We start from the raw sequence: 56,437 nt of genomic DNA, 5'->3' as shown, positions 1-56,437 counted from the left end.
GAGCAACGCGTCGTGGCCGCCCGCGCCGACGACCCTGCCCTTGTCGACCACGATCACCTTGTCAGCCTGTGCAGCGGTGGAAATGCGCTGTGTGACAACGATTATGGTCGCACCACCGGCCTCCTCGCGCAGCGCCTTTCGAACCTGGGCGTCGGTGTGGACGTCGAGAGCGGAGAACGCGTCGTCGAACAGATAGATCGCCGGGCGGCGGATGACGGCGCGTGCGATCGCCAATCGCTGGCGCTGGCCACCGGAGAAGTTGACACCCCCCTGCGCGACGCGCATCTGCAAACCGTGCGGACGTACGAATTCGGCTGCAGCAGCGATGCGCAGCGCCTCCCACATCTGCTCGTCGGTGACCGACTGGCCGGGCGCCGCGCCGTACCGCAGGTTGTCGGCGACGGTGCCGGTGAACAGGTAGCCGCGCTGGGGTACCAATCCGATCGCCGACCACAGCCGCTCAGTGTCGTAGTCACGGACGTCGATGCCGTCGATCGTGATGCTGCCGGCGGTGGCGTCGTACAGGCGGCAGATCAACGACACCAGGGTGGACTTGCCCGACCCGGTGCTGCCGACGATCGCGGTGGTGGTGCCGGGCCGGGCGGTCAGCGAAATGTCCTGCAACACCGGGTCGTCCGCGCCTGGATAGGTGAACGTGACGCCGTCCAGGCGCACCAGGCCGCTGATCGGATGGGGCGGATACCGGGGCTGCGGCGGGTTCTGGATGGCCGGCGTGGTGGACAGTACTTCGGTGATGCGTTCGGCGCACACGGACGCCCGTGGCAGCACGACCAGCGTCATCGTCGCCATCAGCACGGCCATCAGAATCTGGGCGAAGTAGGCCAGGAACGCGATCAACGAGCCCACCTGCATCTGGCCCGCGTCGATGCGCAGCCCGCCGAACCAGATCAGCGCGACACTGGACAGGTTGATGGTCAGGGTGGTCACCGGCAGCATCAGCGCCTGCCAGTTGCCCGCGCCCAGTGCGGCATTCGACAGCGCCATGTTGGCACCGGCGAACCTGTCGCGCTCGAAACCTTCCCGGGTGAAGGCACGGACCACCCGCACGCCGGAGAGCTGGTCGCGCAGCACCCGGTTGATGCCGTCGATCAGTCGTTGCATGCTGCGAAACAGCGGCAGCATGTGGGAGATGATCCAGTAGTTGGCCACCGCCATCACCGGAACGCTGACCAGTAGTAGCCAGGTCAGCGCCGCCTCCTGGTGGACGGCCATGACGACGCCGCCGATGCACATGATCGGGGCCGTGACCAGCACTGTGGCGCTCGTCTGAACCAGGAACACGATCTGCCGCACATCGTTGGTGCTGCGGGTCAACAACGTTGGCGCCCCGAAGCGCGCGGTCTCGTGTTCGGAGAAGCGCAGGACGTGGTCGAACATCGCGGCGCGCAGGTCCCGGCCGAAGCCTGTTCCGGTGCGGGAGCCGAAGTAGGTGGCTCCCACCGCGCACAACGCCTGCACCCCGGTGACGACCAGCATCACCGCCCCCAGCCGCATGATGGTGGCAGCGTCGCCTTTGGAAACCCCGTCGTCGATGATGGCTGCGTTGACCGTGGGAAGGTACAGCGACGCGAGGGTGCTGACGGACTGCAGGACCATCAATGCCGCCACCAGCGCGCGATACGGCAGGATGTACTGGCGCAGCAGTGCCAGGAGCATGGGGTAACTGTGTCACACCCGGTAGCCGCCGGTGCTGCGCGCCAGCAGACCCGGCCCGGGCCCGCGTGTACTGCCGAAACGCCTGATCAGGTGGCGTGTCGGTGGTTGACCCACGGGGCTGCGGCTACAGTGCATCGTGTGGAGCGGCAGCAGCCTTGAGAACCTTGAGAAGTGGTAGGTAATGGTAGGTACTCGTGCGGCGTAATTGGTTGACGCAGGTCGCGGCTTTCAGTGCCGTCGCGGCTCTGGTCTCAGGAGTCGCGGGATGCTCCGGTTCCGGTGACAACAAGCCGGGTGGGCCGGTCCCGTCGAGTTCGGGGGGCGCCGAAGGCAAGCATGGACCGTTCTTCCCGCAGTGCGGGGGGGTCACCGACGAAACGGTGACGCAGCTGACCAAGATCTCAGGGCTGGTCAACACCGCCAAGAATTCCGTGGGCTGCCAGTGGCTGGCCGGCGGCGGGATCTCGGGACCGCACTTCTCCTTCTCCTGGTACCGCGGCAGCCCGATCGGGCGTGAACGCAAGACCGAAGAGCTTTCCCGGGCCAGCGTCGAGGACATCAACATCAACGGTCATAGTGGCTTCATCGCCGTCGGCAATGAGCCCGCCCTGGGCGACTCGCTGTGTGAGGTCGGGATCCAGTTCTCCGACGACTTCATCGAATGGTCGGTGAGCTTCAGCCAGAAGCCCTTCCCACCGGCCTGCGACATCGCCAAGGAATTGGCCCGCCAGTCGATTGCGAATTCCAAATGAGGCGGCCGATGCGTGCTTTCCAGACAGTGACAGCGGTGCTGATCGCCGTCTTGGTGGTGCTGACCGGTTGCTCCCGGTCAGTCGACGGCAAGGCGATGAAGGCGGGTGGCGCCGGGGTGCCGCGCAATGACAACTCCGAGCGGCAATATCCGAACCTGCTCAAGGAGTGCGAGGTCCTCACCACCGACATTCTGGCCAAAACCGTGGGGGCCGACCCGCTCGACATCCAGAGCACGTTCGTCGGGGCCATCTGCCGCTGGCAGGCGGCCAATCCGGCCGGGCTGATCGACATCACCCGCTTCTGGTTCGAGCAGGGCAGCCTGAGCAACGAGCGCAAGGTCGCCGAGGGACTGAAGTACCAGGTCGAGACTCGCTCGATCCAGGGCATCGACTCGATTGTGATGCGGCCCAATGATCCCAATGGGGCCTGCGGTGTGGCCAGCGACGCTGCGGGTGTGGTCGGCTGGTGGATCAATCCGCAGGCGCCGGGAATCGACGCGTGCGGGCAGGCCCTCAAGCTGATGGAATTGACGCTCGCCACCAACGCCTAGCGTCTGGTCTAGCGCGGCACGTGGAATTCGACCAGTGCGGCGCTGCCCGGCTCCACGTCCGTCCATCGGCCAGGGACGTCGAGTACGGCGATCGCTGAGGTGGGGTACTTTTCCGAGATGCTCTCGGCCGCGGCCATATTGCTGCCGGCTGGGTCCGCGAGGATCAGCGCCACCGACGATGTCGTCGGTTCATGTCCGACAATCAGCAGGGTGGCGACATCGTCGCCGACTCGGTTGATCTCGTCGATCACCGTGCCCGGGGTCGCGCCGTACAACCTCCCGAGAAACTGCGCGGGCGCGTCGATGCCGGTGCACAACAGGGTTTCCCGGGTGCGAGTGGCTGTCGAGCACAGCACGGCATCGATGGCGGGCGTGCTGGCGCGCAGCCAGTCGCCTGCCAATCGGGCCTCGCGCTCACCGCGCGGGGCCAACGGTCGCTCATGATCCGGCACGCCGTCGGGATATGCCGACTTCCCATGTCGCATCAGAATTAAGGTGCGCCGTTCGTCCACCGGCCCACGGTAACCAGTCCGGCGGCCGGTTTGCGGCCAACGTGCGCAAAATGACGCCTTCAGCGGCGTGTCTGCGTACTTGGGCGCACGCTCGTGGCGGACCGCCCTGGGTGACCGCTGGGCCAGGAGCTTGGCCACCCAAGACCAGACCCTCCGACCGACGTCCCCGGACTTGTCGGGACCCAGCCCTACACTCCCGATGCAACACCGATAACGCCTGAAGAAGGGGGTCGACGCCATGCGGTTCCTGCACACCGCTGACTGGCAACTGGGCATGACTCGGCACTTCCTTGCCGGTGATGCCCAGCCCCGTTATTCGGCAGCCCGCCGTGACGCGGTGGCCGCCCTCGGCGAGCTGGCGACTGACGTCGGTGCGGAGTTCGTCGTGGTGTCCGGCGATGTCTTCGAGCACAACCAGCTGGCCCCGCAGGTCGTCGGCCAGTCGCTGGAAGCTATGCGCGCCATCGGTATTCCGGTCTACCTTCTGCCCGGAAATCATGACCCGCTGGATGCGTCGTCGGTCTACACCGGGGCGCTGTTCACCTCCGAATGCCCGGACAACGTAGTCGTGCTCGACCGCGCCGGCGCGCACGAGATACGCCCCGGCGTCCAGATCGTGGCGGCCCCATGGCGGTCCAAGGCCCCCACCACGGATCTGGTGGCCGACGTCCTCGACGGCCTGCCGGCCGACGGCAGCACCCGCGTACTGGTCGCCCACGGCGGCGTGGACGTGCTCGATCCCGACCGTGACAAGCCATCGTTGATCAGGCTCGGCAACGTCGAGAAGGCGTTATTGGACAACGTGATCCACTATGTGGCTCTCGGTGACAAGCATTCGCTCACCCAGGTCGGGGACACTGGCCGGGTCTGGTACCCGGGTTCGCCGGAGGTCACCAACTATGACGATGTCGAGGCCCGGCCCGGCCATGTGCTGATCGTCGATGTCGACGAGAGCGATCCGCAACGCCCGGTCACCGTGGAGCCCCGCCGCATCGGCCGCTGGCGCTTCGTCACGTTGCACAACCAAGTCGACACCAGCCGGTGTATCGCCGATCTGGATTTGAACCTGGACCTCATGCCCGATAAAGACCGCACGGTGGTGCGCCTGGCGCTGACGGGTTCGTTGACGGTCACCGACCGTGCGGCGCTCGACGCCTGTCTGGACAGGTATTCCCGGTTGTTCGCCTGGCTGGGCCGGTGGGAACGGCATACCGATCTGGCCGTCGTACCCGCCGACGGAGAGTTCGACGACCTTGGCATCGGCGGTTTCGCCGCCTCGGCGGTCAAGGAACTGGTCGCGACGGCCCGCGCAGGGGTCGACGACTCTGCCGATGCGCAGGCGGCATTAGCCCTGCTGCTGCGGCTGGCCGACCGGGGTGCGGCATGAAGCTGCACCGGCTGGTCCTGACTAACTACCGCGGCATCGCCCACCGGGAGATCGAGTTCCCCGACCACGGTGTCGTGGTGGTCTGCGGACCCAACGAAATCGGCAAGTCGTCGATGATCGAGGCGCTGGATCTGCTCCTGGAATCCAAGGACCGCTCGACAAAGAAGGATGTCAAGCAGGTCAAACCGGCCAACGCTGATGTCGGCTCCGAAGTCACCGCGGAAATCAGCAGTGGCTCTTATCGTTTCGTGTATCGCAAGCGGTTTCACAAGAAGTGTGAGACCGAGTTGACGGTGCTGGCGCCGCGCCGTGAACAACTCACCGGCGACGAGGCCCACGAGCGAGTTCGCGCGATGCTGGCCGAGACGGTCGACACCGAGCTGTGGCGCGCCCAGCGCGTCTTGCAGGCCGCGTCGACCGCGGCGGTGGATCTGTCGGGCTGCGATGCGTTGTCGCGTGCGCTCGACATCGCCGCCTCGCAATCCGTTGGTGACGCCGCGCTGTCGGGTACTGAGCCGCTGCTCATCGAGCGGATCGACGCGGAATACGCGCGTTACTTCACCGGAACTGGCCGTCCGACCGGGGAGTGGTCAGCCGCGCGGGCCCGACTGGACGCCGCCAAGGCTGCGGTCGCGGAATGCGCAAAGGCGATGGCCGAGGTCGACGATCGCGTGCATCGCCACGCCGAGCTCACTCGCCAATCAGCGGAGCTCGCGCTGGATTGTGCCGGCATCGGGCCGCGACTGGCCGCAGCACTGGCCGCTGCCGACCAAGTCAAGGCGCTTACCGATCAGGTGCGCGAAGCAAAATTGATCGCCGCCGCTGCTTCGGCAACATGCGCCGCGTCGGCCGCTGCGCACGCTGGGCGCCTGGCGTTGATCGACGAAATCGATTCGCGCGCAGCGGCAATCTCCGCATTGGTCGCCCAAGCCGAAGACGCGGCCGGGCAGCAGGCGGCGGCCGCCCGGGCAGCCGCCGCCTGCGAGGCCGCGGCCCAAGAGGCGGTTGCGGTCCTGGCGGCCGCGCAAGATCGCACCGAAGCCGCGCGCCGCGCCCTGGACAAAATCGCCGAGCGCGAGGAAACCGACCGGGTGAGTGCCCGGCTGTCCAAAATCGACGAGATTCAACGCGAATTCGATCCCATCGATCAGGAACTGTCCGGGATGGTCCTCACCGATGAGATGCTGCACCGCATCGAGCAGGCTGGCGCATCCGTCGATCGGGCCGGCGACCAGCTCGAGATGGTCTCCGCCGTGCTGGAAGTCACTGCTGGCGCCGACCTCGAGTTGGCGGTGCGCGGTGAGCGGGTCGCGCTGCCGGCTGGACACAGTTGGTCGATCACCGCTACCGGGCCCACCGACGTGGACGTCGCCGGCGTGCTGACCGCCCGGATCACCCCGGGGGCTACCGCACTGGATGTTCGGGCCAAGTATGTTGCAGCACAACACGAACTCAGTGCCGCCTTGGAGGCGGCAGGGGTAGCCGACGTCGCTACGGCACGGTCTGCTCACCAACGCCGACGTGAACTGCAGAGCAACCGCGATCGACTCAGCGCAACGCTGGTCGGTCTGTGCGGTGGGGAAGACGCCGAGAAACTGCGATCCAGGTTGGCACAGCTTCAGGCCGATCAACCCGCCGAACCCGATCTGTTCTCCAGCGATACGGCCAGTGCCCGCGCCGAACGCGACGAGGCCGAGACGGCCCGCGCCGCGGCACAGGCCGAATGTGAGAACCGGCGCCAACTCGCCACAGCCGCTGCCCGTCACCTCGCCGAGGCCGCCACGCGCGCAGCGGTATTGGCAAACGACGCGGCCACCCAGCGTGCCGAGCTCGACGCGGCGGTGACCCGGCTGGCCCGGGAGCGGGCCGCTGTGAGCGACGAGGCCCTCGCGGCCAACGCTGAAGCCGAGCGTCAGGCGGCGCACGCCGCCGAGCTTCGTGCGGCCGAACTGGACCGGGCCCTGGCCACGGCGAAGCCGGACACGGTCGCCGCCGAACTCGCCGAAGCTCGGCAGCTGGCCGAGTCGGTGCGCGAGCGGCGCGACGCCGCGAACGCCGCGTTGCAGGAGATCAGCATCGAGCTTGCGGTGCTGCGCACCGAGGGCCGAAAAGGAAGGCTCGACGCCGCCGAGATCGAACTGGAGCACGCCACCAGCCAGCACACCCGGGTGGGCGATCGCGCCAGGGCCGCACAGCTGCTGCGGGAGGTGATGTGCCGGCACCGCGACGACACCCGCAAGCGGTACGTGGAGCCCTACCGTGCCGAGCTGCAACGCCTCGGTCGCCCGGTGTTCGGGCCGACGTTCGAGGTCGACGTGGACAGCGATCTACGGATCCTCAACCGCACTCTGGGTGGGGTTACCGTGCCCTATGAGTCCCTGTCGGGCGGGGCTAAAGAACAACTCGGGATTCTGGCGAGGTTGGCCGGGGCAGCGTTGGTCGCCAAAGAGGACGCTGTCCCCGTCGTCGTCGACGATGCTCTGGGATTTACCGACCCGGACCGGCTGACGAGGATGAGCGAGGTGTTCGACAGCGTTGGCGCGCACGGACAGGTGATCGTGCTGACCTGCAGTCCCACCAGATACGGCGGTGTCACGGGTGCGCATCGCATCGATCTGAACGCATAGTGCTGACGACCAGGCGGGAATACACTCGGCAAATGTTGCTGATCCGCAGCGCCCGACCCGCGCCCCAACCAGCAGGCACCAAAACAGGGATGCGCAATGGACATTCAGCGTGACTATGTAGTAATCGGCACCGGCTCTGCCGGTGCTGTGGTGATCAATCGGCTCACCGCGGATCCGGGCACCGAGGTGGTGGCGCTCGAGGCCGGACCTGGCGACACCAACAGGTTCATCGGCATCCCCGCCGCGTTCTCCAAGCTCTTCCGCAGCGAGGTTGACTGGGACTACCTCACCGAACCCCAACCCGAACTCGATAATCGCCAAATCTATTGGCCGCGAGGCAAAGTCCTCGGTGGCTGCTCGTCGATGAACGCGATGATGTGGGTACGGGGTTTCGTCGCGGACTACGACGAGTGGGCCAAGCGGGCCGACGAGCACTGGTCGGGCTCAGCGGCGCTCGAGTACTACCGCCGCATCGAGGACGTCACCGCCGCATGGCACTTCGTCAGCGGCGACGACAGCGGGGTCACCGGCCCGCTGCACATCTCCCGCCAGCGCAGCCCGCGGCCGTTGACCGCGGCCTGGCTGGCCGCCACCCGGGAATATGGATTTCCCGCCGCGCGGCCCAATTCCGCTGCCCCCGAAGGCTTCTGCGAAACCGTGGTCACGCAGCGCCGTGGCGCCAGGTACAGCACCGCCGACGCGTATCTCAAGCCGGCGATGAGTCGCAACAATCTCACCCTGCTCACCGACGCCACAGCCACGCGCATCATCTTCGACGGCACCCGGGCGGTCGGCGTGGAATACCAGCGCGCCGGCCACACCTCCGTCGTGCACGCCCGCCGCGAAGTGGTGCTCTGCGGCGGCGCCGTCAACAGCCCTCAGCTGCTGATGCTTTCGGGCATCGGCGACCGCGACCACCTCGCCGGGCACGGCATCGAAACCGTGCATCACTCGCCCGAAGTCGGGCAGAACCTGATCGACCATCTGGTCACACCCGTCGGGTTCGACGTCGACGACGGCAGCTTGTTCTCGGCTGAAAAACCGAAGCAGCTGATCGACTACCTGTTGCGGCGGCGTGGCATGCTCACCTCCAACGTGGGCGAGGCGTACGGCTTCGTCCGCAGCCACCCCGACCTCGAATTGCCCGACCTGGAGCTGATCTTCGCCCCGGCGCCGTTCTACGACGAGGCACTGCAGCCCGCGGCAGGGCACGGCGTCGTCTTCGGCCCGATCCTGGTCGCCCCCGAGAGCCGCGGACACATCGCGCTGCGTTCCGCCGACCCCCACGACAAACCCGTGATCGACCCGCGCTACCTGTCCGACCCCCGGGATCGCGAGGCCATGATGGTCGGCCTGCGGATCTGCGCGGAACTCGCCCAGACCCCGTCGCTGCGCGATGTGCTGGGAACGGTGGTGCGCCCGCGCAACTGCAGGGGACTCGACGACGCCACCCTCGAACTTGCCCTCACCATGTGTTCGCACACCCTGTATCACCCGATGGGCACCTGCCGGATGGGCAGCGACGACGCCAGCGTGGTGGACCCGCAACTCAAGGTGCGAGGTGTCGACGGCTTGCGCGTTGCCGATGCGTCAGTGATGCCCAGCACGATCCGGGGTCACACCCACGCCCCGTCCGTGCTGATCGGGGAGCGGGCCGCGGATCTGATCCGCAGCTAACCCACAGGCGACCGAAATGCCGCAGACCGGCGATCTCGGCAGAATGGCTCCCATGACGGGCAGCCTCCGATGACCATGAACGCCAGACGGCGCCGGGTGCACGACAAGCTGGCTAAGCTGCCGGGCGTGCGGCCGGTACGCCGGCCGGTGTCCCCGGGCAGCGACGAGGAATTCGACCTTTTCTACGTGCGCACTGGCCGTAAGTCGGCGCACCCGCTGGTGATCATCCCGGGCGGCCCGGGTGTGGCGTCCCTGCGGTTGTACCAGGGGTTTCGCCGCCGCGCCGCCGCCGCGGGTCTGGACGTGATCATGATCGAGCACCGCGGGCTGGGAATGTCACGACACGACGACGCGGGCACCGATCTGCCGCCCGAGGCGCTGACCATCGAGCAGGTGGTCGACGACGTGGCCGCCGTCCTCGACGACGCGCACGTCCAGTCGGCTGTCATCTACGGCTCCTCCTACGGCAGCTACATTGCCGCCGGTGTCGGTGTCCGTCACCCCGGCCGGGTGCACGCGATGATCCTGGATTCGCCGGTGCTGTCCGCTCACGACATCGTCGCGGTGCGTGATGCGCTGCGCCGCGTGCTGCTGACCGGCGAGAGCCCCGACACCCGAGAGCTGGCCCCCAAGGTCCGGCGCCTGGTTGATGCCGGGGTGATGACCCCGTCGGCGGGACAGGTCGCGGCAACGGTGTACGGCTACGGCGGGGCCCCGATGCTCAACCACCAACTCGACCTGCTGCTGACCGGCCGCAGAATGCTGTGGCGGACGCTGGTCCGCTTCACCACGATGGGCGTCAGCCAGAAAGTGCCGTACCGCTACGAGTCAGACCTGGTGAGTCGCATCGCGTTCCGCGAACTCGACTACGCCGCCGAGCCGGACGGCCTGCCGCTCGACCCGGCCCTGGCGGTGCGCGAAACCCTGGTCAAGACAGCCGATTTCGAAGCCGAACCCTATGACCTGATCGCCGAGCTGCCACACTTCACCTGGCCGACCGTGGTGATCGCCGGTGGCCGTGACCTCGTCACGCCGCTGGCAGTGGCCGAGCGGGCGGTCTCGCTGTTGCCCAATGCTGTGCTGTTGCGGTTGCCGACGATGGCACACAGTGCCCTGGACTTCCGAGAGCCCGCGGCGCTGGCGATCGCCGGCGCGGTGTGTCGCGGCGAATTCGACGGGCTGGCCGGGCGCGCCGAGGAGCTGGACGGGCTGCCCGCGCGGCTGCCGATGCGCATGCTGTGGAAGGCGATTGACGTGGCGGCCACCGTAGAGGCGGCCGTCCCGCCCCTGCTGCACCGCAGTCAGCGCATGAACCCGATCGCGGTGTAGTCCAGGTCGGCCAAGCCGCGTGCGCCGAAATTCGCCAGCGTGCTGCGTACCGCTACCGGACCCGGAGACTGAATCAGCGGCAGGCTGAACCCTTCGGCCCAGATGAGCCGGTCGACGTCGTTGGCCAAAGCCCTGGCCTTGACCGGGTCCAGCTCGCCCAGCGTGCGTTCGATCGCGTCGTCGACCTCCGGGCTGCCGATCTTGCCGAAGTTGCTGTCGCCTTGGGACGAGTAGATCTGGGTGAGCCCGGAGAGCGGAAACGCGTCACCGACCCAGCCGAACAACGCGATGTCGAACGCGCCGACGTTGACGTAGTCCCGGAAAAAGCCGCTGCCCGAACGCGATTGCAGATCGAGCTTTACTCCGATCTCGGCGAGGCTGTGCTGGGCGATCTGGGTTACCGCTTTGGTGCTCTGGGCGTCGTAGAACAGCATCCGCACCACCAACTGCCGGCCGTCCTTTTCCCGGAAACCGCTCTCAGTGTTGAGTTTCCACCCCATCGCGTCGAGGTCGCGTTTCGCGCGCTGGGGGTCATAGGGGATGCTGTTGTCCTGGTAGCCCTCTTGCCCGGCCACGAAAATGTGGTTGTTCAGCGGCACCGGGTCGCCCGTGAGGCCGTGCAGCGCAACGTTGGCGATGGTGCGCCGGTCGATGCCTTCGCTGACGGCCAGCCGCAGCGACGGGTTGGACAGGATCGACCCGTTGGCGCCGTTCATGGTGAAGTGCGTCCACACCGGTGCCGGCGCCTGCCGGATCGAAATGTTTTTGGTGCGTTCGGCGATGATGAGCTGGTCGAGCGAGGCCACACCAGTCGCATCGATGGTGTTGTTCTGTAGCGCCGGCAACCGCGCCGGGTCGTCGAGCACCAGGTAGGTGATGGAGTCCAGGCGCGGCTGGGTGCCCCACCAGCGGGGGTTGCGGGTCAACACGATTCGCTGTTTGGCCCGATCCAGCGTGCTGATGATGAACGGGCCCGCGGACAGGCCCGGCGCATCGAGCCAGCCCTTGTTGAACGCTTCGGCTGTGGCGGTCACACTTTCGGGCAGCAACATGCCATTGCCGGCGAACATGCCCCGCCACTCGGCGTAGGGCTTGGCGAAGGTCATGATCGCCTGGCGGTCGTCAACACCGCGGGTCACCGAGGCGACGCGGTCGGCGCCGTTCGTCGAAGCGATCTCGAATGCGGTGTCGGTGCCCGTGGTGGCATGGATCTGACTGGCGATGTCCCGCCAGGTGATGGGGCTGCCGTCGGACCACACCGCTTTCGGGTTGATGGTGTAGGTGATCACCTGGGGGTTGGTCCCGGTGAGCTCGACGCTGGTGAAGTAGTTGGTGTTGACGGTCGCCGAGCCGTCTGCCCCGATGGTGAACGCGCTGGGCAACGTGGCTTTCAGCATGCCGGCGATCTCCGAGGAGTTCCCGTCGATGTGCAGGATGTTGAAGTTGGGCGGGAAGTCGATCAGAGCCAGTCGCAGGTCGCCGCCCTCGCGCAGGGTCTGCGGGTTCTGCGGGTTGATGTCGCTGGCGTTGCCGACGGCACCGCGGCCGGCGGGCGTCAGTTGGCCGCCGGTCGAGCAGCCCGACAACACCAGCGCCGCGGACAGCAACACAGGCGCAATGCGGCCCAGAAGCCTAAGCATGGCCCGGCTCCGGTTGCGGCACCGCGCCGAGCAGCCGGCGGGTGTACTCGTGCTGCGGGTTGTTGAACACCTGCTCGCTGTCGCCCTGCTCCACAACGGCGCCGCGGAACATCACCACCACCTGATGAGCAAGATGCTTGACGACCGAAAGATCATGGGAAACAAACAGATATGACAGTCCGAATTGATCCTGCAGGTCCAGCAGCAGGTTGATGATCCCGGCCTGGATGGAAACATCGAGGGCCGAGACCGGTTCGTCGAGCGCGAGGATCTTGGGCTGCAGGGCCAGCGCCCGCGCGATACCGATGCGCTGCTTCTGCCCGCCGGAGAACTCGGCGGGGTAGCGGTTGGCGTCGGCGCGGCGCAGGCCCACGATGCCGAGTAGCTCGGCCACTCGGGCATTGGTGTCGGTGTTGCTGAAACCGTTGGCCCGCAAGGGTTCCGCCAGCAGATCGGAGACGGGCAGTCGCGGATCCAGCGACGCCACCGGATCTTGGAACACCGCCTGAATGTCGCGGCGCAGCGATCGACGGCTGGCCGTGCGCAGGGTCCCGACATCGGTGCCGAGCACCTCGATCGAACCCGACTGCGGCACTGCCAGTTCCAGGATCTGGTTCAGCGTGGTCGACTTGCCCGAGCCGGATTCGCCGACGATGCCCAGCGTGCGGCCCTGCTGCAGTTCGAAGCTGACGCCGTCGACGGCCCGCACTTCACCGACGGTGCGCCGCAGCAGCACGCCCTTGGTGAGCGGATAGGTCTTGGCCAGGTCTCGCACCCGTACCACGACGGTTGAGTCTTCGGGTGCGGCGGCGACCTGTTCGGTCTTGACGTCGTAGATTTCGGCGGCGCTGCGCCCGGCGGCCTGGTCGGTGCGGATGCAGGCGGCGCGATGGCCCCCGCCCACTTCGATCAATTCCGGCTCAGCACTTCGGCATTCGTCGATGGCCAGCGGGCAGCGCGGGGCGAACGGGCAGCCGGGCTCCAGCCCCGCTAGCGACGGGGGAGCGCCGGGTATGGGCACCAGCCGGGTGCCTTGCGGGGCGTCCAGCCGCGGAACCGAACCCAATAGCCCAATGGTGTAGGGCATTTGGCGATCGCGGTAGAGATCGCCGACCCCGGCCGACTCGACCACTCGGCCCGCATACATCACCAGTGCCCGGTCGGCGAACTCCGCCACCACACCCAGGTCGTGGGTGATGATCAGGACTCCTGCGCCGGTCACGTCGCGCGCCTTCTTGAGCACCTCAAGAATTTGGGCCTGAACCGTCACGTCGAGCGCGGTAGTGGGCTCGTCACAGATCAGCAGGTCCGGGTCGTTGGCGATCGCCATCGCGATCACCACGCGCTGGCGTTCTCCGCCGGACAGCTCGTGCGGAAAGGCGCGGGCCCGCTGCGCAGGCTGCGTAATACCAACCAGCTCAAGCAGTTCCACCGCGCGCTCGACGGCTGCCTTCTTCCCGATCGACCCTTGATGCACCCGGATCGCCTCGGCGATCTGATCGCCGACGGTATAGACGGGGGTCAGTGCTGACATGGGGTCCTGGAACACCATGCCGATCGACTTGCCGCGGAACCGCGACATGCCGTCGTCGCCGAGGCCCAGCAACTCGGTGCCCTGCAACCGCACCGAACCGCTCACCGCGGCATACTCCGGCAGCAGCCCCATCACCGCCATCGCTGCCGCGGACTTGCCTGATCCTGACTCGCCGACCATCGCCACCACTTCGCCGGGGTCGACGTGGTAGCTGATGCCGCGCACCGCAGTCACCGGGGAGCCGTCGGTGGGGAAGGTGACGGCCAGATCGGTCACCTCGAGCAGCGAACTCATTCGGCACCCCGTCGCAACGTACGCGCGCCCGGGTCCAGCGCGTCCCGCAGGCCGTCACCGGTTAGGTTGGCGCACAACACGATCAGTACCAGGACACCAGCCGGCACCAGGAAGACCCAGGGGAAAGTGGTGGCGGCCTGGGTGCCGTCGGCGATCAGGGTGCCCAGCGACACGTCGGGGGGCTGGACGCCGAAACCGAGGAAGCTCAAACCGGTTTCGGCCAGGATCGCGAACCCGACGTTCAGGGTCGCGTCGATGATCAGGATGGACGCCACGTTGGGCAGCACATGACCGACGATGATCCGCCGGCTGGATACCCCCATATATCTTGCGGCGCGGATGAAGTCGTGCTCGCGCAGGCTCATCGTCAGGCCGCGCACCATGCGGGAGCTGACCATCCAGCTGAAGGCGGCCAGCAGCAGCACCAGCGACATTATGTTGGCCGAGTTCCTGGTCCGCGGCGAGACGATGGCGATCAGAATGAAGCTCGGCACCACCAGCATCAGGTCGACCACAAACATCAGGACCCCGTCGCGCCAGTCCTTGAAGTATCCCGCCACGGACCCCACGGTCGCGGCGATCCCGGTGGACAGCACCGCCACACACAGGCCGATCAGCATCGATTTCTGCATGCCGCGCAGCGTCTGGGCCAGCATGTCCTGGCCTATTGCATTAGTGCCCAGCCAGTGTCGGGAGTTGGGCGGCTGCAGCAGCGCGCCGAAGTCGAGGTCGCGGTAGGAGTAGGGGAGCATCGGGGGCAGCGCGTAGCAGCCGATGAACAGCAGCACCAGCAAAGTCAGGGCCACCACCGCCGAGCGGTTGCGCAGGAACCGGCGCAACACCAGCGTGCGGCGTGAGGTGAATTCCGTTGCCTCGGCGGGCTCGACAGCGGTCATGACACCCGCACCCGCGGATCCAGGGCCGCGTAGAGAATGTCGGACAGCAGTCCGGCCAGCAAGGTGACGGCGGCCGAGAACAGCGTGATCGCCGCGATGATGTTGGTGTCCTGGGTGGCGATGCCCCGGATGGTCCATTCACCCATGCCGTGCCAGCCGAAGATCTTCTCGACGAACACCGCGCCCCCGACGAGCCCGGCCACGCTGTAGGCGAACAGCGTCGCCATCGGGATCAGGGCGGTGCGCAGGCCGTGTTTGACCAGTGCGCGGCGGCGGGTCAGGCCCTTGGCGCGGGCGGTGCGAATGAAGTCCTGGCCGAGCACGTCGAGCATGGCGTTGCGCTGGTACCGGCTGTAGCCGGCCGCGGCGGTCAGCGTCAGCGTCAGCGTCGGGAGGACCAGATGCTTCAGCCGGTCGACGACCGCCGCCAAACTGCCTTCGCTGACACCCGGTGACGTCTCACCGGTGTAGTCGAACAATTGAAAGCCCAGCGCCCAGTTGGTCCGCAGCGCCCCCATGATCAGCAGGTTGGCGATGACGAAGGTCGGCGTGCTCAGGATCAGCAGTGCGGTGATGGTGACGACACGGTCGCTGAACCGGTATTGGCGAATCGCGCCCCATGCCCCGAGCGTCACCCCGAGCAGTGTGCCCAGCACCGATCCGATGACCAGCAACCGCAGGGTGACTCCGATGCGACGTCCCAGTTCCGTCCCCACCGGCTGCCCGGTGATCGTCTTGCCGAAATCGCCCTGCGCGGCGTGCGATACCCAGTTCACGTAGCGGATCGGAATGGGCCGATCCAAGCCGAGGTCGTGCGCCTTGGCGTCGATCACCGCCTTCGGCGGGCGGGGGCTGCGCTGCATGAGGCTCTCCAACGGCGAGAACGCCACCGAGGTGAGGCAGAACGTCAGAAACGACGCCAGCGCCAGCAGCACCACATATTTGGTTAACCGGCGCAGCAGAAAACGCGTCACGCCTCATCACCCTGCCGCATTGGGACAGGGTAGCGATCCGGCGCCCGATATTCAGATCCGGCTGATCTACACCGGTGAAATCCGGTTGGCCGGTTGTTAAGATCCGCGGCATCGATCCGCTAGCAAATATGATTCCGCATACCCGAGGGAGACTTGCGTGACGGTTACCGACGACTACCTGGCCAACAACGCCACCTACGCGAGCGCCTTCAAAGGCCCGTTGCCGCTGCCGCCGAGCAAACACATCGCGGTGCTGGCGTGCATGGATGCCCGCATCGACGTCTACCGGGTGCTCGGGATCAACGAGGGCGAGTCGCACGTCATCCGCAACGCCGGCGGGGTGGCCACCGACGACGCCATCCGGTCGCTGGCGATCTCCCAGCGGCTGCTGGGGACCAAGGAGATCATTCTCATCCACCACACCGACTGCGGGATGCTCACCTTCACCGATGACGACTTCAAGCGCAGCATCCAGGAAGAGACCGGTGTCAAGCCGCCGTGGGCGGCCGAAGCCTTCCCGGACATCGCCGAGGACGTCCGCCAGTCGCTGCGCCGGATCGAGAACAGCCCGTTCGTCACGAAGCACGAGTCGCTGCGCGGGTTCATCTTCGACGTCGCGACCGGCAAGCTCGAAGAGGTCACCCTCTAGGGGCGAGCAGACGCCAAAACCCCCATTTCGTGCCGAAATGAGGGGTTTTGGCGTCTGCTCGCGGGGCCGGCGCGCGCTTGCGCGCGCGGGCCGCAGGCGGCCCTGTCAGCCGTCGTCGTGGGCGGCCTGAAAGTCCTCCACCTGCTGGGCGACCTCGACGACGTCTTCGAAGCGCGCGACGTGGAACAGCGCATCACCCTGGTGGACGATCGGCAGCTGGCTGCGCCCGATCACCAGCCCGGAATGGTCGGCGGTCACCGCGATTTCGGCATCGCCAAAGGGATCGGCGATCGTGCCGATCTGCTCTCCGCGGTCCACTCGGGCGCCGAGCGGCTTCGCGGCACGGAACATGCCGCTCTCGGGCGCGCGCACCCACGCGCTCGAGCGCGCCACGAACGGCTCGCTGCGGGCGCGGCGCCGGCGTGATGACGGCAGCATGCCGAGCCCGCGCATCACGTTGACGATGCCCTGCACCCCGGGGCGTATCGCCAGCTCCGCGAAGCGCAGCGCCTCACCCGCCTCGTAGAGCAGCGTCGGGATGCCCAACGCCGCGGCCGCCTCGCGCAGCGAACCGTCGCGGACCGCGGCGTTGATCAGAACCGGCACTCCGAAGCTGCGCGCCAGCGCCAGGGTCTCGGGATCGTCGAGGTTGCCGCGGATCTGCGGAAGGTTGTCGCGATGGATGGCCGCGGTATGCAGGTCGATGCCGTGGGTGCAATTGGCGACAATCTCGGTCATGAACCGGTCGGCGAGCTTGGCGGTCAGCGAACCGCGCCCCGAGCCCGGGAATGAGCGGTTCAGGTCACGCCGATCGGGAAGGTACCGCGAGTGGTGCAGCACCCCGTACACATTCACGATCGGGATCGCGATCAGGGTCCCGCGCAGCTTTGCCAGCGCAGGCCGGCGCAGCAGGCGCCGGATGATCTCGACGCCGTTCAGTTCGTCGCCGTGCACCGCGGCGCACACGAACAGTCGCGGGCCGTCGCGCCGGCCCCGCACCACCTGCACCCGCATCGTCAGCGGCGTGTGCGTGTACAACTGCGGGATCGGCAGCTCGACCGTGGCGCGGGTACCGGGCGCGATCGACTCGCCGCCGATCCGCAGCTCGGCACTCAACCCTTGCCCCGGGTGTTGGTCTTGCCATGCCGGGCGTGCTTCTCGATGAACTCGATGATCAGCTTGGCCACGTCGCGCTTGGTCGCCTCTTCGATGCCCTCCAGGCCGGGCGAGGAATTGACCTCGAGCACCACCGGACCGTGGTTCGAGCGCAGGATGTCCACGCCGGACACGTTGAGCCCCATGCGCTGGGCGGCACGCACCGCCGTCGAGCGCTCCTCGGGTGTCAGCCGGATGAGCGACGCCTCGCCGCCGCGATGCAGGTTGGAGCGGAACTCGCCGGGCTTGGCCTGGCGCTTCATCGCCGCGACCACCTTGTTGCCGATCACGAAGCACCGGAGATCCGCGCCGCGCGCCTCCTTGATGTACTCCTGCACCAGGAAGTTGGCCCGCAGCCCGCGGAATGCCTCGATGATGGCCTCGGCCGCCGAGCGGGTCTCGCACAGCACGGTGCCCTTGCCCTGCGTTCCCTCAAGCAGTTTGACGACAAGCGGTGCGCCGCCAACGATTTCGATCAGCTCGGAGGTGGCGTCGGTGGAGTGCGCGAAGGCGGTCACCGGCAGCCCGATCCCCGCACGCGCGAGAATTTGTAGGGAGCGCAGCTTGTCGCGCGACCGGGTGATCGCGACCGACTCGTTTAGGCAGTAGGTGCCCATCATCTCGAACTGGCGCACCACGGCGGAGCCATAAAACGTCACTGAGGCGCCGATCCGGGGAATCACCGCGTCGAAGGACTCGAGCTCCTCGCCGCGGTAGTGGACCGCCGGATCGTGCGAGGCGATGTCCATGTAGCACTTGAGGTGATCGAGCACCACAACGTCGTGTCCGCGATTCTCCGCGGCCTCGGCCAGTCGGCGGGTGGAGTAGAGCTTCGGGTTGCGCGACAGGATCGCGATTCTCATCGCCGGTCTCCCGGCAGCCGGTGGGCGCGGCGACGCGGCCGTCCCGACAGGTAGGAGCGGGCCGGGTCGACGTGGAAGCGTCCGCGCAGCGCGGTGCGCCCGAGCAGCATCCGGAAGCGCATCGTCTCTCGGTCGGTGAGTGTCATCTCCGCCAGGAAGCGCTCGCCGAAAACCTGAACCGCTGTCTCGATGACGAAGCGTTGCTCCCGGTGCCCGCCCGAATCCGCGACCACTCGCTCGTCGAGAACGTCGGCGAGGCAGATCTGTTCAAAGGTCGCGTCGTGCTGCAGCGGGCGCATCCCGAATCGCACTCGTCGCCGCCCGTTCTCGACCAGTGGCTCGACGAAGAACGCGTGCAACGCGGAGGTCCGCGCGCCAGTGTCCACCTTGCACTTGATGTGTTCGATCCCCAGGTCGGGCAGCGACACCCACTCCCGCCAGCCGAGCAGCGCGCATTCGCCGCTATCGATGTTGCCCGCCATGGACGTGTGAGACTCCGACCGGAACCGTGTTGGACAGAAGCGCCGAGCGCGATCTGGCGTCGGCGTCGAAAGCGGAATCTATCACCCGCGCCGGGGAGAACCCGTGCGCCCCAGAAAGCACTGGCCAGCCACCCCAACAGCGCATTGACACCGGCAACCCGGGCTGGTTCTATGTCTACTAATAACAGTAAATCTGGTCAATCCAACCAACTTAACCTGGAAATGATGCTGATGCCTACCGATGTCAAGGCCGGCCCCGCCGTCGGGCAGTACGAACTGAGCCATCTGCGTTCGCTCGAGGCCGAGGCGATCCACATCATCCGCGAAGTGGCCGCCGAGTTCGAGCGACCGGTGCTGCTGTTCTCCGGCGGCAAGGACTCGATTGTCATGCTGCACCTGGCGCTCAAGGCCTTTCGGCCCGGACGCTTGCCGTTCCCGGTGATGCACGTGGACACCGGCCACAACTTCGACGAAGTCCTGCAGACCCGCGACGAACTGGTCGCCGAAGCCGGGGTGCGCTTGGTGGTGGCCTCGGTGCAGGACGACATCGACGCCGGCCGGGTGGTGGAGACCATCCCGTCGCGCAATCCCTTGCAGACCGTGACACTGCTGCGCGCCATCGCGGAGAACAAGTTCGACGCGGCGTTCGGCGGCGCCCGGCGCGACGAGGAGAAAGCTCGCGCCAAGGAGCGAGTGTTCAGCTTCCGCGACGAGTTCGGCCAGTGGGATCCGAAGGCCCAGCGCCCCGAGTTGTGGAACCTCTACAACGGGCGCCACCACAAGGGCGAGCACATCCGGGTCTTCCCGCTGTCCAACTGGACCGAGTTCGACATCTGGTCCTACATCGGCGCCGAGAAGGTCAAGCTGCCGTCGATCTATTTTGCCCACCGCCGCAAGGTTTTTCAGCGCGACGGCATGCTGCTGGCGGTACACCGGCACCTGCAGCCGCGCCCCGACGAGAAGGTCTTCGAGACCTCCGTGCGGTTTCGCACCGTCGGCGACGTCACCTGCACCGGCTGTGTCGAATCCGAGGCGGCCACCGTGTCGGAGGTCATCGCCGAGACTGCGGTGTCACGATTGACTGAACGCGGAGCCACCAGGGCGGACGACCGGATCTCGGAGGCAGGGATGGAAGACCGTAAGCGGCAGGGGTACTTCTGATGGCGACACTGTTGCGACTGGCGACCGCAGGCTCGGTCGACGACGGCAAGTCCACGCTGATCGGGCGATTGCTCTACGACTCCAAGGCGGTGATGGAGGACCAGTGGGCGGCCGTCGAGAAGACGTCGAAAGACCGCGGTCACGACTACACCGACCTCGCATTGGTCACCGACGGGCTGCGGGCCGAACGCGAGCAGGGCATCACCATCGACGTCGCCTATCGCTACTTCGCCACTCCCAAGCGGAAATTCATCATCGCCGATACGCCGGGGCACATCCAGTACACCCGCAACATGGTGACCGGTGCCTCCACCGCGCAGCTGGTGATCGTGCTGGTCGACGCGCGGCACGGCCTGCTGGAGCAGTCCCGCCGGCACGCGTTCCTCGCCTCGCTGCTGGGCATCCAGCACATTGTGCTGGCCGTCAACAAGATGGACCTGATCGGTTGGGACAAGGAGCAATTCGAGGCGATCCGGGACGACTTCCACGCCTTCGCGGCGCGCCTGGATGTGCAGGACGTCGCCACCATCCCGATCTCCGCGCTGCACGGCGACAACGTGGTGACAAAATCCGACAAGACGCCTTGGTATGAGGGGCCGGCCCTGCTGTCCCACCTCGAAGAGGTCTTCATCGCCGGCGACCGCAACCTGGTCGACGTCCGGTTTCCCGTGCAGTACGTCATCCGGCCGCACACGCACGAACACCAGGATCACCGCAGTTACGCCGGCACCGTGGCCAGCGGCGTGATGCGTCCCGGCGACGAGGTGGTGGTATTGCCGGTCGGCAAGACGACCCGGATCGGCGCCATCGAAGGCCCGAATGGTCCTGTGACAGAGGCATTTCCGCCTATGGCGGTGTCGCTGAGCCTGACCGACGACATCGACATCTCCCGCGGCGACATGATCGCCCGCACCAACAATCAGCCCCGCGTCACCCAGCAGTTCGATGCGACCGTCTGTTGGATGGCTGACGGATCGGCACTGGAGCCCGGCCGCGACTACGTCATCAAACACACCACCCGGACCACAAGGGCGCGGATTACCGGACTGGACTACCGGCTTGACGTCAACACCTTGCACCGTGACAAGACGGCGACGGCGCTCAAACTGAACGAACTCGGCCGCATCTCGTTGCGCACCCAGGTGCCCCTGCTGCTCGACGAGTACTCCCGCAACGCCAGCACCGGGTCGTTCATCCTGATCGATCCCGACACCAACGGCACCGTGGCGGCGGGCATGGTATTGCGCGACGTCGCGGCGCAGCAGGCCAGCCCGAACACCGTGCGGCACAAATCGCTGGTCACCGCCGGCGATCGCGCGATTCAGGGCAAGACGGTGTGGCTCACCGGTTTGTCTGGCGCGGGAAAGTCGTCAGTGGCGATGCTCGTCGAGCAGAAACTGCTCGAGAAAGGCATTCCCGCTTACGTTCTCGACGGCGACAACCTGCGGCACGGCCTGAACGCCGACCTGGGCTTCAGCATGGCCGACCGGGCGGAGAACCTGCGCCGGCTGGCGCATGTGGCCACACTGCTGGCCGATTCCGGTCAGATCGTGCTGGTGCCGGCCATCAGCCCACTGGCCGAGCACCGTGAGATGGCTCGAAAAGTCCACGCCGACGCCGGATTTCAATTCTTCGAGGTGTTCTGCGACACCCCGCTCAAGGAGTGCGAACGGCGCGACCCTAAGGGGTTGTACGCCAAAGCCCGCGCGGGGGAGATCACGCACTTCACCGGGATCGACAGCCCGTATCAGCGGCCCAAGAACCCGGATCTGCGGCTCACCGCCGACCGCAGCGTCGAAGAGCAGGCGCAAAGTGTGATCGACCTGCTGGAAGTGCGCGCCTAAGGAGCCCGACACGCGGGGCTGGCACAATCCTGGTCATGCGGATGTCGGCCAAGGCGGAATACGCCGTGCGGGCGATGGTCCAGCTCGCGACGGTACCCAGCGGCACCCTGGTCAAGACCGACGAGCTGGCCCAGGCCCAGGGCATCCCGCCGCAGTTTCTGGTCGACATCCTGACCAATCTGCGCACCGACCGCCTGGTGCGCAGTCACCGGGGACGCGAGGGAGGCTACGAACTCGCCCGTCCCGGAACCGAGATCAGCATCGCCGATGTGCTGCGGTGCATCGACGGGCCACTGGCCAGCGTCCGCGACATCGGGCTGGGTGATCTGCCCTATTCCGGCCCGACCGTCGCACTGACCGACGTGTGGCGGGCTTTGCGCGCCAGCATGCGGTCGGTGCTGGAGGAAACGACCGTGGCTGATGTCGCCAACGGCACCCTGCCCGAGCATGTCGCGCAAATGGCCGACGACTACCGCGACCAGGAGAGCAGCCGCCGGCCCGGGGCGCCCCGCGGTTAGACCGAGCCATAGGGCCGGGTGAGAATCTCCATCGCGTGGCCGGACGGGTCGCGGAAGTAGACGCCGCGGCCGCCGTCGCGGGTGTTGATTTCGCCGGGTCGCTGGGCGCGCGGGTCCGCCCAGTGGTTGAGGCCCCGGGCCGTGATCTTGCCGTAGATGGCGTCGAACTCCGCTTCGGAGACCAGGAACGCGTAGTGCTGTGGACGGATCTGTTCGCCGTCGGGCGTGTCGGCGTAGTCGAGGCTGGCGCCGTGGTCGAGCGCCACGACCAGAAACGGGCCGAACGGCGTAGGGCTGGGCAGGCCGAACAATTCGCTCAGGAACTCCGCGGACTCCCGCTTGTCGCGGGACGCGACGATGGTGTGGTTGAAGCTGATACTCATAGTTCATCCTCTCTCTGTGGCGAGCGCCCGCGTGTTGCCACTGACACGCCGCCGCGGCCGTGCATTTGCGGACCCTCGCGCCACCGCCGGCCCCCGGCCTGTGGCGAGCGCCCGCGTGTTGCCACCGACACGCCCTCGCGGCCGTGCATTTGCGGACCCTCGCGCCACGGCCGGCCCCCGGCCTGTGGCGAGCGCCCGCGTGTTGCCACCGACACGCCGTCGCGGCCGTACATTTGCGGACCCTCGCGCCACCGGCAACGCCGCGCACACCCAAGGACCTACTTCGGGGCAGTGAGCTCCAAAGCAATGTTGTCCGGGTCGCGGAACTCCAAAATGTAGGACGGCCCGATGTCCTTGACCGGCTCGTGGGCGATCCCCAACTCGTCCAAATGGTCTGCCGCAGAGTCCAATTCAGGCTTACTCGAGAGCCGGAACGCGATGTGGTCCAGGCCGCACCGGTTCTCGTCGAAGCGATCATCGGCCACCGGCCGCAACCCGAGCAGCGCGCCACCCATGTCGTAGATGACGCCGCCGAACAGAAAGCCCAGCCGGCGCCGCGTCGCCTCGTCGGCGTTCTCCGGCGCCTCGATGAGCACCGGCCAGTCGAACACGCTCTCGTAGAACCGCCGCGACCGCTCGATGTCGGTGACGGTGAGCCGGACGTGGGCGATTGACGTGCTCGTTAATGCCATCCGCCCATGCTGCCAGAATCACTTGTGTGCAGATAGGTATGACCATGCCCGTGATGGAGCCCGACCTGGACGCGGCGCTGCTGCGCCAATGGGCGCAGGCGATCGACGAGGGCCCGTTCTCGTCACTGTGCTGGGGCGAGCGCATCGCCTTCGACAACCCCGACAGCCTGACACTGCTGGGCGCCATCTCAGCGTGGACGCAGCGGGTGCGGCTGGTGACGACGGTGATCGTGCCGCAGCTGCACGACCCGGTGATGCTGGCCAAGGGCCTGGCCACCGGTGACATGCTCAGCGGCGGGCGGCTCACCGTAGGAATCGGGGTCGGGGGACGCCATGAGGACTACAACGCCGTGGGCGCCGACCCGAAGACGCAGACCATCCGCGGCATGGCCGAACGCGTCGCGGTCATGAAGCGCGTGTGGGCCGGGGAGAAGACCACGGATTCGGTGCGGCCGGTGGGGCCCTCGCCGGTCCAGCAAGGTGGCCCGCCACTGCATGTCGGCACGATCGGACCCAAAACCGTCCGTAGCGCCGCCGCCTGGGCCGGGGGAATGGCCGGAACCACCTTGGACCTCGATGTCGCCAAGCAGAACGAGCTGTTCGACGTGGCGCGCACCGCCTGGGCAGAGGCCGGCAAACCGGAGCCGCACCTGGCAACGTCGTTCTGGTTCGCGTTCGGCCCGGCTGATGACGCCCGCGGCCAGGTGCACCGGCACTTGCGGCGGTACATGAACTGGATCCCGGCCGAGTATGTCGACGCCATGGCGCCGATGACCGGATGGGCGGGCACCGAGGATGAACTGGTGGCGGTCTTGAAGAGGTTCGCCGACATCGGAACCCATGAAGTGCAACTCATCCCCACCAGTTCCGACATCGAGCAGCTGCGCCGGGCCGCTGACGTCGTCGCCGCGTTGTAGTCAGCCGGCCCGCATGCTGTCCACCGACTGGTCCGACGGCTGTCCCTTGCGCAGGGTGGCCAGCAGTTCGCGGTACGGGCCCACCAGGTAAACCGTGTCGCCGCCCTCCAATCGCGCGTCGCGGCGCGGGTGCAGCTTGACCTGCCCGTCGGGACCGGTGATCGCGATGACACGGACTTGGGTGGACAGCTCGTGCATGGGCTTGCCGTCGAGCTCGCTGCCCGACGCGACGCACATCCCGCCGACCATGAAAGAGCGTTGCCCGACGGAGAACGTCCCCAGCACCTGAAGTCCCATCGCGGCGCCGATGAACCAGGGCGCCGCCAGATCTACCGTCGAGCGCACGTTGTCGAACCCGAATCGCTGGGCCACCGCCGAACCCAGCGACCGGTCGTACACCCGCAGCACCAACGGCACGTCCTTGCGGTGCAGCTTGCGGTGGGGGCGGGCGCCCAACATCTCCCGCAAGACGATGCCGACCTCGATGTTGACCATGTCGTCCTGGGTCAGCACGGCCACCGCTCGGGCCTTTTCGATCCCGGCGTATTCCAGCGTCTGGCGCAGTGTCGCGTCGCCGAAAATCACCGGTACATCGAGTTCGGCCGCCGCCGCCAGGTAGCGGTTGTTTTCGTCGAGTTCGATGACGGCGACGTCGCGGCCGGCGGCGGTCAGGTCGCTGATCACCCGGCTGCCGAAGGAACCCAGCCCGACGACGATGATGTGGTTGCGCATGTGGCGCACCCTTGAGCGCCCGGCCGAGCGGACGAAGCGGCGCGAGAGCAGCAGGTCGGCGATGAAGGCCACCAGCAGCGCGGTGGTGGTGACGCCGGCGAACATCAACATGATGCTGTACAGCCGCAGCCAGATTGGCTGGTTGAAGAAGTTGAAGTCGCCGTAGCCGACCGTCGCGATCGTTTCGGTGGTGAAGTACAACGCGTCGATCCAGCTCATGCCGGGCATCTGGTAGGCGTAGCGCAGCAATACTGTCGACCCCACCAGCAACGCCAGCGCCGCTCCCAGCGCCCGGAAGAACATCGGGTTCACTTCGTCGCGCAAGGTGCGCGCGGCATCGATGCCACGGTGCATCCGGGGCCGGCCGGAGCGGTTCGGCACCGGCCGGGGCACGGTCATTCCGCGGGCGGTCACCTCCTCGGCGGTGCCGATCATCACGGTCCAATCACCGGCGCGGACCTGCAGGTCCCGGCCCGGACACGCCACCACCTCGCCGGGAGCGGGGGACTCCTTGCCGCCGATCACCGCGACCGGCGCCAGGTCGCCATAGATTTCGCGCAAGGTCGCATCCCGCGGCGCTTCGGACCTCGAGACCACGAACCGGATGCCGGCTACCTCGAAAGGGTGCGCGGTATAGGCCAGAACCGATTCGACCACCGAGGGGGCGGCGAGATCGGCGACGTCCAGAATCGCGCCCGGGCCGTTGTCGGCGGCCATTGCCTCGCGCAACACGTCGTTGGCCAGCCGGGCGACCACCCGCACATGGGGATTGGCTTTTCGTGCGAGCAAAGCGATTTCGAGGTTCTTCGCGTCGTCGTCCCCGACGCACACCACCGCATCGGCATTGCTGAGGTCGACCCCGACGAGGTTGTCGCCGGTCAGCATCGCGACATTGGCGCCGACCTTGTTGAGTTCCTCGATGATCGTCGCTGCCAACGCATCGTCACCGCTGACGATGATGTGACGCACCATGTCCCGCCCGCTCCGCCATGAGTTGTCCCGCATGAACACCCACTCCCGATGAGATGGGCGTCGGCCGGCTTGAACTGACTATCGGTCACCGCGCCGGACAACGCCAGCAAGGACGCGCTTGTGCGTCGATTCGGGACCTATCTTTGTCGCGAGCGACACCGGCTGCAATGGCAGGGGGCCTTATCGGGACGGCCGCGGCACCACGGCGCGGTACTGACCCCGATACTGGCCAGGTGCCTTTCATCGAAACCATCGCGTCGCGCGAGGCCTATCGCAACCCGTGGATGGTGCTCCGCGAGGACGACATCCGCCGGCCCGACGGCAGCCCCGGCATCTACGCCGTGGTGGACAAGCCCACCTATGCGCTCGTAATACCCTACGACGGAACACGATTGAGGCTGGTCGAGCAGTTTCGGTATCCCGTCGGTGCGCGCCGCTGGGAATTTCCGCAAGGCACCGCGCCCGATCTGGCTGACCTGGAACCCGCCGCGCTCGCCGAGCGCGAGCTGCGGGAGGAAACCGGGCTGCGGGCAACGTCGTTCGAGGCGCTCGGGCAGCTCGACGTCGCCCCCGGGATGAGCAGTCAGCGCGGGTGGGTGTTTCTGGCCACCGGAATCACCGAGGGGCGCGCGGACCGCGAGCACGAGGAGCAGGACATGCGCAGCGCCTGGTTCCCGCGCGAGGAGGTCGAGCAGCTGATGCGCGACGGTGTGATCGCCGACGCTCAGTCGATTGCGGCCTACGCCCTGTTTCTGTTGCGGGGTCGATGAACTTTCGGCCCAGCGGCGGTCAGTCCTGGTATGACGATCACACAGCGCAACCTCGACGGCTACGGGACACCGCCGATCGAGTGGAGCCGTGTCAAAGCGGTGTTGGACGGCCCGTTGCCGCAGGCGCCGGGCACCGTTGGCCCGCAACGGCACACCACGTGGCTGGCCACCATCAACCCCGATGGCAGCCCGCACGTGATGGCGGTGGGGGTGCAATCGGTAAACGGCATCTGGTATTTCACGTCCGGACCGGCCACCCGCAAGTCGCGCAATCTGACGGCTGACCCGCGGTGCGCCTTCAGCGTCGCCACCGAACCCTTCGACCTCGTCATTGAAGGAATCGCCGAGCGGGTTACCGACAAGGAAGAGTTATCCGCTGTCGCAATGACATACGCCGCCGACGGTTGGCCGGCCGAGGTGGCCGGCGACGCGCTCACCGCGCCGTTCAGCGCGCCGTCGGCGGGGCCGGCGCCGTGGCATCTCTACCGGGTAAGACTATCCACGGTCTTCGCGCTGGGAACTGCCGAACCGTTCGGCGCGACGAAGTTCGAATTGAGCTGAGCGGGATCGTATCCGCGCCGATACCGTGTTGCGTCGTCGGGGCGACAGCATGGACACGATGCGTCTGGGATTGATCTCGGCGGTGCTCGCCGCAACGGCCTCGGTGCTCGGCGCGCCTGCCCTGCACGCGGCGAGCCCGTCGTGGAATGGCAAGTACTCGCTGGTGCGCTACGCGGCCGACAAGACCGGCACCAGCGTGGCCGCCGGCCAATCAGAAGCGACCTTCAGCGCCGACTATGTCTTCTCGACGGCATGTTCGGCTACCACATGCGTCGCCACCGCCAATAACGGTCCCAAGCCCAACAACCCGACGATCTCGGTGCCCTCGCACTACAACTGGGACGGTTCCCGGTGGGTCGAGCGCTTCGACTTCCAATGGGATTGCTATATGGGAGAGGGGGTTTCGAAAGTCTGGGCACCCGCCAAGTCGTGGGCGTTCTACACGCCGCAGGCCGACGGGTCACTGCGTGGCACCTGGCACACCGACATCGCCAGCGGCCCGTGTCAGGGCAGCGTCGAGATGCCGGTGGCGGCGTTTCGCGTGTGACCCCGCGCAGTGAAACGCCGCCCCACAGTATCTGTGAGGCGGCGAATCGGGGTTGAGGGTCAGGTGGTGGTGACGTACTGCGGGCAGTAGGCGCTGGCGGCGTCGACGGCGAAGGTATGCGCACCGCTGCTGCTCAGGCCCGTCCGCTGGGCCACACCGGCGATGACCTGCTTGCTGGACTGTCCGGCGTCCAGCGCGCTGCACACGGCGTGTGCCTCGCTGATGGCGCGCGCGCTGCTCGGCGGCGTGATGCCGTCGGCCTTGATCTGGGCGATGAAGGCGTCGTCGGCCGTGCTTGCGCCGGCGGTGCCGGCCAGACCGAGGGCGGCGAGGCCGAGCGTGGCGGCGGTCAGGGTGGTGCCGGCCAGGGAAGCGGTGAAACGACGAGTGAACATTGGTGTCTCCGTGTTACTGAGGGTGGTGGACGCTGGTTTGCGTTAACCAAAGCCTCATGCGCACGGCTTGTGAACTTCTCAAAAGATTCTTGATGTGCCCGTGATCAAAGTTTCTGGGTCGTGAGCCAGCTCAGCATTCGCCCGGCTACCGCCGGCCATCGCGGTTCGAGCATCATGTCGTGGGCCAGGTCCGGGAAAACCTCCGCCTCGGTGCCGTAAACCGCTGCGATACTTCGGGTTTCGCGCGGTGTGACGATGGCGTCGAGCTCCGCGCCCAGGACCAGCATGGCCACGCGTTTCACGTGCCGGGTGTCGACCAGGTCGAGGGCGAGCATGTCCAGAAAGGCCCGGTAGGACTCGTCCTGCAGGCGTCGTTGATAAGCATGGACCTCCTCGGCCGGCATCCCCGGCGAGAAGAACAGTTCCCGGGCCAGTTTCGGGGTGGCCACCAGCGGTCCCAGTCGCCTTTCGGCGTTGACCCTGGAGAACCGGACCGGGTGACGACGGGCGATGCGCCCGGTCACCCGGAGCACCCCCTTGGGACGGATGGAAGCCAGCAGGATAGCCGCGGCGGCGGTGTGCCGCTGCAGGTAGTGCTGAACCACGAAGCCGCCCATCGAATGCCCGATCACTACCGGCGGCCTCGGCAATGACTTCGCGACAGAGGCGACGTCGTCGACGTAGTCCCGGATCCCCGCCCCGCGCAACGCGCCGGGGCTCGCGCCGTGGCCCCGCAGACTGGGAGCGATCACGCGGAAGCCGTGGCCCGCGAAGAAATCCAGGAAGTGTTCGTCCCAGCACCACGCGGCGTGCCAGGCGCCGTGGACGAACAGGAGCGGCACCGGGTGCTCCTCGGTGGGCTCGCCCTTGGCGATGACTTCCAGCACGCGTGGGTCAGCCGGCGGCGTTGGGGCGCAGCGGCGGGCAGGCGCCGCCATAGTCCGAGGCCAGCTCGAAATGCCAGATCTCGTTGGCGTAGATCTGGCACAGCCCATAAGCCGAGCCGTTGCGGATGAGCCAGGTGTCGGCGTCGGTGGGGCCGACGTCGACGGCGCGGCCGATGACGTGCTTGGAGGTCTCGGGCGAGGCGACGTATTCGCTGGCGATCGCGGCGCTGCCGTAGCGGGCGACGGCGTCATTGAACAGCTGCTGCTGAAATTCCGGTGAGCGCCATCCCGACGTGAGGCCCAGGGTGATGCCGTCGGCCTTGGCGCCGCCGGCGGCCCGCTGAATCGCCTGCAGCAGCGCCGGGGTGAGTCGGTTGACTGCGGGGTCGGCGAGGTCGAAGGTGCTCAACTCTTGGCCGTCGGGCACCCAGCCACCCGCGGTGTCGTCGCCCGGTGCAGCAGTGGCCGGCACCACAGGAGCGACCGCGGCCAGCATAAGAGCAGCCGCCGCCGCCCAGAACCATTTCCGAATCATCGCCTTGTACCTTGGCGAGTCCGGCCACACGCGTCAAGCCGAACCGGCCCTTCACGCGGCCAGGACGGTCGAGACCAGCGGCTTGAGCGTCTCGAAGAGCGGCTGGCGGTCCCGCAGATAGAAGTGACCGCCACGCAGGATCTGCACCGAGAAGTCAGCGGTCGTGCGCGAGCGCCATTCCCGCAGGTCGGACTCGCTGACCAGCGGGTCTTCGCTGCCGCCGAACACGTGGATCGGGCAGGGCAGTTCCGCGGTGTTCTCCTCCCGGTCGGTCGCGCACAGCCGCAGGTCGTGCCGGGTCGTGCTGACGGCCCGTTCGTGCAGCGTCGGCCAGCGGGTCAGGCCCGTAGGCCAGCCGCCCAGGTCGGAGAACAAGGTCACCAGTTGCTCGTCGTCCAGCCCGTCCACCAGGTGCAGCGGTGGGGGCAGGTGCGGCGGGGCGTACGCGGACAGGAACACCGCGCGGGGCAGCGTGGCGCCGGCGGCCGCCCGCACCGACGCCAGCCGGTAGGCGAGCAGCGCGCCGAAGCTGTGGCCGAAGAACATGTGCGGCTCGTCGAGGTAGGGGCGCAGTTGCTCGTTGACCTCGTCGACGAGATCGCGCATCGTGCTGAACCGCTCACGGTTGGCGATCTCGACGGGAATCACCTCGACCGCGGGGGCGAGGGCCCTCTGCCAGGCTTTGAATGTCAGGCTGCCGCCGCCGGCGTGGTGGAAACAGAACATCCTCATGGTCGTCGCCTTCTTCTCGTGGCTGATGAAGCTCACGATCACGGATGCGACTTGAAGGATTCTTGGTGGATCCTTGCCCGGTTCTTGTGGCCTACCGGATGACGCGGTAGCGCAGATGCGCGACGCCGGGCGCTTCGAGCACGCGGACCATTTCCAGGCTGGGGTCACCGGCGGGCACACCGTCGAAGAGGCGCTCACCGGCGCCGAGTATCACCGGGTTCACTTGGAGGTCGATCTCGTCGACCAGACCGGCCCGGATCGCCTGCCGGGCGCACGAGGCACCGCCCGCGATGGAAATGGGACGGTCACCGGCGGCCTCGCGGGCTTGCCGATGGGCCGATTCGATTCCGTCGGTGACGAAGTGAAAAGTCGTTCCGCCCTGCAGCTCGATCGGCTCATGCGGGTAGTGCGTCAAGACGAAGACCGGGCAGTGGTACGGCGGGACATCGCCCCACCAGCCCGCCCAGTCGGAGTCGCCCCACTCCCCGCGGATCGGGCCGAACATGTTGCGGCCCATGATCGTCGCCCCCATACCGTCGAGCATTTCCGACATCACCTGCCGGTTGACCGGATGATCTCGGCCGGCGCCCAAGTGCCACCCGTGCAGCTGGTCACCGCCACGGCCAAGAGGGTGCTCCCTGGATTGATCGGGGCCGGCTACATAACCGTCGGCGGAGATCGACATCGAGAGATTGGTTCTGTTCACCCCAAGGCAGACCGGCGCCGCCGGTCAAACTCACCGGTTCAGTGGGCTGTAGAAGACCAGACCGTTGCCCTTGTTGTCATAGACCACCGCGCGGCGCTCGTGCGCATCGTCATAGGGCGCCCGCACCATCCCGCCGCCGCTGGTCTCGATGGCCTTGGCCGCGGCGTCGACGTCCGAGGTCTTGATGCCGACGACGACCTGGCCGGGGATGGGGTGGTCGACCGCGGTTGCCAGCGCGAGCGTGATCGACCCGCCGTCTAGGGCCGCGAAGTGGTCTCCGTCGCGGAACTTCACCGCCATTCCGAGGGTCTCGGAATAGAAGCGGATCGATTCGTCCAGATCGTCCGTCGACAACACGATCATCCGTACTTCCTGCGTGCTCACAGCGACCTCCCGCGGATCATTCGGCAGCTAAGCGTAATCCGGCCGGCCAGGAAGGTACGAGAAGATGGCTGGGCGACGGTGCGGAAATCGAGGCACTGCTGGCGATCCGCAACCTGGACAGTTACCCGCATAGCGGTGAGCCGGTGACGCCCGTGCTGCGGACCGTCAGGCGGTGAGCCTGCGCTGCACTTCCCGGGTCACGTCGAGGTGGCGCTGCACGGTCGCAAGGTCGGACTCGAGGGTGGTGGCGTCGGGCATCGTGGCGGCGGTGGCATAACGGGCCACCGCAGCTTCGATGGACTCGACGGTCGTGGTGATCGTGGCGAGCAACTCGCCCCGGTGGTTGGGTGCTAGCTGAGCGACCGCGACGAGATGGTCGTCGAGATCGAGCGCTGTCTGTTCCAGGTCGGCGCGCAGCACGATCGTCGTCCCGGTGTCGACGGCGTTGACGGCGTACAGGGCTTTCATCGCGTCACGCAGTCGGCGGTGCAGTCGGGCTTCGGGATCGTGGGACACCGCCCACGACCGGGGCGCGCGGGTGGGCCGGCCGGGGAGCAGCTGGTTGGCGTCGGTGAGCGCCCGTTGCTGGCGGCGATTGACGACCGCCACCACCGCCACTGCCGCAGCCACAATGAGCGTCAAGATCAGGATCACCGCGACGACGATGTCCATCGACTACCTCCTGTGCACGCGACTGGGCGTTCTGCTCGAATGATGGCCGTGGGCACGGAAATACATCCAGATCGCGATCACCAGGATCACGACCAGAACCGCACACGTGATGGCGATCGCCAGCTTGACCCTGCTCCACGGGCGATCGCCGGCAACCTCACCGGTGAGCCCGTTGATGGCGACCTGAAAGGGGCGGTTGCTGTACATGACCGTCAGCAGCCAGATCGGCAACAGAATGTGCTTGAAGCCCAGGTAATTCCAGGTGGTGCGCAGTTGGTGGATCCGCTGCCGGTCACCGCCGATGTCGGATCGGACCGTGCGCTCGACGGTCTGCTCCATCTCCTGCTTCGCCTCGGGCAGCGCCTGTTCGGCGTCTTTGTCGTAGGTGCGGCACAGGTGCCCGGCGACGAACTCCGGTGAGTAGGCCCGCGCCTGCTCGACCGGCCACGGCTCGAGCTGCTTGATTCGCTTGCGGTTGAGGTTCTCGCTGTCATTGGCCAGTACCGGCAGGTCGGCGAAGACGTTGTTGACCTGACCGGAGACGCGATACCACGAAGTCCGGGTTTCATAAATCGGGTCGCCGTCACTGTCGGTGCCGACCCGCTCTTGGTAGTCCACGCCGCGCTCGCCGTCGTACCAGGTGTCGGTGTTGGCGTCATAGGTGAAATACGCCGTGTACAGGCTGGAGAAGGCGCCGATCTCGCGGTACTTCTTGAAGTCGGTGGGCGCGAACCATCGCTTGGTGACCCACTTTTCGATGAGCTGGCGGGCCTGCTTCTCATCGATGCGGAACGGCACCACACCGTCTACCGGCAGCCGCGCCGGTGCATTGTGCACATCGTCACGTTGGATCGGCGTCGCGCAATAGGGGCACTTGGTCGCCGTCAGGCTGCCGGCGAATTCGGTTGTTCCGCCGCAGTTCTGACACTTGACCTCACGCATTCCGGAAACGTTGGGCCCCGCCTGGCCACGCTGAATCTCCCGCAGCTGGTGCATCGCGGTGCGCAATTCCCGTGATCTGACCGCAGTGTTGGGCGCGGTGACGTCGTAGTAGTTGCCGCAGTTGGGGCAGCGCAGCTTCTGGCTGGCGATGTCGAAGTTGAGCTGGCCGCCGCAGGACGCGCACGGGTAGGTGCGGGTCTGCTCGGTCTGGTGGAACATCGCGGCGCCGGCCGGAGGTCCGGCGAACGGCTGCATGGGAGGCGGGGTCGCCTGGGCTGGCGGGGCCTGCCGTGGCGGCAACGGCGGCGGCCCGGCCTGCTGTCGCGGCAACGGCGGCGGGCCGGCCTGCGGCCGGGGCAATGGCGGGGGGCCTGCGGGTCGCGGCGGAAGCGGCGGCGGCCCAGCTTGCCGCGGCGGCAGCGGCGGCGGTCCGCTCGGAGGGCGTGGCAACGGCGGCGGCTGCGGCGGACGGTGGCCGTGCGCGAGGTCGCCGGGGTCGTAACTCATTGCTGCGGAAGGGGTGGCGGCGTGCCGGGCAGCGGAGGCGGTGTGCTGAACAACGATTGCAGGGCCGGCACGCTCGATGCCGGGGCCCAGTTCGCCATGCCCTCGGTCCACACCACGGTGTCGCGGGTCAACTGACCGCTGGAGACGAAGGGCCGCAGCGCGCTGACGGGGTAGGGGCCGGCCGGCTGACCGCCCTGGTCGAAGTGGAACAGCTGCTGAGTCGGCAGCGGCGGGGGTGCACCCTGCATCGGCTGCTGGGTGGCCGCGAATTGTTGCGGCTGGGCTTGCGGCTGGACCGCATTTGCCATCTGGGCGCCCAGCGCGACCCCGAGTCCGGCCTGGATGGCTGAGCCGGCGGCGCCGCCGCCTTCGTTCTGGGCCGCGGCCAGCATCGCGTCGGCCCGCCGGGCCTGCTCGTAGCGGTTGAGATCGCCGACGTTGTTCAGGAAACCGCTTTCTTCCAGGCCGCGCGCGACACCGCGGGTCATCGCCTGCTGGATTTCCTCCGGCAGCGAGATCGTCATGGTGACCGCGTCGATCCCCAGGCCGAACGCCTGCACCCGTTGGGCGACGAACTCCCGCAGCTTGTCCGACAACTCCACCTGGCGGCCCTGCAGGTCGATCGCGCCCAGGCCGCTGCCCATCACCATGTCGTTGAACGCCAGCGCGATGTTGCGGCGGATCAACTCGGTGATCTGGTCCATGTCGACCACGCTCTGGGTGCCGAGTACCTGGCGCAGGAAGACGGTGGGGTCGGTGACCCGCACGACGGTGGTGCCGTTGGCCCGCACCTGCACCATCTTGAAGTCCGGATCCCGCACCGTCACGGGTTGCGGTGTGCCCCAGCGCAAGTCGGGATAGGGGCGGGTGTTGACGTAGTAGACCTCGGAACGGAACGGGCTGTTGAACCCATATTTCCAACCCTGCAGGGTGCCCAGAATCGGCATGTTCTCACTGGTGAGGGTGTAGTGGCCGGGGGTGAACTGATCGGCCAGCTGCCCGCGGTAGACGAACATGGCCCGCTGTCCCTCCCGGACGATCAGCTGGGCACCGTTCTTGATCTCGTTGTCATACCGTGGGAATCGCCATGCCAGGGTGGTGTTCGTGTCGTCGAGCCATTCGATGATGTCGACGAACTCGCCCCGGATCATGTCGCGCATGCCCATGGTGGTGGTCCCCTCCTCGGCGTTCAATTTCTCGGCGAATCTTACGCGGCGACGCGGTTGATCAGCTGGCAGTTACGGCAAAGCCTTGCTCCGCCGAAGCGGGCATCGGGCCCAAGAATCCAGGAGAGTTCTTGGAGGATTCTTGGAACGCCCGGGCTAGGCCGCGCCGGCGACGGTGCGGATGAGGTCAGCGGTGCGACCCGGCTGCTCGATCATCACCAGGTGCCCGGCGGGGGTGATGGTGACGTGTTCGGCGCCGAGGGTCTCGGCCAGCCGGATCTGCTGGGCGCGCCAGCGCCGGCTGCGCCAACCCGTGTGAGCCGTCGCCACCATGCGGCGAACCGGTGGCAGCGGATGACCGGCTCGCAGCCGGCACAACTCCGCCGCGAGCTCGTGGTATCCGACGTATTCGGTGAGCAGTGCGGTAACGAATCCGGATTCGCTTGCCGCGCCGCGTATTTCGGCACACATGGGCGCGTCGAGCCCTTCGGGGCGGCGTCGTTGGGCCAGTGTCAGGCCGGCGCGGGCCACGGGTTCTTGCAGGTGCAGGCGGCGCAGCAGCGTGGCGGTCGCCTCCGCGGCGGCGACCTTGGCGTGCAACGGCAATGCGAGGCGCCGCCGGTCGGAGGCGATGCTGGAATCCAGCAGCAGCAAGGCACGGGTGCGGCGCGGATACAGCCGCGCAAACGCTTCGGCGTAGAAGCCGCCGACCGAATGCCCCACCAGCACAGCATCATCGGCACCTCGCACGGCATCGAGGACGGCCGCGATCCGCTCGGCTTCTTGTCGTACCGTGCGAGGGCCTGGGGCGCGGGTCACCGGCGTACCGGGCCGGTCGAACCGCACCACGATGTGGTCGTGGGCCAGCTCGGCCACCGTGTCGCTCCAGTGCAGCGCGCGGCCGCCCAGGCCGCTGCACAACATCACCAGGGGGCCGGTGCCGCCGTCGACGAGGATGCGCACTCGATAACCGCCGACCTCGACTGCGGCGCGGTGACTCACGGGCCGCTTGCGCTTGGCGCCCGGGCGGTGCGCAGGGCGGCGTAGATCAGCCATGCGGCGAACGCCACCAGCTCCGCTCGTTGCGCGACGCCGACCATGCCGACGACGTCAGTGTGGTCGATGAGGATCGCCACACCGGTCCAGATCGCGGTTCCCACCAGTGCCGCCAACGTGAGCAGTCCCGTGCGCCGGATCGGCGGCGCGGAACCTTCGTAGAAATCGGCGATGGCGAACGCCAACAACGACGCGATCGCGGCGGCCAGCGCCATCCCGCTGCTCAGCCAGTGCAGCTGGTGGCTCAGCGGCACGATGCCCGAAGCCTCTCGGGCCGCGCAGGCGGCGTTGGAGCTCGGCGCGCACACCAGCGTCCAGACCGTGCTGTCCAGGCCCGTCGCGATGGCGAAAACCCCGAGCGCTCCCCAGCCCGCCTTGCTCCACCGGCCGCCGCGGACGCCGATCAGCGCGGCGACGGTCGCGATCAGCAGGACGACTGCGCAGGCCCGGTCGCACGCGCGAAACCACTCGCCGTACGGTTGGTCCGCCGCGGAGAGCTCGCTGATGTACATGTCGGGATCCGGCAGCAACGAGCGGGTGAAGTAGTTCTCGAGAAGCCAGTTGGAATACAGCACGGCACCGGCCACGGCGCCGGCGACGGCGACCCATCGCAGCACCGACGACCCCTCGTGACTGAGGTCGAGTGCCAGGACTGAGCGTGGCCGCACTGCCATGAGGCCATCATGCCGTGCCGGCGGCGCCGTGGTGGGTCTTCGAAAACCTCGGGCGTGCCGAGGGTCGCTACGCGAGGTCCGATTCGGCTTCGACGGACGTGTACTGACGGACACCGGTCTGCAGTGCCTTGCGCATCAGCTCCGGGTGGTGTTCGTACGGCGCGGTCGAATCGATGAACCGCTGCACGACCTCGACGAAGCGGTCCGGGTGATCGCCGTGTGGCATGTGCCCGGACTCCTCGAAGATCTCCAGGCGCGAGCCGGGGATCTGTTCGTGTGCCACCCGGGCGTGACTCGCCGGGATGATCAGGTCGTCCTCGCCCCAGATGATCTGCACGGGGAGGTCGTGCATCAGGTAGGTACGGTCCAGCATGGTGACGAACTGGCCGCGGGTGTCGACGACCGCGCGCAGGGTGCGCGCGAATGCTTCCACCGCGCCGGGCTTGCGCAACCCGCCCACCAGACGCGGCAGGCTGGCGACGTCGCGGGTGAGTCGGGTGGACCCCACGGCGTGCCCGACGGCACGACTGACCAGGCCCAGGGCGGGGACCGCGCCGGGCAGCCGCAGTGCGGCGAGCATCTCGGCGCCCATCGGCATCGCCGCGAAGCGCAGCGCCGCGCTCACCTCCTTGGTGACGCCGCCCGCGCTCACCAGCACCACGCGCTCCACGAATTGTGGGTACTGATAGGCGAATTGGGCTGCCAGACCGCCTCCCAGGGAGTGCCCGACCAGAGTGACCCGGTCGATTTCCAGGGCGGTCAGCAGGTCGCGTAGCCCGTTGGCGAAGGCGGCCAGTGAGTAGTCGGCGCGCGGCTTGTCCGATTCGCCGTGGCCCAGCATGTCCGGGGCGATGACGGTGAATCGTTGGGCAAGCTTGGCGTGCACCGGTTCCCACGTCGTTGAGCTGTCGCCGACGCCGTGCAGCAGCACGACGACCGGCCCCGAGCCGGCTATCCGGAATGCGCGGCGGTGGCCGTGGATGGTGCGGAACTGTAGCCTCGGCGCGGCGACATCCCGTACCGGCCGTAGGTGGCGGCGTGAACGGTTCGTCATGATCTCGCTCCCTCTGTGTGCGTCTCCTCCGCCGAAGCGGGGTATTGCGGAGAAGCTTGCAGGGGAGTTCTTGGAGAATTCTTGTAGGCGATCGGGGCCGGGGAGGGGCGGTCTCGTCGAGTCTGAAGATTTGCAGGCCTGTACTCGCACTTTTCCTGCAAATTTTCCGGCTCGGCGACGGGCGGCCGCTGCTGCGTGCCGGGGCTGGTCCGATCTTCGCGCCGGGGGCCCGCTAACCGACCTTGACCAGCGTGAAGCTGTTATGCGGGTTGGGGATGCCGCAGGGTGCGGAGCTTTCCAGGAAATCCACCCCGCCAGCCAGGGTGACCGGGTCCCACCATTGCCGGACGAGGACGGGATGGGTGCCGCCTCCCCAGGATGATCCGTTGTCGCCCAGGTAGTACGAGGGGCATGTGACGCCCTCGGGCACGGTCCGGGTCACCACATGGCGGCCGTTAATCAGCGGGGCGGTGAAACCGTGACCCGGAGCGGTGGTCACATGGGCCACGCAGTGGGGGGCGCAGGTCGTCGTGATGGCCCATGTGGACGCCGCGCCGGAGCCGTCGACGTACTCGTACACGCCCTGCGTGATGGGGACCTCGGCCCCGGCAGCCGGGGCCACGGCGAAAAGGCCGCCAATTATTAGCCCAACAGTTGCGACAGGCAAGTGCAACCTCATAGCGTCCCCCATCTGCCACGGCTTTGTTGCCTATGGACAGTATGGCTGAAGTGTATCGGCGAACTACCAGTTCACGGTCGATTCGCTGGCGTTCATACGGTATTCCTATGCCGGGCGGCGACGGCGACGCGCAATTGCGATCATCCCGCGCAAAATAAGTCAGGCGGGCGGTGTCGCCGAACGCGTGAACCCGCCGGTCAATGCCTGGTGGCCAGCTCAGGCGGTATTGGGGTCGGCCACCTGAACGTCCGGCGACACCTCACCGACGCGCGTCGCGGTGAACGGGATGACGATCGGCGGGCAGGGCGCCTCGAGTTGGGTGCTGACGCCCACGAATGTCCCGTCCGGCTTCACTTGAAACGAAAGCGTTTCCGTTCCCTGCTTCATGGAGTTGTTGCAGCTGAACATCTTCCACCGGGTCGCCACCCACTGGTCGCGGTTCTCGCGGAAGACGAGCGCACCCTCCTCGGGGGGTTGCAGCCAGGTAGGACCGATCGAGGTGTCCCATGCCGTCGCCACGCACCCCGACGGAGGGCACGCGGAGCGCATCGCTATCAACGTCGAATGCGAGCCGGTCGGCTTCGGGGCGCCGTCGACCGTTTGTTTGCTGCCGTCGAAGTCGAACCGGTAGGTGCCGTCGGCTAGTGCTGACGCCGAGGCGGTGCCGGGCACGATCAGCGCGACTGCCTGGCCGGAGGTGAGCGCGACCGTGGCTGCTAGAAGAATCCGAGACCTGGTCATGTTGTCGGCCCTCGTCGAATCGGCCCCCACTCTGATTGTGGGCGCGTGCGCGACCTATCACAAGGGTCGAGGCATCGGCCGGTGCGGTCACGGTGTCAGAGCCGCCAAATCTGCTCAGGCCCAACCCATTAGACACTATGCGACGCGGGAGTCAGTAACGGAATACGCAAGCCATCTCTTAACCAACGGCATGCGAATACGGCTTGCCGGCGCCGGCTCTCGTATGGTCGGTATGTGCTGATCGGATTGCTGCTCGCCCTGGGCTGCTCGGTGTGTTACGGGACGGCGTCGGTGTTGCAGGCCATGGCAGCCCGGTCGGTGGAGGCCGGCAGCGGGTCCGGTGTCGACGCCGTACTGCTGATGCGCGCCCTGCGGCAGTGGCGCTACCTCGTCGGCATCGGTCTGGATGGCCTCGGCTTTGTGCTCCAAGTTGCGGCGTTGCGGCTGGTGCCCATCTACGTCGTCGCCGCCGCCTTGGCCGCCTCGATCGCCGTCAGCGCCATTGTGGCCGCATGGCTGTTGTCGGCCCGTCTGGCGCCGGCCGAGTGGACGGCGGTGGGCGTGGTCTGTGTGGGCCTGGCGTTGCTCGGAATCGCGGCCGGACCGCAGGGCGACGGACACGGCCCGGCGGGATTGGCGTGGGCGCTGTTGGGCGTCGTCGCGGTGGTGTTCATTGCCGGAGCCGCGGCCGGTCGGTTGCCGGATCGCTCACGCGCACTTGCCCTCGGCTTCAGCGCGGGTACCGGCTTTGGCCTCGTCGAGGTGGGGGTGAACCTGATCGACTCGATCGACCCCACCAAGGCCTCCTTCTACGCCAACCCCGCCCTGTACGCCAGCGCCGCCGGTGGAGTCGCCGGTTTTCTACTCCTCACGTCGGCGCTGCATCGTGGATCGGTGACCACCGCCGTCGCGGGCATGGTGGTCGGCGAAACCGTCCTGCCCGCGCTCATCGGCGTGGCGTGGCTGGGCGATGAAACTCGCGACGGCCTCGGGTGGATGGTCGCCGCGGGCCTGGGGATTGCCGTGGCCGCGACACTGGTGTTGGCCCGGTTCGGTGAAGCCCCAAGCCCGGAGCCGGTATAGGCCCTCGGGCGACTTGAATCCGTCATGGCGAGAGGACAAGTCGATGGAGTGCAGCCGCTACGTCGATGTGCATCAGCCGGGTGTGCCGGGGGCACCACCCTGAAGTTCCTGCTCGAAGAGGTGAGTTCGCTCGGATGAGCCGTATCGTCGAAATCCCGGTTGCGGGTGGGCCTTATGCGTTGACCGCAGGGCCCGACGGGGCCATGTGGGTGACGTTGGTGCACAGCGGCGAGATCGCTCGCGTGACCGGTGACGGTAGCCTCGACGTGTATCCGGTTGCGCCGCAGAGTAAGCCGTCGATCATCGCCGCCGGTCCGGACGGCGCGTTGTGGTTCACCCGTTGTGGTGACGACCGGATCGGTCGGATCACCGTTGACGGCGACCGCACTGACTTCGAATTAACCAGTGGCAGTGCGCCGTTCGGTCTCGCCGCGGGACCCGACGGGGCCCTGTGGTTTACCGCGATGACGTCGGGGGTGGTGGGCCGGATCGACGTCGACGGGGTAGCCACGGACGTTGTCGCCCCCGGGGGCATGCCGTCCATGATCGCCGCCGGACCCGACGGCGCGTTGTGGTTCACCATGAATCAGGCCAACGCCATCGGCAGGTTGGAGCCGTCGGGCGACCTGACGCTCCGCGAGGTGCCGACCCCGCGGGCCGGTCCTGTCGGCATCGCCGCCACCCACGACGACGCCGTGTGGTTCACCGAGATACAGGCCGGCAAGCTCGGCCGCATCCCGGTCGATGACGCCATTCAGGAACTCGAGCTGCCCGGCAAGCCGCACGCGGTGGTCGCCAATCCCATTGGCGGCGTGTGGGTCAGCTTGTGGGGCTCCGACCAGATCGCCGGCGTCAGCGCCGACGGCGAGGTCACCGTGATCGACCTGCCGTCGGGCAGCGAGCCGCACGGGCTGGCGATCGGGCCCGACGGTGCGTTGTGGGTGGCGCTGGAGGCGGGTTACGTCATGCGCTTGCCGACGAGTTAACGCCTTTCCGGTCCTGCTCGTACGGCCTAACGTCCTGGTGCTCGCATAGCACCTTGAGAGGATGACTGTGTGGCAGGCGTGGACGTTCCGCGAAGCGTTCGTCGGCACCTGGGACCGCCGATCGAGTCTGACCGCACGACGGCCACCGGCAGACGACCACCGAACTGTTGACCGGATTCGACGAGTGTCGCCCCTGGGTCCGGCGACTAACCTCATAGCGGTGACGATGGGGCAGGATTTTGACACCATTTCCGCTGCGGAGATCCGGCGCGACGACAACATCGAATTCCCTGCGGGCAATCCAGAGGTGAAGTGGCACTTCGACGAGAACAGGGCAGCAAGGCCGCCGTGTGATCAGCCAGGGGTGCAGTGGTATGTCGAGGCGCTCGGAGAACCCATACTCGGCAGTCCGTTGGGCGATCTGTACACGTTCACGGTGAAAGAGGTCGGGGGGGCCGGCGCCGACGTCGAAGTCAAAGTAAGGGGCCATGTGCCCGTTCGCCGCTACCGGCGACAACTGGGCTAGGTCGATTGTCGGGTGCAAGCGCGCGGCTCACGCCGCATCGTTAACGCATCGACGCCTTTGTAGTACCCGGGGCGAAGGCCGACCTGGTCGAATCCCACGTCGCGGTACAGCGCGATGGCCGCTTCGTTGTCGCACCGAACTTCCAGATACACGACGCCGGCCGCGGCGAACTTCAGCAATTCGTCCAACAGTCGGCGACCGATGCCCTGCCCTTGGTGCGCCGGATCCACGCCGATATTGCGCACCTCGTAGAACGCCACGCCGGTGAATCCCGTGGAACCCAAGCGCGCGATGCCGCCGTAGCCGATCAGCGTCCCGGCCCTGCGCGCGCTCACGAAATAACCGTCCTTGCTGGCCAGCTCGCGTTCGAATACGGCCGCCGACCACGGCTCGTCGCCGGCGAATAACACGGCGTCCAACTCGGCGCATCTGCCGACGTCGGCCGGCAACAGCGCACCGATGACGAGCGGGTCCGCGTTCATCGCGTGGTGACGGCCGGTGTGGCCGGATGCGCGGTCGCGATCAACGTCATCCAGCTCATTTTTCGACCCTAGGCGCACAGTTGCCGGTCCTGCAGGCGAACGGCGGCCCCACTAACGACGCCTACCGGTGGCCCTTCAGGCGAAGATGCGCTGTGAGCAGTAAATTGTCGTATTGCGATCGTGACGGCATTGTTCCGTCGTGCGTTACACCGGCGAAGTCGGCCGCGATTTGTTCGGCGAGGCATTGCAGCTTCGTGTTGGTTTCTTGTGACCGCCACTTGAGCAGTTCAAAAGCAGCGACTTCATCGAGGCCGTAGATCAGCCGCAGCATGCCTTTCACCTGGTCGATACCGGATCGGCGGTCGGCAATGTACTCGACGGCTGCGCTGACCTGGTCTCTGTGCACCTGTTCCTCGCGGGTGAGGTCAACGTAGAAACCGTACGTGCCGATGACGCGGCCCTCTTCGTCGCGGAGTTCGTCACCAATGACGGTGACGTGGTGCACGTTCCCTTGCACGTCGCATATGCGGTGCCTGCTGCTGAATGCGCGCCGCGTCTGGCGGACCAGCTCGAAGGTGTCGGCGACCTGACGATAGTCCTCGGGGTGCTTGTGGGCGAGCACCAGCTGGGTGGTGGGGGTGACCATTCCAGGTTCGTATCCGTGCATTCTTGCGACTTGTGGGGACCATTCCCAACGGTCATCTTCGAAGTAATATCGGAATGACCCGACGATGGTAGGGCCACCATCGGCCAGTTTTTGCTCGATCCGTTCGCCGCCGATCAACCGGCTATACGGGACGCTGGTATCAGGTCGTCGCTGCACGGAATACCCCTCGGTGTGGAATATTCGTCTCGGGCTAATGCCACGCCCAACGCCGCGCAGCACTGAGCCATGAGGACCAGTGACCCTTTGACCAGGGGTGACGAGTAAATTTCTACACCCTGCGTTTCGCATTATTCAACTGTTGGGCCGTTGCGCGAAGCTCGTTCTTGGTTGTGTCGGCGCCTGCTCGACGCCGCCGGCCCGCGGGTGCTGTGCCTACCACATCCGTCAGACGCCGAACGCTGTCGGTGTTGGTGTTTGGCGGGTGTTGAATAACTCGAACTCGGGTATGCCTTTTGCCATGAGAACCGGACATCATCGACTGGCGGACGGTTCGCTGCTGCGGGTCGATAGGGAACGTGGCCGCTGGGTGGGGAGTCTGTACACACCGGACCTGCAAGTGAAGGCAGAGGTCGTCGGAAGTGACGCAGACGTTCAGGTGTGGGCCGACAACATCGAACGGCGGTGGCGCAGCTGGTCTTCGCCGAGTTCGGCAGCGTGACTGCGATAGCGACCGCTGTCGGCGTCGATCCGCCGATTCGGGTTTCGGCGACGCCGCCGATACCGTCACCGCCAGCCTGACGTGATCACCGACGCCTCCGCGCCGTTGTCGCACCAAATGGCGATTCAGGAGGGTTACGCCGGGTCAACAGGTTGCATGCTTATTGCACGATGCGACGCTTGACCTGGTCAGATGGTGCCCCCGGCAGGATTCGAACCTGCGGCCTTCTGCTCCGGAGGCAGACGCTCTATCCCCTGAGCTACGGGGGCGCACTAGCGGAACGCTGCGCCATTGGGCCCCGCCAGAGTAGCGCATCCCGGTGACCACCCGAGCACCGGCAACGGATTCGGGGCGCGGGGCACCCAGCCAATAGGATGGACGCTCGTGACCCCCGCCGACCTCGCTGAGCTGCTCAAAACCACCGCCACCGCGGTGCTTGCCGAGCACGGCCTCGACGTGTCCGCGTTGCCTCAGGCGGTCACCGTGGAGCGTCCACGCAATCCCGATCACGGCGATTACGCGTCCAACCTGGCCCTCCAACTGGCCAAGAAGGTCGGTGCCAACCCCCGTGAGCTGGCCGGATGGCTGGCCGAGGCGCTGACGAAGGCCGACGGCATCGCCTCGGCCGAGGTCGCCGGTCCCGGCTTCATCAACATGCGCCTCGAGGCCTCGGCGCAGGCCAAGATCGTCACCGAGGTCATCGAGGCCGGCGAGAAGTTCGGCCACTCCCAAATTCTCGACGCTCGAAAAGTCAACCTGGAATTCGTCTCGGCCAACCCCACCGGACCGATCCACATCGGTGGCACCCGCTGGGCCGCCGTCGGTGACGCGCTGGGCCGGCTGCTCACCACTCAGGGCGCCGACGTCGTCCGCGAGTACTACTTCAACGACCACGGTGCGCAGATCGACCGGTTCGCCAACTCCCTGGTCGCCGCGGCCAAGGGGGAGCCCGCCCCGGAGGACGGCTACGCGGGCACGTACATCAACGACATCGCCGCGCAGGTCCTGCAGAAGGCGCCGGAGGCGCTGAGCCTGCCCGACGTCGAGATGCACGAGACATTCCGCCAGATCGGCGTCGACCTGATGTTCGCCCACATCAAAGAGTCACTGCACGAGTTCGGCACCGACTTCGACGTCTACACCCACGAAGATTCGATGCACACCAGCGGCCGGGTGAACGAGGCCATCGCGAAACTGCGTGACACCGGCAGCATTTACGAGAAGGACGGCGCAACCTGGTTGCGCACCAGCGCTTTTGGTGACGACAAAGACCGCGTGGTGATCAAGAGCGACGGCATCCCGGCATACATCGCCGGCGACCTGGCCTACTACCTCGACAAGCGGCAACGCGGATTCGATCTGTGCATCTACATGCTCGGCGCCGACCACCACGGCTACATCGCCCGATTGAAGGCCGCCGCTGCCGCCTTCGGTGAGGACCCGGCCACCGTCGAGGTGCTGATCGGGCAGATGGTCAACCTGGTCCGCGACGGCCAGCCGGTCAAGATGAGCAAGCGCGCGGGCACCGTCATCACGCTCGACGACCTGGTCGAGGCCATCGGTGTCGACGCGGCCCGGTACAGCCTGATCCGTTCGTCGGTGGACACCCCGATCGACATCGACTTGGCGCTGTGGTCCTCGGCGTCCAACGAAAACCCGGTCTACTACGTGCAATACGCGCACGCCCGGCTCTCCGCGCTGGCCCGCAATGCCGCCGAACTCGGCCTCATCCCGGACACCTCCCATCTCGAACTGCTCACCCACGACAAAGAGGGCACCCTGCTGCGCACCATCGGCGAGTTCCCGCGGGTGCTCAAAACCGCGGCCTCCCTGCGTGAACCGCACCGCATCTGCCGGTACCTGGAAGACCTGGCCGGCGACTACCACCGGTTCTACGACGCCTGCCGGATCCTGCCGCAGGGCGACGAAGAACCCACCGACCTCAACACCGCGCGGCTGGCGCTGTGCCAGGCCACCCGCCAGGTTGTCGCCAACGGATTGGCCATCCTCGGAGTCAGCGCCCCGGAGAGAATGTGAACGTCCACCCCGCCGGACCCCGGCACGCCGAGGAGACCCGGCCCGCCAGCAGCCCGCCGCGCCCCCAGTCGCCCGAGGAGCTGTTACGGTTGGCGCCGAATGTGTGGCCGCGCAACACCATTCGGGGCGACGACGGCGTCGTCCAAATCGCTGGCGTCAAGCTGACCGATCTCGCCCGCGAATACGGCACCCCACTGTTCATCATCGACGAGGCCGACTTCCGCTCCCGCTGCCAGGAGACGGCTGCGGCATTCGGCGGTGGAGCCAATGTGCACTACGCCGCAAAAGCATTCCTGTGCAGCGAAATCGCCCGGTGGATCGAGCAGGAAGGGCTGTCTCTCGACGTTTGCTCGGGCGGTGAGCTGGCCGTCGCCCTGAACGCAGACTTCCCGCCGCAACGAATCACGTTGCATGGCAACAACAAATCCGTCTCCGAACTGACCGCTGCGGTGAAAGCCGGTGTCGGTCATGTCGTTCTGGACTCGATGATCGAAATCGAGCGGCTCGACGCGATCGCCGGCGACGCGGGGATCGTCCAGGATGTGCTCGTCCGTCTCACCGTCGGCGTCGAGGCGCACACTCACGAGTTCATCTCCACCGCCCACGAAGACCAGAAGTTCGGCCTTTCGGTGGCCAGCGGCGCGGCGATGGCGGCGGTGCGGAAGGTGTTCGCTGCCGACAACCTGCGGTTGGTTGGCCTGCACAGCCACATCGGCTCACAGATCTTCGACGTCGCCGGCTTCGAGATCGCCGCACACCGGGTCATCGGATTGCTGCGCGACGTCGTCGCGGAGTTCGGCGTCGATAGGACCACGCAGGTGTCCACGGTGGACCTCGGTGGGGGTCTGGGGATCTCGTACCTGGCGCCGGATGATCCGCCACCGATCGCCGAGCTGGCGGACAAGCTGAGCGCCATCGTGAGCAACGAGTCGGCGGCAGTCGGGCTTCCCACGCCCAGGCTGGTCGTCGAACCCGGCCGTGCCATCGCCGGCCCGGGCACCATCACCCTCTACGAGGTGGGCACCGTCAAGGACGTCGACGTGAGCTCCACCGCGAACCGGCGTTACGTCAGCGTCGACGGCGGCATGAGCGACAACATCCGGACCGCACTGTATGACGCCCAATACGACGTGCGGTTGGTGTCGCGGCTCAGCGATGCACCGGCCACCGGGGCCCGGTTGGTCGGAAAGCATTGCGAAACCGGTGACATCCTGGTGCGCGACGCGTGGGTGCCTGACGACGTGGGACCCGGCGACCTCGTCGCCGTGGCCGCGACCGGGGCCTACTGCTATTCCCTGTCGAGTCGTTACAACATGATCTGCCGTCCCGCGGTAGTGGCGGTGCGAGCGGGGGAGTCCCGTTTGATCCTGCGTCGCGAAACGGTCGACGATCTGCTGAGTCTGGAAGTGAGGTGACCCGTGCCCGGTGACGTGAAACCCGTCGGCGTGGCGGTGCTCGGATTGGGGGTGGTCGGCAGCGAAGTCGTGCGCATCATCAACGAGAGCGCCGGCGATCTGGCTGGCCGGATCGGCGCCCCGCTGGTGCTGCGCGGCGTCGGAGTGCGCCGTCTCGGGGGAGACCGTGGCGTGCCGCTCGAACTGCTCACCGACGACATCGACGAGCTCGTCTGCCGCGACGACGTTGACATCGTCGTAGAAGTGATGGGGCCCGTCGAACCGGCCCGCAAGGCGATCCTGGCCGCTCTCGCCCACGGCAAGTCGGTCGTGACCGCGAACAAGGCGTTGATGTCGGTGGCCAGTGGCGAGTTGGCGGCCGCCGCCGAAAAGGAAGCCGTCGACCTGTATTTCGAGGCGGCCGTCGCCGGCGCCATCCCGGTCATTCGCCCGCTGACTCAGTCACTGGCCGGCGACACCGTCCTGCGGGTGGCCGGCATCGTCAACGGCACCACCAACTACATCCTCTCGGAGATGGGCAGCACCGGGGCCGATTACCGACAGGCACTGGCCGATGCGAGCGCGCTCGGGTACGCCGAAGCCGACCCCACCGCCGACGTCGAGGGATACGACGCCGCGGCTAAGGCCGCGATCCTGGCGTCCATCGCCTTCCACACCAGGGTCACCGCTGACGACGTCTACCGCGAGGGCATCACCAAGATCACCCCGGACGACTTCGAGTCCGCCAAGTCGCTGGGCTGCACCATCAAACTGCTGTCCATCTGCGAGCGCATCACCACTGACGAAGGGCAGCAACGGGTTTCGGCGCGGGTCTATCCGGCGCTGGTACCCCTGTCGCATCCGCTCGCGTCGGTCAACGGCGCTTTCAACGCGGTGGTCGTCGAGGCCGAGGCTGCCGGACGGCTGATGTTCTACGGCCAGGGCGCCGGCGGTGCGCCCACCGCCTCGGCCGTCACCGGGGACCTGGTGATGGCGGCGCGCAACCGGGTGCTCGGCAGCCGGGGCCCGCGTGAGTCCCGTTATGCCCGGCTTCCCGTGGCGCCCATGGGATTCATCGAGACGCGCTACTACGTCAGCATGAATGTCGCCGACAAGCCAGGCGTGTTGTCCGCGGTGGCAGCCGAATTCGGCAAGCGCGAGGTGAGCATCGCCGAGGTGCGCCAGGAGGGCGTGGTCGACGAGGGCGGTCAGCGGGTGGGCGCCCGGATCGTCGTGGTCACCCACCGGGCGACCGACGCCGCGCTGTCGGAAACCGTTGAGGCACTGGCTGATCTGGATGTGGTGCAGAGCGTGGAGAGCGTGCTGCGGCTGGAAGGAACCGACGAATGAGCGCCCCACGGACGGCGATCCACCAGCCCTGGCCAGGCCTGATCTCGGCATACCGGGACCGGTTGCCGGTGGGGGACGACTGGACCCCGGTCACCCTGTTCGAAGGTGGCACCCCGCTGATCCCGGCGCCTCGGCTGTCGGAGAAGACCGGCTGCACAGTCCATCTCAAGGTCGAGGGCCTCAACCCCACCGGCTCCTTCAAGGACCGGGGCATGACGATGGCCGTCACCGACGCGCTGGCCCGTGGTCAGAAAGCGGTGTTGTGCGCATCGACCGGAAACACGTCGGCTTCGGCGGCGGCCTACGCCGCCCGGGCCGGCATCACCTGCGCGGTGCTCATTCCGACGGGCAAGATCGCCATGGGCAAGCTGGCCCAGGCCGTCATGCACGGCGCCAAGATCATCCAGATCGACGGCAACTTCGACGACTGCCTGGAACTGGCCCGCAAGATGACCAACGACTTCCCGACGATCTCCCTGGTCAACTCCGTGAATCCGGTGCGAATCGAAGGGCAGAAGACGGCGGCGTTCGAGATCGTCGACGCGCTCGGAACCGCACCCGACATCCACGCGCTTCCCGTCGGCAACGCGGGCAACATCACCGCGTACTGGCGCGGCTACAGCGAATACCACCGCGACGGCATCATCGACAAGCTGCCCCGGATGCTGGGCACCCAGGCCGCCGGCGCGGCGCCGCTGGTGCACGGTGAACCCGTGGCCAACCCCGAGACCATCGCCACCGCCATCCGCATCGGTGCGCCGGCGTCGTGGACGTCGGCGGTCGAGGCGCAGCAGCAGTCCAACGGGCGGTTCCTGGCCGCCACCGACGAGGAGATCCTCGAGGCGTACCACCTGGTGGCCAGCAGCGAGGGCGTCTTCGTCGAGCCGGCGTCGGCAGCCAGCATCGCCGGCCTGCTCAAGTCCGTCGAGGACGGCTGGGTGGAGCGGGGCTCGACCGTGGTGTGCACTGTCACCGGCAACGGACTGAAGGATCCCGACACCGCCCTACGCGACATGCCCCAGGTGTCTCCGGTCCCGGTGGACCCCGTCCTCGTGGTTGAGCAGCTGGGGTTGGGCTAGTGGGGCTTGGTTCGGCGGGCGCGGTGCTGCCCGCGGGGCTGGTGTCCAGCGCCGTCGTGTCGGCTTCCAGCGCCAACCTCGGCCCGGGTTTCGACAGCCTCGGTCTGGCTTTGAATCTGTGCGACGAGATCGTCGTCGAGACAACGGATTCCGGCTTGGTGGTGGAGGTAGCAGGCGAAGGCGCGGGCCAGGTACCACTGGGACCCGAGCATCTCGTGGTGCGGGCCATCCAGCGCGGCCTGCAGGCCGCCGGGGTCAGCGCCGCCGGGTTGGTGGTGCGCTGTCGCAACGACATCCCGCACTCCCGGGGCCTGGGCTCCTCCGCGGCGGCCGTGGTGAGCGGCCTTGCTGTCGTCAATGGCCTTGTGGCTCAGACGAATTCGAGTCCGCTCAGCGAAACAAAGCTGATTCAGCTGGCCTCGGAGTTCGAAGGTCACCCGGACAACGCGTCGGCCGCGGTGCTCGGCGGCGCCGTGGTTTCCTGGGCTGATCACAGCCGCGGGCGGCCGGTCTATTCCGCTGTCCCGCTGCGCCTTCATCCCGACATCCACTTGTTCGCTGCGGTTCCCGAGGAACGCTCGTCGACGGCCGAGACCCGCGTGCTGCTGCCCGCCCAGGTCAGCCACGAGGACGCGCGGTTCAATATCAGCCGCGTCGCGTTGCTGGTGGTAGCGCTCACCCAGCGGCCCGATCTGCTCGTGGCCGCCACCGAAGACGTGCTCCATCAACCCCAACGTGCACCGGCGATGCCCTCCTCGGCGGAATATTTGCGGCTGCTGCGGCGTCATAGTGTTGCGGCAACGCTTTCCGGGGCTGGTCCTTCGCTGATCGCGCTGAGCACCGAGCCGGAGTTGCCAGCTGAAGCGGTCGAGTACGGAACCGCGAATGGATTCATCATCAAGAAGATGACGGTCGGCGACGGAGTTCGCTGGAAGCCCGGCGTAACCGTCGCAGGTTGATCCACAGCGTGGCGGGCGGGTTTGCTTGCTTCCGGCCAGGAAGCGGGCTATCCTCGGACCCGTCCAGCAATTGCAGCATCTGCTCTGCACAAACTGCCTTGACGCTGAGACAACCACCAATTCTTCTCGTGAACGCGGTTCGCTGTTCGATCACCGTTTCAGAGTCGATTATTGGGCGCACTCAGCACATGCCTGAATGCTTGACCTGATGCAGGAATCCCCGTTTGACGTGATCGGCGGGGCAAGAAAGGAAATCCGTGACTGATACGGACCTCATCACGGCTGGCGAAAGCACCGACGCCGACAAGGTGTCGGACTCCGTGACCACAGACGCTTCCGATGTCTCGGACGTCAAATCCAACGCGCCGTCCAGCTCGCTGGCCACCATGGTGCTGCCGGAGCTGCGCGCACTGGCTAACAAAGCCGGCGTCAAGGGGACGTCGGGCATGCGCAAGAGCGAACTGATCGCCGCCATTGAGCAGAGCAGGGGACAGGCGAACGGCAAGTCGTCCGGCGACGCGGAGCCACCGCAGGAATCGGTGAAGGCCGAAGCGCCGGCCTCCAACCCCGCATCGGAGCCCCCCACCTCCCAGGTGACGGCACCCGAGGCGCCGCCCGCGGAGGCGGCCCCCGCACCGGAGCCGGATGCGGCGGAAACGCCGCGGCGGGAACGTCGCAGCGCGTCCCGACAGGCCGGAACGGCCGGCGGCAACCGGGGTGATAACACCGACGAAGCCGACAAAGAGCCGGCCCGAGACAAGGGCGAGCGTGGCCAGGGCGAGCGTGGGCAGGGTGAGCGCGGCCAGGGTGACCGCGGCCAGGGTGAGCGCGGCCAGGGTGAGCGCGGCCAGAAGCAGGACCGTACCGACGAGCGCTCCGCCGACTCCGGCAACGACCAGCAGCGTGGTGGTGGCGGCAATGCCGATGACGACGGCGACGGACGCCAGGGCCGGCGCGGACGCCGCTTCCGGGACCGCAGGCGGCGCGGCGAACGCACCGGCGAGGCCGGGGAGGCCGAACTGCGCGAGGACGACGTCGTACAGCCGGTCGCCGGAATCCTCGACGTGCTCGACAACTACGCCTTCGTCCGCACCTCCGGCTACCTGGCCGGTCCGCACGACGTGTACGTGTCCATGAACATGGTGCGCAAGAACGGCTTACGGCGCGGTGACGCGGTGACCGGTGCGGTGCGCGTCCCCAAAGACGGTGAACAGCCCAACCAGCGCCAGAAGTTCAACCCGCTGGTGCGCCTGGACAGCGTCAACGGCGGACCTGTCGAGGACGCCAGGAAGCGTCCCGATTTTCAGAAGTTGACGCCGTTGTACCCCAACCAGCGTCTGCGTCTGGAGACCACGCCGGACCGGCTGACCACAAGGGTCATCGACCTGATCATGCCGATCGGCAAGGGCCAGCGCGCCCTGATCGTCTCGCCGCCCAAGGCGGGTAAGACCACGATTCTGCAGGACATCGCCAACGCGATCACCAAGAACAACCCCGAATGCCACCTGATGGTCGTGCTCGTCGACGAGCGTCCTGAAGAGGTCACCGACATGACCCGTTCGGTCAAGGGTGAGGTCATCGCCTCCACCTTCGACCGGCCGCCGTCCGACCACACTTCGGTCGCCGAACTGGCCATTGAGCGTGCCAAGCGCCTGGTGGAGCAGGGTAAGGACGTCGTGGTGCTGCTGGACTCGATCACCCGGCTGGGCCGCGCGTACAACAACGCGTCGCCCGCCTCGGGCCGGATCCTCTCCGGTGGTGTCGACTCCACCGCGCTGTACCCGCCCAAGCGCTTCCTGGGTGCGGCCCGCAACATCGAAGAAGGCGGATCGCTGACCATCATCGCCACCGCGATGGTCGAGACCGGTTCCACCGGTGACACGGTCATCTTCGAGGAGTTCAAGGGCACCGGCAACGCCGAGCTCAAGCTGGACCGCAAGATTTCCGAACGCCGGGTGTTCCCGGCGGTCGACGTCAACCCGTCGGGCACCCGCAAGGACGAGCTGCTGCTCTCCCCGGATGAGTTCGGCATCGTGCACAAGCTGCGTCGGGTGCTGTCGGGTCTGGATTCCCACCAGGCCATCGACCTGCTGATGTCGCAGTTGCGCAAGACGAAGACCAACTACGAATTCCTGGTGCAGGTGTCCAAGACGACGCCGGGCAACATGGACAACGACTAACGCCGTTTCGTAACGATCTCGCCGAGCAGCGCCGCAACCACACCAAAGGCGAAGTACAGCGGAATCAACCACGGCGCGACGCCGAACAGGCCGTCGCTGCCGTGGGTGTAGCGAAACACGTCGATGACGACCAGGAAGACTTCGGCCGCGGGACCGACGATGGCGATCGCCACCGCGCACACGATGGCGGACCGATCACCGAGCACTGACCAGGTGATCGTCGCCAGGGTGCCGATCAGCACCGTGCTCACGAATGCCGGCGCCGTGTGCGCCAACGCGGTGATGGCGTAGGTGCCCACAACAGCTGCGACACCGCCCAGCCCCTGGCGCACCGTCACGGTCGGACGCGCCGCTCCGAGGTGCAGCCGCAGCTCGGCCAGCAGGACCGTGGCGACGCCAACGAGGGCGGGAAACCAGATCGGGCTGGTCCATACGAACGGGACCTGATGCGATGCCGGCAGGTACACCGTAGTCCCGGTCACCACATGACAGTGATCGCCGACGAGACCGGCGACGGCGCCGATGAGGAAAAGCAGAGCGATACCGGGTATCCGCAGTTGCATCAGCTTCTCTTACGGCAAGCCGGCCGCCATTGGCAACAGCGGGAATACGCATCCCCACCCCGGCGTTTAGGCTGACGTGGGTTGACCTGGCATAATCGACGGTCGATCACTCGGAACCAATTCAGGTTCGCGGTCCGGTCCGACCAGGGGGCCGCGGGTGGCAAAAGACGAAGAGGACAGCATGAAAACTGACATTCATCCCGCCTACGAGGAGACCACCGTGGTCTGCGGTTGCGGGAACTCCTTCACCACGCGCAGCACCAAGCCGGGCGGGCGCATCGTGGCCGAGGTCTGCTCGCAGTGCCACCCGTTCTACACCGGCAAGCAAAAGATCCTCGACAGCGGCGGCCGGGTGGCCCGCTTCGAGAAGCGCTACGGCAAGCGCAAGACCGGAGCCGACAAGTAGCTGCTTTCCCGACGCCCGAACTGTGCAGCCCAAAGCACAGGCCGGGCGTCGGTTCGCGTTCGGGGTCAAGCAGCAGTAGAGAGGTGACATGACGCAGCCGGTGCAGACGATCGACGTCCTGCTCGCCGAGCACGCAGCACTCGAGCAGGCGCTGGCCGACCCCGAACTGCACAGCAAGCCCGACGAGGCGCGCAAAGCCGGACGCCGCTTCGCGCGACTGGCGCCGATCGTCGCGACCCACCGCAAGCTGGTGTCGGCGCGCGACGACTTGGAGACCGCCCGCGAACTGGCCGTCGACGACGCATCGTTCGCCGACGAGGTCACCGAACTGGAGGCGCGCGTCACCGAGCTGGACACCCAACTCACCGACATGCTCGCCCCGCGCGACCCGCATGACGCTGACGACATCGTGCTCGAGGTGAAATCCGGTGAAGGGGGCGAGGAATCGGCGCTGTTCGCCGCCGACTTGGCCCGGATGTACATCCGCTACGCCGAGCGGCACGGCTGGACGGTGACCGTGCTCGGCGAAACCACCTCGGATCTGGGCGGCTACAAGGACGCGACGCTCGCCATCGCCAGCAAGGGCGACAGCGCCGACGGGGTCTGGTCGCGGATGAAGTTCGAGGGCGGCGTGCACCGCGTGCAGCGAGTCCCGGTGACCGAATCGCAGGGACGCGTCCACACGTCGGCTGCCGGCGTGCTGGTCTACCCGGAACCCGAGGAAGTGGGCGAGGTGCAGATCGACGAGTCCGATCTGCGCATCGACGTCTACCGGTCCTCGGGCAAGGGCGGGCAGGGTGTGAACACCACCGACTCGGCGGTGCGGATCACCCACCTGCCCACGGGAATCGTCGTGACCTGCCAGAACGAACGTTCGCAGCTGCAGAACAAGACCCGTGCACTGCAGGTCCTGGCCGCGCGCCTGCAGGTGCTGGCCGAGGAACAGGCGCTCGCCGACGCCTCCGCGGACCGCGCCAGCCAGATCCGCACGGTCGACCGCAGTGAACGCATCCGGACCTACAACTTCCCGGAGAACCGCATCACCGATCACCGGATCGGTTTCAAGTCGCACAACCTCGACCAGGTTCTCGATGGCGACCTGGATGCGCTGTTCGACGCGCTGAGCGAAGCCGACAAGCAGGCGCGGCTGCAGCAGGCCACATGACCGGGACAGTTCGGCACATCCGCGGCAAGCGACGATGCAGAGCGTAGCGATGAGGAGGAGCGGCGCCATGACCCTGCGGCAGGCGATCGACTCCGCGGCGGCGCAACTGGCCGAAGCGGGAATCGACTCCGCCCGCTGCGACGCCGAACAGTTGGCCGCCCACCTGGCCGGCACCGACCGCGGCCGGCTGCGATTCCTGGAGTCACCCGGTGAGGACTTCTTCTGGCGCTTCCAGCACGCCGTCGCCGCGCGGTCCCAGCGGGTGCCTCTGCAGCACATCATCGGGACCGTCGGATTCGGACCGGTGCAGCTGCACGTCGGCCCGGGCGTCTTCATCCCGCGACCCGAGACCGAGGCGATCTTGGAATGGGCTGTCGCACAACCGCTTCCGGCGCATCCGGTGATCGTCGACGCATGCACGGGCTCCGGCGCGCTGGCAATTGCGCTGTCGCGGTACTGGCCCGGTGCCCGGGTCATCGGCATCGACGACTCCACGGAGGCACTGGCCTACGCCCGCCGCAATGCCGAGGACACCGGCGTGGAACTGGTGCACGCGGACATCGGAACCGCCGGCCTGCTGCCGGAACTCGACGGCCGCGTCGACCTCTTCGTGTCGAATCCACCCTACGTGCCCGACGACGCAGTGTTGGAACCCGAAGTGACGCAACACGATCCGGCGCACGCGGTATTCGGCGGGCCGGACGGTATGGCGGTGATACCCACGGTCGTCGCGCGCGCCGCGAGGTGGCTGCGCCCGGGCGGTCTGTTCGCCGTGGAGCACGACGACGCCACGTCTACGCTGACCGTCGAATGCGTCAACGGAACGGGGCTCTTCGAAGACGTCGTGGCCCGCGACGACCTGGCTGGGCGGCCCAGGTTCGTGACGGCCCGGAGGGGGACCCGTGACTGACGTTTACGACTGCGCGGATCCCGACCAGCGGGCACGCGGAATCAGCGCTGCGGTCCGGGCGCTCAAGGCCGGTCGACTCGTCGTCATGCCGACCGACACCGTCTACGGCCTGGGCGCCGACGCTTTTGACAGCACGGCGGTCGACGCACTGCTGGCAGCCAAGGGCCGCGGTCGCGACATGCCGGTGGGTGTCCTGGTCGGCTCCTGGCACACGATCGAGGGCCTGGTCTACGGAATGCCCGACGGTGCGCGCGACCTGGTCCGGGCGTTCTGGCCGGGCGCGCTGAGTCTCGTTGTGTTACAGGCGCCGTCGTTGCAATGGGACCTCGGCGACGCGCACGGCACGGTGATGCTGCGGATGCCGCTGCATCCGGTCGCCATCGAGCTGCTGCGCGAGGTGGGACCGATGGCGGTGTCCAGCGCCAACGTCTCCGGCCAGCCTGCCGCGGTCGACGTCGAGGAAGCGCAGCGCCAACTCGGCCCCCGCGTCGACGTCTATCTCGACGGCGGGACTGCCGCGCAGCAAGCCGCCTCCACGATCGTCGACCTGAGCGGAAACGCCCCGCGCATCCTGCGCGAGGGGCCAGTCAGCACGGCGCGGGTCGCCGAGGTGCTCGGTGTCGACCCGGCCAGTCTGCTCGGCTAGCGCCCTCGACCCGCCGAGCGTGAACTGACGGCGAAAATCGGGCCGGCAAATTCATACGGTCATTGCAACAACATGGATCTTAGGAGTTGCAATGCCAAGTGGTTACCCGCATCCGCCGGC

The 56,437-nt window shown here is 67.1% G+C and carries 55 protein-coding genes, 1 tRNA gene and 1 pseudogene (1 of these 57 cut by a window edge); 27 read left to right on the top strand and 30 right to left on the bottom strand.

Annotated features, from left to right (window positions below):
• On the bottom strand, positions 1 to 1,677 hold the 5' portion of the coding sequence (locus tag AWC08_RS21790) for an ABC transporter ATP-binding protein (protein WP_085088164.1). It extends 72 nt beyond the left edge of the window; the window shows 1,677 of its 1,749 coding nt (coding positions 1-1,677); the start codon lies at positions 1,675 to 1,677; its stop codon lies beyond the left edge, outside the window.
• A 209-nt stretch (positions 1,678 to 1,886) separates the two neighbouring features.
• Here AWC08_RS21790 and AWC08_RS21785 point away from each other — a divergent pair, with 209 nt between their 5' ends.
• Together AWC08_RS21785 and AWC08_RS21780 are read left to right on the top strand one after the other, a co-directional pair.
• On the top strand, positions 1,887 to 2,429 hold the full coding sequence (locus AWC08_RS21785; protein ID WP_276077757.1) for a DUF3558 domain-containing protein: 543 nt from the start codon (positions 1,887 to 1,889) through the stop codon (positions 2,427 to 2,429).
• 8 nt (positions 2,430 to 2,437) lie between these two features.
• The gene (locus AWC08_RS21780; RefSeq protein ID WP_142283721.1) at positions 2,438 to 2,980 is read left to right on the top strand and encodes a DUF3558 domain-containing protein; all 543 of its coding nucleotides are present in this window, start codon (positions 2,438 to 2,440) and stop codon (positions 2,978 to 2,980) included.
• Between the two features lie 8 nt (positions 2,981 to 2,988).
• Here the strand turns inward: AWC08_RS21780 and AWC08_RS21775 are convergent, their stop codons facing one another.
• Entirely contained in the window at positions 2,989 to 3,465 is a 477-nt protein-coding gene (locus AWC08_RS21775) for a SixA phosphatase family protein (RefSeq protein ID WP_069435505.1), read from the bottom strand.
• Positions 3,466 to 3,730: 265 nt separating this feature from the next.
• Here AWC08_RS21775 and AWC08_RS21770 point away from each other — a divergent pair, with 265 nt between their 5' ends.
• The 4 genes from AWC08_RS21770 to AWC08_RS21755 all read left to right on the top strand — a co-directional run bounded on the left by AWC08_RS21770 (position 3,731) and on the right by AWC08_RS21755 (position 10,512).
• Complete coding sequence (locus AWC08_RS21770) at positions 3,731 to 4,879, top strand: metallophosphoesterase family protein (protein WP_069435504.1); 1,149 nt, start codon at positions 3,731 to 3,733, stop codon at positions 4,877 to 4,879.
• Entirely contained in the window at positions 4,876 to 7,506 is a 2,631-nt protein-coding gene (locus tag AWC08_RS21765) for an AAA family ATPase (protein ID WP_085088160.1), read from the top strand. Before AWC08_RS21770 ends, AWC08_RS21765 begins: the two co-directional genes overlap by 4 nt.
• Before the next feature lie 96 nt (positions 7,507 to 7,602).
• Positions 7,603 to 9,183 carry a GMC family oxidoreductase gene (locus AWC08_RS21760; protein WP_069433337.1) on the top strand — a complete coding sequence of 527 codons (1,581 nt, stop codon included), beginning with the start codon at positions 7,603 to 7,605 and terminating at the stop codon, positions 9,181 to 9,183.
• 69 nt (positions 9,184 to 9,252) lie between these two features.
• Complete coding sequence (locus AWC08_RS21755; RefSeq protein ID WP_069433336.1) at positions 9,253 to 10,512, top strand: alpha/beta hydrolase; 1,260 nt, start codon at positions 9,253 to 9,255, stop codon at positions 10,510 to 10,512.
• Here AWC08_RS21755 and AWC08_RS21750 read toward each other — a convergent pair.
• The 4 genes from AWC08_RS21750 to AWC08_RS21735 are packed head-to-tail and all read right to left on the bottom strand — an operon-like array spanning position 10,485 to position 15,850.
• Positions 10,485 to 12,152, bottom strand: coding sequence for an ABC transporter family substrate-binding protein (locus tag AWC08_RS21750; protein ID WP_069433335.1), 1,668 nt, complete (start codon positions 12,150 to 12,152; stop codon positions 10,485 to 10,487). The two genes, AWC08_RS21755 and AWC08_RS21750, sit on opposite strands and share 28 nt — an antisense overlap.
• Positions 12,145 to 13,980 carry an ABC transporter ATP-binding protein gene (locus AWC08_RS21745; RefSeq protein ID WP_065135637.1) on the bottom strand — a complete coding sequence of 612 codons (1,836 nt, stop codon included), beginning with the start codon at positions 13,978 to 13,980 and terminating at the stop codon, positions 12,145 to 12,147. The genes AWC08_RS21750 and AWC08_RS21745 overlap by 8 nt, the downstream gene beginning before the upstream one ends.
• A complete protein-coding gene (locus AWC08_RS21740; protein ID WP_065135636.1) occupies positions 13,977 to 14,876 on the bottom strand; it encodes an ABC transporter permease in 900 nt (299 codons plus the stop codon). The genes AWC08_RS21745 and AWC08_RS21740 overlap by 4 nt, the downstream gene beginning before the upstream one ends.
• Positions 14,873 to 15,850, bottom strand: coding sequence for an ABC transporter permease (locus AWC08_RS21735; protein WP_065135635.1), 978 nt, complete (start codon positions 15,848 to 15,850; stop codon positions 14,873 to 14,875). Before AWC08_RS21735 ends, AWC08_RS21740 begins: the two co-directional genes overlap by 4 nt.
• Positions 15,851 to 16,007: 157 nt before the next feature.
• Between AWC08_RS21735 and AWC08_RS21730 the strand changes: the two genes are divergently transcribed.
• Positions 16,008 to 16,499, top strand: coding sequence for a beta-class carbonic anhydrase (locus AWC08_RS21730; protein ID WP_065135634.1), 492 nt, complete (start codon positions 16,008 to 16,010; stop codon positions 16,497 to 16,499).
• Between the two features lie 105 nt (positions 16,500 to 16,604).
• On the opposite strand, the gene AWC08_RS21725 is transcribed toward AWC08_RS21730, so the two are convergent.
• The 3 genes from AWC08_RS21725 to AWC08_RS21715 form a co-directional block, all read right to left on the bottom strand.
• On the bottom strand, positions 16,605 to 17,513 hold the full coding sequence (locus AWC08_RS21725) for a succinylglutamate desuccinylase/aspartoacylase family protein (protein WP_082986542.1): 909 nt from the start codon (positions 17,511 to 17,513) through the stop codon (positions 16,605 to 16,607).
• A 98-nt stretch (positions 17,514 to 17,611) separates the two neighbouring features.
• Complete coding sequence (gene rimK, locus AWC08_RS21720) at positions 17,612 to 18,517, bottom strand: 30S ribosomal protein S6--L-glutamate ligase (protein WP_065135632.1); 906 nt, start codon at positions 18,515 to 18,517, stop codon at positions 17,612 to 17,614.
• Positions 18,514 to 18,999 carry an ATP-dependent zinc protease family protein gene (locus AWC08_RS21715; RefSeq protein WP_065135631.1) on the bottom strand — a complete coding sequence of 162 codons (486 nt, stop codon included), beginning with the start codon at positions 18,997 to 18,999 and terminating at the stop codon, positions 18,514 to 18,516. Before AWC08_RS21715 ends, rimK begins: the two co-directional genes overlap by 4 nt.
• Positions 19,000 to 19,162: 163 nt before the next feature.
• Between AWC08_RS21715 and cysD the strand changes: the two are divergent.
• The 3 genes and pseudogenes from cysD (at position 19,163) to AWC08_RS21700 (ending at position 22,522) form a co-directional block, all read left to right on the top strand.
• Positions 19,163 to 20,160, top strand: a pseudogene (cysD, locus tag AWC08_RS21710) (sulfate adenylyltransferase subunit CysD).
• Positions 20,160 to 22,004 carry an adenylyl-sulfate kinase gene (gene cysC, locus AWC08_RS21705; protein WP_065135630.1) on the top strand — a complete coding sequence of 615 codons (1,845 nt, stop codon included), beginning with the start codon at positions 20,160 to 20,162 and terminating at the stop codon, positions 22,002 to 22,004. The pseudogene cysD and the gene cysC overlap by 1 nt, the downstream one beginning before the upstream one ends.
• A gap of 35 nt (positions 22,005 to 22,039) precedes the next feature.
• A complete protein-coding gene (locus AWC08_RS21700) occupies positions 22,040 to 22,522 on the top strand; it encodes an Rrf2 family transcriptional regulator (protein WP_065135629.1) in 483 nt (160 codons plus the stop codon).
• Here AWC08_RS21700 and AWC08_RS21695 read toward each other — a convergent pair.
• Both AWC08_RS21695 and AWC08_RS21690 read right to left on the bottom strand, forming a co-directional pair.
• A complete protein-coding gene (locus AWC08_RS21695) occupies positions 22,519 to 22,905 on the bottom strand; it encodes a VOC family protein (protein WP_069433334.1) in 387 nt (128 codons plus the stop codon). The genes AWC08_RS21700 and AWC08_RS21695 overlap by 4 nt on opposite strands.
• Positions 22,906 to 23,183: 278 nt before the next feature.
• Positions 23,184 to 23,597, bottom strand: a complete 414-nt coding sequence (locus AWC08_RS21690) for a VOC family protein (RefSeq protein ID WP_069433333.1) — start codon at positions 23,595 to 23,597, stop codon at positions 23,184 to 23,186.
• A gap of 38 nt (positions 23,598 to 23,635) precedes the next feature.
• Between AWC08_RS21690 and AWC08_RS21685 the strand changes: the two genes are divergently transcribed.
• Positions 23,636 to 24,514 (top strand): LLM class flavin-dependent oxidoreductase, encoded by an 879-nt coding sequence (locus AWC08_RS21685; protein WP_069433332.1) that lies wholly within the window; start codon positions 23,636 to 23,638, stop codon positions 24,512 to 24,514.
• Here the strand turns inward: AWC08_RS21685 and AWC08_RS21680 are convergent, their stop codons facing one another.
• Positions 24,515 to 26,251, bottom strand: coding sequence for an NAD-binding protein (locus tag AWC08_RS21680; protein ID WP_065135659.1), 1,737 nt, complete (start codon positions 26,249 to 26,251; stop codon positions 24,515 to 24,517). It abuts the gene before it with no gap.
• Between the two features lie 251 nt (positions 26,252 to 26,502).
• Here AWC08_RS21680 and AWC08_RS21675 point away from each other — a divergent pair, with 251 nt between their 5' ends.
• The 3 genes from AWC08_RS21675 to AWC08_RS21665 are packed head-to-tail and all read left to right on the top strand — an operon-like array spanning position 26,503 to position 28,096.
• On the top strand, positions 26,503 to 26,988 hold the full coding sequence (locus AWC08_RS21675; RefSeq protein WP_065135658.1) for an NUDIX domain-containing protein: 486 nt from the start codon (positions 26,503 to 26,505) through the stop codon (positions 26,986 to 26,988).
• Between the two features lie 30 nt (positions 26,989 to 27,018).
• Positions 27,019 to 27,549: a pyridoxamine 5'-phosphate oxidase family protein gene (locus AWC08_RS21670; RefSeq protein WP_069433330.1), complete on the top strand. Its 531-nt coding sequence runs from the start codon at positions 27,019 to 27,021 to the stop codon at positions 27,547 to 27,549.
• A gap of 58 nt (positions 27,550 to 27,607) precedes the next feature.
• On the top strand, positions 27,608 to 28,096 hold the full coding sequence (locus AWC08_RS21665) for an Rv2253 family sensor-like surface protein (protein ID WP_142283720.1): 489 nt from the start codon (positions 27,608 to 27,610) through the stop codon (positions 28,094 to 28,096).
• Between the two features lie 59 nt (positions 28,097 to 28,155).
• Here AWC08_RS21665 and AWC08_RS21660 read toward each other — a convergent pair whose 3' ends face one another.
• From AWC08_RS21660 to AWC08_RS21595, 14 genes are all read right to left on the bottom strand, one after another.
• Positions 28,156 to 28,491 (bottom strand): DUF732 domain-containing protein, encoded by a 336-nt coding sequence (locus tag AWC08_RS21660; RefSeq protein ID WP_065135623.1) that lies wholly within the window; start codon positions 28,489 to 28,491, stop codon positions 28,156 to 28,158.
• A gap of 104 nt (positions 28,492 to 28,595) precedes the next feature.
• Positions 28,596 to 29,378 (bottom strand): alpha/beta hydrolase, encoded by a 783-nt coding sequence (locus tag AWC08_RS21655; protein WP_232007821.1) that lies wholly within the window; start codon positions 29,376 to 29,378, stop codon positions 28,596 to 28,598.
• A 7-nt stretch (positions 29,379 to 29,385) separates the two neighbouring features.
• The gene (locus AWC08_RS21650; protein WP_069433328.1) at positions 29,386 to 29,913 is read right to left on the bottom strand and encodes a M15 family metallopeptidase; all 528 of its coding nucleotides are present in this window, start codon (positions 29,911 to 29,913) and stop codon (positions 29,386 to 29,388) included.
• A gap of 51 nt (positions 29,914 to 29,964) precedes the next feature.
• Positions 29,965 to 30,681 (bottom strand): thioesterase II family protein, encoded by a 717-nt coding sequence (locus AWC08_RS21645; protein ID WP_142283719.1) that lies wholly within the window; start codon positions 30,679 to 30,681, stop codon positions 29,965 to 29,967.
• A 55-nt stretch (positions 30,682 to 30,736) separates the two neighbouring features.
• Entirely contained in the window at positions 30,737 to 31,351 is a 615-nt protein-coding gene (locus AWC08_RS21640) for a dihydrofolate reductase family protein (protein WP_069433327.1), read from the bottom strand.
• 30 nt (positions 31,352 to 31,381) lie between these two features.
• Complete coding sequence (locus AWC08_RS21635) at positions 31,382 to 31,735, bottom strand: VOC family protein (RefSeq protein WP_069433326.1); 354 nt, start codon at positions 31,733 to 31,735, stop codon at positions 31,382 to 31,384.
• 165 nt (positions 31,736 to 31,900) lie between these two features.
• Complete coding sequence (locus AWC08_RS21630) at positions 31,901 to 32,407, bottom strand: hypothetical protein (RefSeq protein ID WP_069433325.1); 507 nt, start codon at positions 32,405 to 32,407, stop codon at positions 31,901 to 31,903.
• Positions 32,408 to 32,410: 3 nt separating this feature from the next.
• Positions 32,411 to 33,856: a hypothetical protein gene (locus tag AWC08_RS21625; RefSeq protein WP_232007820.1), complete on the bottom strand. Its 1,446-nt coding sequence runs from the start codon at positions 33,854 to 33,856 to the stop codon at positions 32,411 to 32,413.
• Positions 33,853 to 35,049: an SPFH domain-containing protein gene (locus AWC08_RS21620; protein WP_232007819.1), complete on the bottom strand. Its 1,197-nt coding sequence runs from the start codon at positions 35,047 to 35,049 to the stop codon at positions 33,853 to 33,855. The genes AWC08_RS21625 and AWC08_RS21620 overlap by 4 nt, the downstream gene beginning before the upstream one ends.
• Positions 35,050 to 35,178: 129 nt before the next feature.
• Positions 35,179 to 36,078 (bottom strand): alpha/beta fold hydrolase, encoded by a 900-nt coding sequence (locus tag AWC08_RS21615; RefSeq protein WP_082986541.1) that lies wholly within the window; start codon positions 36,076 to 36,078, stop codon positions 35,179 to 35,181.
• Entirely contained in the window at positions 36,021 to 36,752 is a 732-nt protein-coding gene (locus AWC08_RS21610) for a DUF998 domain-containing protein (RefSeq protein ID WP_082986537.1), read from the bottom strand. Before AWC08_RS21610 ends, AWC08_RS21615 begins: the two co-directional genes overlap by 58 nt.
• A gap of 67 nt (positions 36,753 to 36,819) precedes the next feature.
• Positions 36,820 to 37,806 carry an alpha/beta fold hydrolase gene (locus tag AWC08_RS21605; RefSeq protein ID WP_069433322.1) on the bottom strand — a complete coding sequence of 329 codons (987 nt, stop codon included), beginning with the start codon at positions 37,804 to 37,806 and terminating at the stop codon, positions 36,820 to 36,822.
• Positions 37,807 to 38,038: 232 nt separating this feature from the next.
• Positions 38,039 to 38,473, bottom strand: a complete 435-nt coding sequence (locus AWC08_RS21600) for a hypothetical protein (protein ID WP_142283718.1) — start codon at positions 38,471 to 38,473, stop codon at positions 38,039 to 38,041.
• A 228-nt stretch (positions 38,474 to 38,701) separates the two neighbouring features.
• Positions 38,702 to 39,226 carry an Rv2253/PknI dimerization domain-containing protein gene (locus tag AWC08_RS21595; protein WP_065135614.1) on the bottom strand — a complete coding sequence of 175 codons (525 nt, stop codon included), beginning with the start codon at positions 39,224 to 39,226 and terminating at the stop codon, positions 38,702 to 38,704.
• 234 nt (positions 39,227 to 39,460) lie between these two features.
• Between AWC08_RS21595 and AWC08_RS21590 the strand changes: the two genes are divergently transcribed.
• The 3 genes from AWC08_RS21590 to AWC08_RS21580 all read left to right on the top strand — a co-directional run bounded on the left by AWC08_RS21590 (position 39,461) and on the right by AWC08_RS21580 (position 41,821).
• On the top strand, positions 39,461 to 40,309 hold the full coding sequence (locus tag AWC08_RS21590) for a DMT family transporter (RefSeq protein WP_065135613.1): 849 nt from the start codon (positions 39,461 to 39,463) through the stop codon (positions 40,307 to 40,309).
• A gap of 134 nt (positions 40,310 to 40,443) precedes the next feature.
• On the top strand, positions 40,444 to 41,295 hold the full coding sequence (locus tag AWC08_RS21585) for a Vgb family protein (RefSeq protein ID WP_065135612.1): 852 nt from the start codon (positions 40,444 to 40,446) through the stop codon (positions 41,293 to 41,295).
• A 220-nt stretch (positions 41,296 to 41,515) separates the two neighbouring features.
• Positions 41,516 to 41,821, top strand: a complete 306-nt coding sequence (locus tag AWC08_RS21580; protein ID WP_156781360.1) for a hypothetical protein — start codon at positions 41,516 to 41,518, stop codon at positions 41,819 to 41,821.
• On the opposite strand, the gene rimI is transcribed toward AWC08_RS21580, so the two are convergent.
• The 3 genes from rimI to AWC08_RS21560 all read right to left on the bottom strand — a co-directional run bounded on the left by rimI (position 41,818) and on the right by AWC08_RS21560 (position 43,897).
• Positions 41,818 to 42,303 carry a ribosomal protein S18-alanine N-acetyltransferase gene (gene rimI / locus AWC08_RS21575; protein ID WP_065135653.1) on the bottom strand — a complete coding sequence of 162 codons (486 nt, stop codon included), beginning with the start codon at positions 42,301 to 42,303 and terminating at the stop codon, positions 41,818 to 41,820. The two genes, AWC08_RS21580 and rimI, sit on opposite strands and share 4 nt — an antisense overlap.
• A 121-nt stretch (positions 42,304 to 42,424) precedes the next feature.
• On the bottom strand, positions 42,425 to 43,087 hold the full coding sequence (locus AWC08_RS21570; protein WP_065135610.1) for a PAS and ANTAR domain-containing protein: 663 nt from the start codon (positions 43,085 to 43,087) through the stop codon (positions 42,425 to 42,427).
• A 734-nt stretch (positions 43,088 to 43,821) separates the two neighbouring features.
• A tRNA-Arg gene (locus AWC08_RS21560) sits at positions 43,822 to 43,897 on the bottom strand.
• 115 nt (positions 43,898 to 44,012) lie between these two features.
• Here AWC08_RS21560 and argS point away from each other — a divergent pair.
• From argS to rho, 6 genes are all read left to right on the top strand, one after another.
• Positions 44,013 to 45,665 carry an arginine--tRNA ligase gene (argS, locus tag AWC08_RS21555; protein ID WP_065135608.1) on the top strand — a complete coding sequence of 551 codons (1,653 nt, stop codon included), beginning with the start codon at positions 44,013 to 44,015 and terminating at the stop codon, positions 45,663 to 45,665.
• 80 nt (positions 45,666 to 45,745) lie between these two features.
• A complete protein-coding gene (gene lysA, locus AWC08_RS21550) occupies positions 45,746 to 47,080 on the top strand; it encodes a diaminopimelate decarboxylase (RefSeq protein ID WP_232007822.1) in 1,335 nt (444 codons plus the stop codon).
• A gap of 3 nt (positions 47,081 to 47,083) precedes the next feature.
• Positions 47,084 to 48,409: a homoserine dehydrogenase gene (locus tag AWC08_RS21545; RefSeq protein WP_065135606.1), complete on the top strand. Its 1,326-nt coding sequence runs from the start codon at positions 47,084 to 47,086 to the stop codon at positions 48,407 to 48,409.
• Positions 48,406 to 49,488, top strand: a complete 1,083-nt coding sequence (thrC, locus tag AWC08_RS21540) for a threonine synthase (RefSeq protein WP_069433320.1) — start codon at positions 48,406 to 48,408, stop codon at positions 49,486 to 49,488. The genes AWC08_RS21545 and thrC overlap by 4 nt, the downstream gene beginning before the upstream one ends.
• Positions 49,488 to 50,447: a homoserine kinase gene (gene thrB, locus AWC08_RS21535; protein ID WP_232007818.1), complete on the top strand. Its 960-nt coding sequence runs from the start codon at positions 49,488 to 49,490 to the stop codon at positions 50,445 to 50,447. Before thrC ends, thrB begins: the two co-directional genes overlap by 1 nt.
• Before the next feature lie 257 nt (positions 50,448 to 50,704).
• Positions 50,705 to 52,627 (top strand): transcription termination factor Rho, encoded by a 1,923-nt coding sequence (gene rho / locus AWC08_RS21525; protein ID WP_069433319.1) that lies wholly within the window; start codon positions 50,705 to 50,707, stop codon positions 52,625 to 52,627.
• On the opposite strand, the gene AWC08_RS21520 is transcribed toward rho, so the two are convergent.
• A complete protein-coding gene (locus tag AWC08_RS21520) occupies positions 52,624 to 53,190 on the bottom strand; it encodes a diacylglycerol-binding protein (RefSeq protein WP_069433318.1) in 567 nt (188 codons plus the stop codon). The two genes, rho and AWC08_RS21520, sit on opposite strands and share 4 nt — an antisense overlap.
• Positions 53,191 to 53,371: 181 nt before the next feature.
• Here AWC08_RS21520 and rpmE point away from each other — a divergent pair, with 181 nt between their 5' ends.
• The 4 genes from rpmE (at position 53,372) to AWC08_RS21500 (ending at position 56,317) form a co-directional block, all read left to right on the top strand.
• Positions 53,372 to 53,596, top strand: a complete 225-nt coding sequence (gene rpmE, locus AWC08_RS21515; protein WP_065135651.1) for a 50S ribosomal protein L31 — start codon at positions 53,372 to 53,374, stop codon at positions 53,594 to 53,596.
• 88 nt (positions 53,597 to 53,684) lie between these two features.
• Positions 53,685 to 54,761, top strand: a complete 1,077-nt coding sequence (gene prfA / locus AWC08_RS21510; RefSeq protein WP_065135602.1) for a peptide chain release factor 1 — start codon at positions 53,685 to 53,687, stop codon at positions 54,759 to 54,761.
• A 67-nt stretch (positions 54,762 to 54,828) separates the two neighbouring features.
• On the top strand, positions 54,829 to 55,671 hold the full coding sequence (gene prmC, locus AWC08_RS21505; protein ID WP_082986534.1) for a peptide chain release factor N(5)-glutamine methyltransferase: 843 nt from the start codon (positions 54,829 to 54,831) through the stop codon (positions 55,669 to 55,671).
• On the top strand, positions 55,664 to 56,317 hold the full coding sequence (locus AWC08_RS21500; RefSeq protein WP_065135600.1) for an L-threonylcarbamoyladenylate synthase: 654 nt from the start codon (positions 55,664 to 55,666) through the stop codon (positions 56,315 to 56,317). Before prmC ends, AWC08_RS21500 begins: the two co-directional genes overlap by 8 nt.
• Positions 56,318 to 56,437: the final 120 nt, after the last annotated feature.

This window comes from Mycobacterium gordonae (assembly GCF_002101675.1).
Taxonomy (GTDB): Bacteria; Actinomycetota; Actinomycetes; order Mycobacteriales; family Mycobacteriaceae; genus Mycobacterium; species Mycobacterium gordonae.
This window is presented reverse-complemented; position numbering and strand designations above follow the sequence as displayed.

Excerpts from the sequence above, each read along its gene's own strand:
- AWC08_RS21595 (WP_065135614.1), bottom strand. The coding sequence starts at position 39,226 with ATGACCAGGTCTCGGATTCTTCTAGCAGCCACGGTCGCGCTCACCTCC.
- AWC08_RS21770 (WP_069435504.1), top strand. The coding sequence starts at position 3,731 with ATGCGGTTCCTGCACACCGCTGACTGGCAACTGGGCATGACTCGGCAC.
- AWC08_RS21665 (WP_142283720.1), top strand. The coding sequence starts at position 27,608 with ATGCGTCTGGGATTGATCTCGGCGGTGCTCGCCGCAACGGCCTCGGTG.
- AWC08_RS21780 (WP_142283721.1), top strand. The coding sequence starts at position 2,438 with ATGCGTGCTTTCCAGACAGTGACAGCGGTGCTGATCGCCGTCTTGGTG.
- AWC08_RS21625 (WP_232007820.1), bottom strand. The coding sequence starts at position 33,856 with ATGAGTTACGACCCCGGCGACCTCGCGCACGGCCACCGTCCGCCGCAG.
- AWC08_RS21585 (WP_065135612.1), top strand. The coding sequence starts at position 40,444 with ATGAGCCGTATCGTCGAAATCCCGGTTGCGGGTGGGCCTTATGCGTTG.
- AWC08_RS21660 (WP_065135623.1), bottom strand. The coding sequence starts at position 28,491 with ATGTTCACTCGTCGTTTCACCGCTTCCCTGGCCGGCACCACCCTGACC.
- AWC08_RS21680 (WP_065135659.1), bottom strand. The coding sequence starts at position 26,251 with ATGCGGGACAACTCATGGCGGAGCGGGCGGGACATGGTGCGTCACATC.
- rimI (WP_065135653.1), bottom strand. The coding sequence starts at position 42,303 with ATGAACGCGGACCCGCTCGTCATCGGTGCGCTGTTGCCGGCCGACGTC.
- AWC08_RS21750 (WP_069433335.1), bottom strand. The coding sequence starts at position 12,152 with ATGCTTAGGCTTCTGGGCCGCATTGCGCCTGTGTTGCTGTCCGCGGCG.
- AWC08_RS21765 (WP_085088160.1), top strand. The coding sequence starts at position 4,876 with ATGAAGCTGCACCGGCTGGTCCTGACTAACTACCGCGGCATCGCCCAC.
- prmC (WP_082986534.1), top strand. The coding sequence starts at position 54,829 with ATGACCCTGCGGCAGGCGATCGACTCCGCGGCGGCGCAACTGGCCGAA.
- AWC08_RS21520 (WP_069433318.1), bottom strand. The coding sequence starts at position 53,190 with ATGCAACTGCGGATACCCGGTATCGCTCTGCTTTTCCTCATCGGCGCC.
- AWC08_RS21695 (WP_069433334.1), bottom strand. The coding sequence starts at position 22,905 with ATGAGTATCAGCTTCAACCACACCATCGTCGCGTCCCGCGACAAGCGG.
- prfA (WP_065135602.1), top strand. The coding sequence starts at position 53,685 with ATGACGCAGCCGGTGCAGACGATCGACGTCCTGCTCGCCGAGCACGCA.
- thrC (WP_069433320.1), top strand. The coding sequence starts at position 48,406 with ATGAGCGCCCCACGGACGGCGATCCACCAGCCCTGGCCAGGCCTGATC.
- AWC08_RS21690 (WP_069433333.1), bottom strand. The coding sequence starts at position 23,597 with ATGGCATTAACGAGCACGTCAATCGCCCACGTCCGGCTCACCGTCACC.
- AWC08_RS21670 (WP_069433330.1), top strand. The coding sequence starts at position 27,019 with ATGACGATCACACAGCGCAACCTCGACGGCTACGGGACACCGCCGATC.
- AWC08_RS21610 (WP_082986537.1), bottom strand. The coding sequence starts at position 36,752 with ATGGCAGTGCGGCCACGCTCAGTCCTGGCACTCGACCTCAGTCACGAG.
- AWC08_RS21740 (WP_065135636.1), bottom strand. The coding sequence starts at position 14,876 with ATGACCGCTGTCGAGCCCGCCGAGGCAACGGAATTCACCTCACGCCGC.
- AWC08_RS21715 (WP_065135631.1), bottom strand. The coding sequence starts at position 18,999 with ATGGCGGGCAACATCGATAGCGGCGAATGCGCGCTGCTCGGCTGGCGG.
- AWC08_RS21775 (WP_069435505.1), bottom strand. The coding sequence starts at position 3,465 with ATGCGACATGGGAAGTCGGCATATCCCGACGGCGTGCCGGATCATGAG.
- rpmE (WP_065135651.1), top strand. The coding sequence starts at position 53,372 with ATGAAAACTGACATTCATCCCGCCTACGAGGAGACCACCGTGGTCTGC.
- AWC08_RS21685 (WP_069433332.1), top strand. The coding sequence starts at position 23,636 with ATGACCATGCCCGTGATGGAGCCCGACCTGGACGCGGCGCTGCTGCGC.
- AWC08_RS21725 (WP_082986542.1), bottom strand. The coding sequence starts at position 17,513 with ATGCGGGTGCAGGTGGTGCGGGGCCGGCGCGACGGCCCGCGACTGTTC.
- AWC08_RS21615 (WP_082986541.1), bottom strand. The coding sequence starts at position 36,078 with ATGGCTGATCTACGCCGCCCTGCGCACCGCCCGGGCGCCAAGCGCAAG.
- AWC08_RS21605 (WP_069433322.1), bottom strand. The coding sequence starts at position 37,806 with ATGACGAACCGTTCACGCCGCCACCTACGGCCGGTACGGGATGTCGCC.
- rimK (WP_065135632.1), bottom strand. The coding sequence starts at position 18,517 with ATGAGAATCGCGATCCTGTCGCGCAACCCGAAGCTCTACTCCACCCGC.
- AWC08_RS21700 (WP_065135629.1), top strand. The coding sequence starts at position 22,040 with ATGCGGATGTCGGCCAAGGCGGAATACGCCGTGCGGGCGATGGTCCAG.
- cysC (WP_065135630.1), top strand. The coding sequence starts at position 20,160 with ATGGCGACACTGTTGCGACTGGCGACCGCAGGCTCGGTCGACGACGGC.
- AWC08_RS21650 (WP_069433328.1), bottom strand. The coding sequence starts at position 29,913 with ATGATTCGGAAATGGTTCTGGGCGGCGGCGGCTGCTCTTATGCTGGCC.
- AWC08_RS21630 (WP_069433325.1), bottom strand. The coding sequence starts at position 32,407 with ATGGACATCGTCGTCGCGGTGATCCTGATCTTGACGCTCATTGTGGCT.
- AWC08_RS21760 (WP_069433337.1), top strand. The coding sequence starts at position 7,603 with ATGGACATTCAGCGTGACTATGTAGTAATCGGCACCGGCTCTGCCGGT.
- AWC08_RS21755 (WP_069433336.1), top strand. The coding sequence starts at position 9,253 with ATGACCATGAACGCCAGACGGCGCCGGGTGCACGACAAGCTGGCTAAG.
- AWC08_RS21745 (WP_065135637.1), bottom strand. The coding sequence starts at position 13,980 with ATGAGTTCGCTGCTCGAGGTGACCGATCTGGCCGTCACCTTCCCCACC.
- AWC08_RS21675 (WP_065135658.1), top strand. The coding sequence starts at position 26,503 with ATGGTGCTCCGCGAGGACGACATCCGCCGGCCCGACGGCAGCCCCGGC.